This window comes from Neobacillus sp. BP17 (genome assembly GCF_059579525.1).
Genome location: NZ_CM184198.1, coordinates 2,886,696 through 2,944,366, shown reverse-complemented (window position 1 = coordinate 2,944,366; position 57,671 = coordinate 2,886,696). Strand labels below are relative to the sequence as shown.

The 57,671-nt window shown below is 37.4% G+C and carries 53 protein-coding genes and 1 other annotated feature (1 of these 54 only partly in view); of the genes, 16 read left to right on the top strand and 37 right to left on the bottom strand.

Annotated elements, in window-relative coordinates; translation table 11 throughout:
* Nucleotides 1-295: 295 nt before the first annotated feature.
* From tuaH to AC4QJR_RS14145, 16 genes are all read right to left on the bottom strand, one after another.
* Nucleotides 296-1,462 carry a teichuronic acid biosynthesis protein TuaH gene (gene tuaH / locus AC4QJR_RS14220; protein ID WP_496523226.1) on the bottom strand — a complete coding sequence of 389 codons (1,167 nt, stop codon included), beginning with the start codon at nucleotides 1,460-1,462 and terminating at the stop codon, nucleotides 296-298.
* Nucleotides 1,463-1,468: 6 nt separating this feature from the next.
* Nucleotides 1,469-2,227, bottom strand: coding sequence for a teichuronic acid biosynthesis protein TuaG (tuaG, locus tag AC4QJR_RS14215; RefSeq protein ID WP_375377003.1), 759 nt, complete (start codon nucleotides 2,225-2,227; stop codon nucleotides 1,469-1,471).
* 11 nt (nucleotides 2,228-2,238) lie between these two features.
* A complete protein-coding gene (locus AC4QJR_RS14210) occupies nucleotides 2,239-2,928 on the bottom strand; it encodes a hypothetical protein (protein ID WP_496523225.1) in 690 nt (229 codons plus the stop codon).
* A gap of 14 nt (nucleotides 2,929-2,942) precedes the next feature.
* Complete coding sequence (gene tuaE, locus AC4QJR_RS14205) at nucleotides 2,943-4,385, bottom strand: teichuronic acid biosynthesis protein TuaE (RefSeq protein WP_496523224.1); 1,443 nt, start codon at nucleotides 4,383-4,385, stop codon at nucleotides 2,943-2,945.
* A gap of 24 nt (nucleotides 4,386-4,409) precedes the next feature.
* On the bottom strand, nucleotides 4,410-5,351 hold the full coding sequence (locus AC4QJR_RS14200) for an NAD-dependent epimerase/dehydratase family protein (protein WP_375377004.1): 942 nt from the start codon (nucleotides 5,349-5,351) through the stop codon (nucleotides 4,410-4,412).
* A 15-nt stretch (nucleotides 5,352-5,366) separates the two neighbouring features.
* Nucleotides 5,367-6,701 (bottom strand): UDP-glucose 6-dehydrogenase TuaD, encoded by a 1,335-nt coding sequence (gene tuaD / locus AC4QJR_RS14195; protein WP_098576425.1) that lies wholly within the window; start codon nucleotides 6,699-6,701, stop codon nucleotides 5,367-5,369.
* A 24-nt stretch (nucleotides 6,702-6,725) separates the two neighbouring features.
* Nucleotides 6,726-7,922, bottom strand: a complete 1,197-nt coding sequence (gene tuaC / locus AC4QJR_RS14190; protein WP_098576424.1) for a teichuronic acid biosynthesis protein TuaC — start codon at nucleotides 7,920-7,922, stop codon at nucleotides 6,726-6,728.
* Nucleotides 7,923-7,935: 13 nt separating this feature from the next.
* Nucleotides 7,936-9,381, bottom strand: coding sequence for a teichuronic acid biosynthesis protein TuaB (gene tuaB / locus AC4QJR_RS14185; RefSeq protein WP_496523223.1), 1,446 nt, complete (start codon nucleotides 9,379-9,381; stop codon nucleotides 7,936-7,938).
* Between the two features lie 16 nt (nucleotides 9,382-9,397).
* Nucleotides 9,398-9,979, bottom strand: coding sequence for a sugar transferase (locus AC4QJR_RS14180; RefSeq protein WP_496526681.1), 582 nt, complete (start codon nucleotides 9,977-9,979; stop codon nucleotides 9,398-9,400).
* Between the two features lie 371 nt (nucleotides 9,980-10,350).
* The gene (locus AC4QJR_RS14175; RefSeq protein WP_251459840.1) at nucleotides 10,351-11,661 is read right to left on the bottom strand and encodes a hemolysin family protein; all 1,311 of its coding nucleotides are present in this window, start codon (nucleotides 11,659-11,661) and stop codon (nucleotides 10,351-10,353) included.
* Between the two features lie 69 nt (nucleotides 11,662-11,730).
* The gene (locus AC4QJR_RS14170; protein WP_098576420.1) at nucleotides 11,731-12,144 is read right to left on the bottom strand and encodes a MerR family transcriptional regulator; all 414 of its coding nucleotides are present in this window, start codon (nucleotides 12,142-12,144) and stop codon (nucleotides 11,731-11,733) included.
* Nucleotides 12,145-12,293: 149 nt separating this feature from the next.
* Entirely contained in the window at nucleotides 12,294-13,034 is a 741-nt protein-coding gene (gene map, locus AC4QJR_RS14165; RefSeq protein WP_496523222.1) for a type I methionyl aminopeptidase, read from the bottom strand.
* 139 nt (nucleotides 13,035-13,173) lie between these two features.
* Nucleotides 13,174-13,974: a hypothetical protein gene (locus tag AC4QJR_RS14160; RefSeq protein ID WP_496523221.1), complete on the bottom strand. Its 801-nt coding sequence runs from the start codon at nucleotides 13,972-13,974 to the stop codon at nucleotides 13,174-13,176.
* Between the two features lie 266 nt (nucleotides 13,975-14,240).
* Nucleotides 14,241-15,341, bottom strand: coding sequence for a pyruvate kinase (locus AC4QJR_RS14155; protein WP_496523220.1), 1,101 nt, complete (start codon nucleotides 15,339-15,341; stop codon nucleotides 14,241-14,243).
* A gap of 595 nt (nucleotides 15,342-15,936) precedes the next feature.
* Nucleotides 15,937-17,295, bottom strand: a complete 1,359-nt coding sequence (locus tag AC4QJR_RS14150) for an arsenic transporter (RefSeq protein ID WP_098576416.1) — start codon at nucleotides 17,293-17,295, stop codon at nucleotides 15,937-15,939.
* A gap of 312 nt (nucleotides 17,296-17,607) precedes the next feature.
* Nucleotides 17,608-18,852 (bottom strand): hypothetical protein, encoded by a 1,245-nt coding sequence (locus AC4QJR_RS14145; RefSeq protein WP_496523219.1) that lies wholly within the window; start codon nucleotides 18,850-18,852, stop codon nucleotides 17,608-17,610.
* Between the two features lie 335 nt (nucleotides 18,853-19,187).
* Between AC4QJR_RS14145 and AC4QJR_RS14140 the strand changes: the two genes are divergently transcribed.
* From AC4QJR_RS14140 to AC4QJR_RS14125, 4 genes are all read left to right on the top strand, one after another.
* Complete coding sequence (locus tag AC4QJR_RS14140) at nucleotides 19,188-20,273, top strand: CotH kinase family protein (RefSeq protein ID WP_098576415.1); 1,086 nt, start codon at nucleotides 19,188-19,190, stop codon at nucleotides 20,271-20,273.
* A 139-nt stretch (nucleotides 20,274-20,412) separates the two neighbouring features.
* Nucleotides 20,413-20,910, top strand: coding sequence for a YwrJ family protein (locus AC4QJR_RS14135; protein ID WP_098576414.1), 498 nt, complete (start codon nucleotides 20,413-20,415; stop codon nucleotides 20,908-20,910).
* A gap of 59 nt (nucleotides 20,911-20,969) precedes the next feature.
* A complete protein-coding gene (locus AC4QJR_RS14130; RefSeq protein ID WP_496523218.1) occupies nucleotides 20,970-22,334 on the top strand; it encodes a hypothetical protein in 1,365 nt (454 codons plus the stop codon).
* A 191-nt stretch (nucleotides 22,335-22,525) separates the two neighbouring features.
* A complete protein-coding gene (locus AC4QJR_RS14125) occupies nucleotides 22,526-23,203 on the top strand; it encodes a YwrJ family protein (RefSeq protein ID WP_098576412.1) in 678 nt (225 codons plus the stop codon).
* A gap of 126 nt (nucleotides 23,204-23,329) precedes the next feature.
* Here the strand turns inward: AC4QJR_RS14125 and AC4QJR_RS14120 are convergent, their stop codons facing one another.
* Both AC4QJR_RS14120 and AC4QJR_RS14115 read right to left on the bottom strand, forming a co-directional pair.
* The gene (locus AC4QJR_RS14120) at nucleotides 23,330-23,971 is read right to left on the bottom strand and encodes a phosphatase PAP2 family protein (protein ID WP_098574607.1); all 642 of its coding nucleotides are present in this window, start codon (nucleotides 23,969-23,971) and stop codon (nucleotides 23,330-23,332) included.
* A 315-nt stretch (nucleotides 23,972-24,286) separates the two neighbouring features.
* Complete coding sequence (locus AC4QJR_RS14115; RefSeq protein ID WP_496523217.1) at nucleotides 24,287-24,658, bottom strand: DUF2500 domain-containing protein; 372 nt, start codon at nucleotides 24,656-24,658, stop codon at nucleotides 24,287-24,289.
* 198 nt (nucleotides 24,659-24,856) lie between these two features.
* On the opposite strand from AC4QJR_RS14115, the gene AC4QJR_RS14110 reads away from it, so the two are divergent.
* Together AC4QJR_RS14110 and AC4QJR_RS14105 are read left to right on the top strand one after the other, a co-directional pair.
* On the top strand, nucleotides 24,857-25,249 hold the full coding sequence (locus AC4QJR_RS14110) for a thiol-disulfide oxidoreductase DCC family protein (protein WP_496523216.1): 393 nt from the start codon (nucleotides 24,857-24,859) through the stop codon (nucleotides 25,247-25,249).
* Nucleotides 25,250-25,340: 91 nt separating this feature from the next.
* Nucleotides 25,341-26,531 (top strand): M14 family metallopeptidase, encoded by a 1,191-nt coding sequence (locus AC4QJR_RS14105; RefSeq protein ID WP_496523215.1) that lies wholly within the window; start codon nucleotides 25,341-25,343, stop codon nucleotides 26,529-26,531.
* A 159-nt stretch (nucleotides 26,532-26,690) separates the two neighbouring features.
* Here AC4QJR_RS14105 and AC4QJR_RS14100 read toward each other — a convergent pair whose 3' ends face one another.
* Complete coding sequence (locus AC4QJR_RS14100; protein WP_496523214.1) at nucleotides 26,691-27,257, bottom strand: GNAT family N-acetyltransferase; 567 nt, start codon at nucleotides 27,255-27,257, stop codon at nucleotides 26,691-26,693.
* Nucleotides 27,258-28,008: 751 nt separating this feature from the next.
* Between AC4QJR_RS14100 and treP the strand changes: the two genes are divergently transcribed.
* The 5 genes from treP to AC4QJR_RS14075 all read left to right on the top strand — a co-directional run bounded on the left by treP (nucleotide 28,009) and on the right by AC4QJR_RS14075 (nucleotide 34,003).
* Nucleotides 28,009-29,433, top strand: a complete 1,425-nt coding sequence (gene treP / locus AC4QJR_RS14095) for a PTS system trehalose-specific EIIBC component (protein ID WP_496523213.1) — start codon at nucleotides 28,009-28,011, stop codon at nucleotides 29,431-29,433.
* 78 nt (nucleotides 29,434-29,511) lie between these two features.
* A complete protein-coding gene (gene treC, locus AC4QJR_RS14090; RefSeq protein ID WP_496523212.1) occupies nucleotides 29,512-31,179 on the top strand; it encodes an alpha,alpha-phosphotrehalase in 1,668 nt (555 codons plus the stop codon).
* 14 nt (nucleotides 31,180-31,193) lie between these two features.
* Nucleotides 31,194-31,907 carry a trehalose operon repressor gene (gene treR / locus AC4QJR_RS14085; protein WP_496523211.1) on the top strand — a complete coding sequence of 238 codons (714 nt, stop codon included), beginning with the start codon at nucleotides 31,194-31,196 and terminating at the stop codon, nucleotides 31,905-31,907.
* Between the two features lie 124 nt (nucleotides 31,908-32,031).
* On the top strand, nucleotides 32,032-32,709 hold the full coding sequence (locus AC4QJR_RS14080) for an SOS response-associated peptidase (RefSeq protein ID WP_496523210.1): 678 nt from the start codon (nucleotides 32,032-32,034) through the stop codon (nucleotides 32,707-32,709).
* A gap of 265 nt (nucleotides 32,710-32,974) precedes the next feature.
* Nucleotides 32,975-34,003 carry an ion channel gene (locus tag AC4QJR_RS14075; RefSeq protein WP_496523209.1) on the top strand — a complete coding sequence of 343 codons (1,029 nt, stop codon included), beginning with the start codon at nucleotides 32,975-32,977 and terminating at the stop codon, nucleotides 34,001-34,003.
* 41 nt (nucleotides 34,004-34,044) lie between these two features.
* Here AC4QJR_RS14075 and AC4QJR_RS14070 read toward each other — a convergent pair whose 3' ends face one another.
* Nucleotides 34,045-34,482, bottom strand: a complete 438-nt coding sequence (locus AC4QJR_RS14070; protein WP_496523208.1) for a GNAT family N-acetyltransferase — start codon at nucleotides 34,480-34,482, stop codon at nucleotides 34,045-34,047.
* 134 nt (nucleotides 34,483-34,616) lie between these two features.
* On the opposite strand from AC4QJR_RS14070, the gene yyaC reads away from it, so the two are divergent.
* Entirely contained in the window at nucleotides 34,617-35,210 is a 594-nt protein-coding gene (gene yyaC, locus AC4QJR_RS14065; RefSeq protein ID WP_251459887.1) for a spore protease YyaC, read from the top strand.
* A gap of 153 nt (nucleotides 35,211-35,363) precedes the next feature.
* Here yyaC and AC4QJR_RS14060 read toward each other — a convergent pair whose 3' ends face one another.
* The gene (locus tag AC4QJR_RS14060) at nucleotides 35,364-35,771 is read right to left on the bottom strand and encodes an SET domain-containing protein (RefSeq protein WP_496523207.1); all 408 of its coding nucleotides are present in this window, start codon (nucleotides 35,769-35,771) and stop codon (nucleotides 35,364-35,366) included.
* Between the two features lie 168 nt (nucleotides 35,772-35,939).
* Between AC4QJR_RS14060 and AC4QJR_RS14055 the strand changes: the two genes are divergently transcribed.
* On the top strand, nucleotides 35,940-36,332 hold the full coding sequence (locus AC4QJR_RS14055) for a hypothetical protein (protein ID WP_496523206.1): 393 nt from the start codon (nucleotides 35,940-35,942) through the stop codon (nucleotides 36,330-36,332).
* Between the two features lie 109 nt (nucleotides 36,333-36,441).
* Here the strand turns inward: AC4QJR_RS14055 and AC4QJR_RS14050 are convergent, their stop codons facing one another.
* Nucleotides 36,442-36,765, bottom strand: a complete 324-nt coding sequence (locus AC4QJR_RS14050) for a hypothetical protein (RefSeq protein ID WP_496523205.1) — start codon at nucleotides 36,763-36,765, stop codon at nucleotides 36,442-36,444.
* Nucleotides 36,766-36,942: 177 nt separating this feature from the next.
* On the opposite strand from AC4QJR_RS14050, the gene AC4QJR_RS14045 reads away from it, so the two are divergent.
* Nucleotides 36,943-37,371, top strand: a complete 429-nt coding sequence (locus AC4QJR_RS14045) for a VOC family protein (RefSeq protein WP_496523204.1) — start codon at nucleotides 36,943-36,945, stop codon at nucleotides 37,369-37,371.
* A 298-nt stretch (nucleotides 37,372-37,669) separates the two neighbouring features.
* Here the strand turns inward: AC4QJR_RS14045 and AC4QJR_RS14040 are convergent, their stop codons facing one another.
* Complete coding sequence (locus AC4QJR_RS14040) at nucleotides 37,670-38,185, bottom strand: YbaK/EbsC family protein (RefSeq protein WP_496523203.1); 516 nt, start codon at nucleotides 38,183-38,185, stop codon at nucleotides 37,670-37,672.
* A gap of 323 nt (nucleotides 38,186-38,508) precedes the next feature.
* Between AC4QJR_RS14040 and AC4QJR_RS14035 the strand changes: the two genes are divergently transcribed.
* The gene (locus AC4QJR_RS14035) at nucleotides 38,509-39,888 is read left to right on the top strand and encodes a Mur ligase family protein (RefSeq protein WP_496523202.1); all 1,380 of its coding nucleotides are present in this window, start codon (nucleotides 38,509-38,511) and stop codon (nucleotides 39,886-39,888) included.
* 139 nt (nucleotides 39,889-40,027) lie between these two features.
* On the opposite strand, the gene AC4QJR_RS14030 is transcribed toward AC4QJR_RS14035, so the two are convergent.
* The 8 genes from AC4QJR_RS14030 to pruA all read right to left on the bottom strand — a co-directional run bounded on the left by AC4QJR_RS14030 (nucleotide 40,028) and on the right by pruA (nucleotide 49,926).
* Complete coding sequence (locus AC4QJR_RS14030; protein ID WP_251459894.1) at nucleotides 40,028-41,056, bottom strand: YheC/YheD family endospore coat-associated protein; 1,029 nt, start codon at nucleotides 41,054-41,056, stop codon at nucleotides 40,028-40,030.
* Nucleotides 41,057-41,161: 105 nt separating this feature from the next.
* Complete coding sequence (locus tag AC4QJR_RS14025; protein WP_496523201.1) at nucleotides 41,162-42,379, bottom strand: ATP-grasp domain-containing protein; 1,218 nt, start codon at nucleotides 42,377-42,379, stop codon at nucleotides 41,162-41,164.
* A gap of 255 nt (nucleotides 42,380-42,634) precedes the next feature.
* A complete protein-coding gene (locus AC4QJR_RS14020; RefSeq protein ID WP_098574625.1) occupies nucleotides 42,635-43,354 on the bottom strand; it encodes a YebC/PmpR family DNA-binding transcriptional regulator in 720 nt (239 codons plus the stop codon).
* A 260-nt stretch (nucleotides 43,355-43,614) separates the two neighbouring features.
* Complete coding sequence (gene ilvA, locus AC4QJR_RS14015) at nucleotides 43,615-44,880, bottom strand: threonine ammonia-lyase IlvA (RefSeq protein ID WP_098574626.1); 1,266 nt, start codon at nucleotides 44,878-44,880, stop codon at nucleotides 43,615-43,617.
* A 90-nt stretch (nucleotides 44,881-44,970) separates the two neighbouring features.
* Nucleotides 44,971-45,215 (bottom strand) — a binding site (T-box leader).
* Between the two features lie 201 nt (nucleotides 45,216-45,416).
* On the bottom strand, nucleotides 45,417-45,671 hold the full coding sequence (locus tag AC4QJR_RS14010; protein WP_098574627.1) for a biotin/lipoyl attachment domain-containing protein: 255 nt from the start codon (nucleotides 45,669-45,671) through the stop codon (nucleotides 45,417-45,419).
* An 89-nt stretch (nucleotides 45,672-45,760) separates the two neighbouring features.
* Nucleotides 45,761-47,026 carry a Glu/Leu/Phe/Val family dehydrogenase gene (locus tag AC4QJR_RS14005; RefSeq protein ID WP_098574756.1) on the bottom strand — a complete coding sequence of 422 codons (1,266 nt, stop codon included), beginning with the start codon at nucleotides 47,024-47,026 and terminating at the stop codon, nucleotides 45,761-45,763.
* Nucleotides 47,027-47,103: 77 nt separating this feature from the next.
* Nucleotides 47,104-48,309 carry an ornithine--oxo-acid transaminase gene (locus tag AC4QJR_RS14000; RefSeq protein ID WP_496523200.1) on the bottom strand — a complete coding sequence of 402 codons (1,206 nt, stop codon included), beginning with the start codon at nucleotides 48,307-48,309 and terminating at the stop codon, nucleotides 47,104-47,106.
* 72 nt (nucleotides 48,310-48,381) lie between these two features.
* The gene (pruA, locus tag AC4QJR_RS13995; RefSeq protein WP_496523199.1) at nucleotides 48,382-49,926 is read right to left on the bottom strand and encodes an L-glutamate gamma-semialdehyde dehydrogenase; all 1,545 of its coding nucleotides are present in this window, start codon (nucleotides 49,924-49,926) and stop codon (nucleotides 48,382-48,384) included.
* A 308-nt stretch (nucleotides 49,927-50,234) separates the two neighbouring features.
* Here pruA and AC4QJR_RS13990 point away from each other — a divergent pair, with 308 nt between their 5' ends.
* Nucleotides 50,235-50,747, top strand: a complete 513-nt coding sequence (locus AC4QJR_RS13990) for a gamma carbonic anhydrase family protein (protein WP_496523198.1) — start codon at nucleotides 50,235-50,237, stop codon at nucleotides 50,745-50,747.
* A 71-nt stretch (nucleotides 50,748-50,818) separates the two neighbouring features.
* On the opposite strand, the gene AC4QJR_RS13985 is transcribed toward AC4QJR_RS13990, so the two are convergent.
* The 6 genes from AC4QJR_RS13985 to nasC all read right to left on the bottom strand — a co-directional run.
* Nucleotides 50,819-52,147, bottom strand: coding sequence for an MDR family MFS transporter (locus AC4QJR_RS13985; RefSeq protein ID WP_496523197.1), 1,329 nt, complete (start codon nucleotides 52,145-52,147; stop codon nucleotides 50,819-50,821).
* A gap of 78 nt (nucleotides 52,148-52,225) precedes the next feature.
* Nucleotides 52,226-53,467: an ATP-binding protein gene (locus AC4QJR_RS13980; RefSeq protein ID WP_496523196.1), complete on the bottom strand. Its 1,242-nt coding sequence runs from the start codon at nucleotides 53,465-53,467 to the stop codon at nucleotides 52,226-52,228.
* Between the two features lie 228 nt (nucleotides 53,468-53,695).
* On the bottom strand, nucleotides 53,696-54,472 hold the full coding sequence (cobA, locus tag AC4QJR_RS13975; protein ID WP_496523195.1) for a uroporphyrinogen-III C-methyltransferase: 777 nt from the start codon (nucleotides 54,470-54,472) through the stop codon (nucleotides 53,696-53,698).
* 25 nt (nucleotides 54,473-54,497) lie between these two features.
* A complete protein-coding gene (gene nirD / locus AC4QJR_RS13970) occupies nucleotides 54,498-54,821 on the bottom strand; it encodes a nitrite reductase small subunit NirD (protein ID WP_496523194.1) in 324 nt (107 codons plus the stop codon).
* A 29-nt stretch (nucleotides 54,822-54,850) separates the two neighbouring features.
* Nucleotides 54,851-57,265 carry a nitrite reductase large subunit NirB gene (gene nirB, locus AC4QJR_RS13965; RefSeq protein ID WP_496523193.1) on the bottom strand — a complete coding sequence of 805 codons (2,415 nt, stop codon included), beginning with the start codon at nucleotides 57,263-57,265 and terminating at the stop codon, nucleotides 54,851-54,853.
* A gap of 94 nt (nucleotides 57,266-57,359) precedes the next feature.
* Nucleotides 57,360-57,671: the 3' portion of an assimilatory nitrate reductase catalytic subunit NasC gene (nasC, locus tag AC4QJR_RS13960; protein ID WP_496523192.1), read on the bottom strand. It continues 1,836 nt past the right edge of the window; the window shows 312 of its 2,148 coding nt (coding positions 1,837-2,148); its start codon lies off the right edge, out of view — the gene reads right to left on this strand; the stop codon is at nucleotides 57,360-57,362.

The following is a 57,671-nucleotide window of genomic DNA, read 5'->3' as shown; positions in this document are numbered from 1 at the left end:
GTTCATTTTTATAAGTAATTTCCAAATGGGGAGGTAGTTGTATGAATAATTTTCTTAATATTCTGTTTCTGATTTTTATTTCGGCAGCTTTTATACGGATTTTTTATTACTCATTTTTTAAATCAAAATCAAATAGACATTGACTGGGTTAAGTATTTACTATTCTTTTTTGATCCGCAAGTATTTCCTTCATCAAAAATTCCACACCTGTGATCATTTACACACTCAAAAAACAACTATCAAAAAAAAGAAACCCTTTATGGGTCTCCAAAAATTGACGCTATCTCGGTTTGTTTTAAACCAATCTAAACATGTCCTCAAATACTTCGTTCCAATTTTTTGATTTAGCAAGTGTCTTACGCTTATGAATCATATTTTCATCATTTATAGTCCCTTCTAATTGTTCACATACTTGGATGAATTGGTTCGTACTATCGGTATCTAAATAAGCATAGACAGATTCCTCGGCATATTTTTTCGTTGAGGGCAAATGCAAACCAAGTACCGACTTCCCCGCTGCTAAAAACTCAAATAACTTTAATGGAAAGACAGCTTGATTATATTGAGAGGATTTGTATGGCATAATACCAATATCAATTAAGTTCATATATTTTGGTACTTCTGAAGGTTCGACACTTCCAGTCCATAAAACATTTCTCTCGGTTAATAAATCTTTAAATTTTGGATGATCATTCGTGCCATCTGGACCTACAAACAGAAAAAGCCATTCTCGTTTTTTTTGTGCTGCCTCCTTTATCAAATCAAAATCCAGTTTCGGTTTAATGCCACCGATAAATCCTAAAACCGTACCATTAAATTGAGCAGGTAGAATATTCTCCATTTGTGTTGGATTGTTCGCAAATAAATCATATTCTACCCCATTTTCAAAGGTGAACACCTTTTCTTCGGAACCTAAATTTTCTACTATTCTCGAACTTAGATACTCAGAGGTGCAAGTAATTACATCTGCCCTTTGAATAATCCGATTTTCAGCTTTTGATATGATATTTTTTCTAGAATTAGCTAGGATGGAGTTTTTCCCACTGATAGGCGAAGTCCATAAATCACTGCAATCATAAACGACTTTATTCCAGGAAAAGAGGTCAGAAAGGATTGGGTAACCTGGAAAGGTATACCATAAATTCACTTTATACTTTTCCTGTTCTTCTCTTAAATATTGTAATAATGGGTGAAGTTTTGATCTATGAAATTCATCAATATATCGTCCAAACCGAAACACTTTATGTGGCAATAAATCTTGTATGGTCCATTGTTTTATTCCATTTGACAATCTAGAGCAGGACTTTTCTTTTTGTATTGGTGACGGGCATAACCAAATAACCTCTTTTGTATCTGAATGTTTTTGAAGATATTCTGCAAGCCGATGTCTTCGGTATCGTAACTGGTCCTGCCCCCACTCCCCTGTTGCCACAATGATATGTATATTCTTCATTTGTCCCATCCCTTTTTAAATTCTTTTTAGTAGAGCATGAAAGGCATAATGTGAAAAACACCAAAAAGCTTTGATGACGTTAAGTTTTTCTACCTTGCGATATACAAACCAATTCATTTTTGCTGCTTTCCACTTATTCCTTGATATTGAAGGATTCCCAGTCCGATACTCGGCCAAATTTTCATTTAATCCGTATGCATTGAACCCCTTTTTTAATATGGCTAGCCAGGTGGCTAAATCCTGTCGTGTGCGTATGTTTGGCATCTGAAAATGGCCAACCGTCTTTCGATCAATCATGACAGTCAAACATCCAATAATCGTATTCTTTAACATATCATTGTACGTAATTTGCTCGGGGGCAGGTATCTGTTTGTTCAATAGAACTCCATCATTAGTTATTAATTCGTAACCAGTAAATGTAAAAGCATAATAGTTGGTTTGCATGAAAGAATACTGTTTTTGTAATTTTTCTGGTTTCCAGCAATCATCACTATCAAGAAATGCTACATATCTGCCCTTTGCATTTTGCAAAGCTATGTTTCGGGCAACGGCTGCCCCGCCATTTTGATTTAAATAAATAACCTTTATTCTTTCATCTTCTTTTTCAATTTGCTCTAATATTTCTGGTGTATTATCTGTAGAACAATCATCAACAATAATCATTTCCCAGTTTTGATAGGTTTGCTTTCTTACAGAAGTGATTGTCTGCTCGATAAATAAACTTGCATTATATGAAGGTGTTATAATTGAGATCAGTGGCTGCTGTGGACTCATGAAATAACCTCCTATTCAAATGACTGTTCCTTGAAAATGATGGGAAAAACGATCCATAGAAAGCTTAATGTTACGCCCAATAATATCCCTAATACTGCTCTTTCCTTTGAGTTGAAAGCTCTATTTTCAGTATCAAGTGCATAAAAATCCGCAGGTTTTAATATTTCAGCATGTCTTATGTCGTCTTTAGCAGTCTTAAGTTCATATAAGAAACGCTGCTGGTCTACTTTTGCCTCAGGTCCTACTTTTTCATTTGTTATTGCATCGATAGATTCTTGAATGATTTTCTGTTTTTCTTGGAAACTATCATGATCGATGGCGATAAAAGCACTAGTAATCTCGTTAAGTACCTTTGCTGTGCTTTCCTCTGAATGATCTGAATATGAAAGATTAATGATGTTATCAGGTCCCATAGTTACATGTAAATTCGTATTTATTTCCTTAAACTTTTCCTTCCATAGATCTTTCAAATGTTCTTCATAAAAAGGAGCGTTTGTTAATAAACTGATCACAAGTTTAGGATTATTTAACTCAGGATTCTTATAGTTTCCCAAGGATATCGAAGTTTCTAATGTATAACTTGATTTCTCTTGTCCCACGGGAAGAAGCCATCCAATTATGCCCAGAAAAATGGTAGTTGCTAATAATATTAAGAAGTATTTGTTCATTCTTTCTTTTAATCGTTGAATCATATGTCCCATTTTAACCTTGCTCCTTAGTAGGATTTTTCATGTTGATGTTGATTTTTCGTGTCTTTAAGCACAGAAACCGTAGAAATAACTAATCCTAGAAATACCCAATGAAAAAATAGATTACTAATAGAGCTCGGACTGATACTCGAAACAGCAAATCCAATTAGCCCCATCATACACCCTTCAAGTAATCCTTTTTGGTTTCTATTTCTTCCAACTCTATAAAATTTATAAAGACGTATGAAAAGATAGGCATACATAGTTATGTAACCAAGTAAAATACCAATTCCGAAATTACCCATAATTTCCGCAAGCCAATTATGAACTTCTACAACATTATTAGTTGGATAGATGGATTCGTTTTTCAAATAGAATGAGATATTGCCTGCTCCCACCCCGAATCCGAAGCTATCTAATATGTAGTGAAGGGTATTCTTCAGTAAATTTAATCTTGCTACATTAGATGGAAGCATTCCATTACTAAGATTGATGGTTGAAGCGTTAAACAAATCTACTAACTTGCCGAAAAATACAATCGTACTCAATAGAAATACGGTTGATCCGATAGTAACGGCCATTTTCTTTAAAAATCTTGGAAGAAGGATAAACATATAAACAAGTAATCCAATCATTACACCAAGCAAACTTGCCCGTGAATCTGTCAAATAAATGAGATACACACAAATAATAGCTAGAAGTATGCTGGTTGTTTTCAAAAATACATGTTTACTATTTTTTGTTAAAGCTAGATAAAAAAAGAACGATATCGTAAGAAATGTGGCAAAATCATTTTGATTAAAGAAAACAGATGTTGGATATGACAGCTTATATTCAGGACCACCGTACAATGTTGATGTAGGCAGCTGGATGTGAGCAAAATGATTGATTAATCCAATCACCATTAAAAAGACTGTCATAAACATCCAGATTCCATAAAACAAGAACAAACTAGTCATTTTTCTAAATGTAAAGACGGCCAAAAAGACAAACGTTATTCCCATACCCAAAAGAATTAACGACTTAATACCCTCTATAATTGATTTTGCCCAAAGTAGTGATACCGAACCATAAGCCATCCAAAACAGTAGAAAAAGCAATATCCCTTTTACATTTACTTGATTCCAAAATTGAGGAAGATTCCTTTCTTTTATTGCATGAAACAAAAAGACTATAACTGCTGCGATTAGAACCAAGCGATACAAAAATATGCTAAAAAATCCAACATGAATGTTTAGAACTGATTGATTCAGAAATGTTGTCATGACTAATAAATACATAACGGCGGGAAATTGCGGTTTACTAATAACATTGCTTTTTATAAGTAAAGTAATAACGATGACCGCCCATACCCCAATAAAAATCATCATTATAACCGGCATTTCAACAAGTGAATAGGTAATGGCCAATCCTGCTAAGAGAAAAGCTGACACACCTGTTGCTTGTTTAACTAGTAGATTACTTTGCATCAAACTTCCTTCTCCTTTTTCAAACTAACCATTTAATGATTGCAATTGGTTTTCCTTTGAGAACTGGAGAGTCGCCTGTAACCCTTCGAACAGGTTGACAGCTGGCACCCAATTTAGTATTGTTTTCGTTTCTTCGTTTTCAAGAATACTATGCCTAATATCGCCTGCACGCTCTTGTTTATAGATCGGGCGCAGATTCGAACCAGCGGCTTCAGTCATCGTTTTAAACAGTTCATTGATAGAAATACATGAGCCGGAAGACACATGGACACAAATATTTTCTTTTACATTTAGTGCTTTTACATTTGCTGTTGCCACATCTTTAACAAAAATAAAGTCTCTCGTTTGCAATCCATCTCCATATATGAAAGGTGTTCTATTTTCGGTGAGTTTATCTGAAAAAATAGCTACGACTCCTCCTTCACCCTTTGCGTCTTGTCTTGGTCCATATACATTGCTGTAGCGTAAAATACAATATGGCAGCTGATACAGTTCACAAGACATTTTTAAATAATTTTCAACCGATAGCTTTGTAAGTCCATATGGTGATTCCGGATAAGTTGGGTGTGAAATGGTAACAGGCAGTGAAACCGGGTTTCCATACACCGCAGCAGTCGAAGCAAATACAAATCTTTTCACCTTTGATTCAATCGCTGCTTTTATAATGTGCAGCGAACCCTTAATATTTACTTTTTCATCAAATAGAAAGTCTTTAACAGACTCCGCCACACTTACTTGTGCCGCTTGGTGAATAATATAATCTGGACTAAGAGAAACAATTAAATCAATTACGCTAGGATTGGTAATGTCGTGATTATAGACCTCAATAGGTAAGTGATCGATGTTTTTTTGTTTGCCTGTTGAAAAATTATCAATGACTGTGACATGGTAATTATTTTGAAGCAATTCCTCTACTATATGGGAGCCAATAAATCCTGCTCCGCCTGTGACTATTACTTTTCTCATCAGAATAACCTCCTCCTATATTGCCTTTGTTGTGAAAGATCCCGCTTGAATGGCTGGTCTCCCAACCGAAAAATACGAAAATCCAAGGCGTTTCATCATTTCTAAATCAAAGAGATTCCGGCCATCCACCATCAGAGGCTGTTTCATTAATTGCTTTACTAAGGGTAAATCTAATGTTTTTACGTCCTGCCAATCTGTTAAAATCATGCAAGCATCTGCATCCCGAATAGTTTCATAGATATCCTCTGAATAGGTGCACTGATAACCGATCTGTTTTTTTGCTTCTACGATTGCGATGGGATCATATGCCTTAACGATTGCCCCCTGCTCTGTTAAGTAAGGAATAATATCCAATGCCGGAGAAGACCGAATATCATCGGTATCTGGTTTAAATGCTAATCCTAAAACAGTAATCGTTTTCCCTTTAAAAGAACCTAATGCACGTAACAATTTTTTTACCAGCTGCACCCTTTGTCCTTCGTTTGTATCAATCACTGCCTTGATTAATTTAAAATTGTATCCACAATCCTCAGCAATATGCAGAAGTGCAGCCGTATCTTTTGGAAAGCAGGATCCGCCAAATCCAACGCCTGCTTGTAAAAATTTATTGCCAATCCTGCTATCAAGACCAATACCTTCGGACACTTTTGTAACGTCTGCACCAACACGTTCACATATGTTCGCAATATCATTAATAAATGAGATCTTGGTTGCCAAAAATGCATTGGCAGCATATTTAATGATTTCCGCCGTTTCTATAGAAGCTTTCACAATATCGGCCGTAAAGGGCTGATGTAATTCCTCAATCATTTGAAAAGCTTTTTCGCTTGCAGCACCAATGACGGCACGCTCCATATTCATCGTATCCTTAATAGCCGAACCTTCTCTTAAAAACTCAGGATTAGAGACAACGTCAAAAGGATGGTTTCCATTGTTGTATTCTTGAATAACCGATTCTATTAATTTTCCAGTTCCGACAGGTACCGTACTTTTAGTGACAATTACTTTATAATTATTTAAATTTTCACCAATTGATTTAGCGACTTGTTTTACATAGGTTAAGTCAGCCTTACCTGATGATGTCATTGGTGTGCCAACTGCAATTAGAATTACCTCAGCATCCTGGATTTCTTGACTGATATTTGCACTAAATTTAAGTGTTCCTTTGCGAACATTTTTATGGACCAGTTCCTTTAATCCTGGCTCATATATCGGCATAATCCCTTGTGTCAGTTCATTAATTTTTAATTGATCAATATCGCAACAAGTAACTTCGTTTCCTGAATCAGCAAAACATGTACCTGAAACGAGTCCAACATATCCAGTTCCAATAACAGCTATTTTTTTCATCCTTATCAATCCTTTCGGTTCGTATTACTTGATCGTTGAATAAATGGATTCTATTGTCCGTTTATAAACAGCTTTTAATAAAACGGCATTTCGGTCAGCATGATAGTTTTTTTGAATATGTTCATAGAGTTCATCCTGAACATGTGTGGTAAAGGGATTTCTGTTTAAAATCTCGTTTAATCGAGTCACTAGGCTGGATACCGATTTACTATCAATTAAAAGATGGCGATGCTCACCAAATAATTCTGGGACACTCCCCACTTCAGTACAAATTACAGGCACCTTCAAGGCTAGTGCTTCAATAACAACGGTTGGCATCCCTTCTGTATAAGATGGGAGAGCAAACACATCACTAGCAAGCAAGTAATCACTTATTCTTTCATTTTCAACCTGCCCCATTAGGAACAACCGTCGATTGAAGTCTGAATGCTGGGCTAATTTTTCTTTAGCTGGTCCATCGCCAACAAACAAAATGGCTACTTCGTTAGAAAGCCATTGAAGTGAATGAGCAAGTTCAAAAACTCCTTTTGCTTCTGTTAATCTTCCTATAAAAACAATAATCTTCTTTTCTTCAGGGAGTTGGAGGCGTCTCCTGATTTGCGTTTTGGTTTCATCACTAGGTTTAAAGCGTGATAGGTCAACCCCGATGGGAAGCACCATACTATCTCTGCCTGTTAACTCCTTTGCTTTATTCCTAAGGCTTTCACCCACTGCCAAGACCAGGTTTGCCGCATGTACGGTTTGTTCGAATATTTTTTTCGATCTTGCACTATAAAAAGGATAAATATTTACATCACTGCCATGTAACGTTAAAATCCATGGCAGCTTTTTATGTTCTGCAACTATTCTCGCTGCCCCTCCAGACGGCATGGCAAAATGTGCGTGAATTAAATCGGGCTCTATTAAGCCATCAGACATTGTTTTTAAGATGGAAGCTGCCATCCGTTTATCCGGTTGAGACCATCTGAGTTGGCCCGGAAGTGCTAAATAAGGCGGACGGTAGACCGTCACTCCTTTTCGAACATACTTAAATGGGATCTCCTTATTTGCTCGATACTGCCTTTTTACATACTTGATTAAGGTTGAATGACGCGGCACAGGACAAATCACCGTAACCTCTACGCCTAAACGGATTAATGATTGAACTTGAGTTTCATGAAAAACACCTTGCCCTGGATATTCGTCACTTGGATAGACACTTGTAATCCATAAAATTTTCATTATGTTTGCCCTCTTATTTGTTTTTTACGATCTTCAAGAAAAAATCGGGATAAACCCTATACAAAAGCAAAATATAGGCGATCGCACTTATTCCTACGGAAAAAATTAGCGACCATATGCTGGTTTGAGTAAAATAAAAGCTCGAAATCTTTTTCAAACAAAAGGCGAGTGTTGTTATGAGCAAAGATAATAAGAATGGAACAGAAATAGTTTGCAGATATTGCCGAAACCGAAGCTGAATTAACCAGTTTAATAACCATCTTCCAACTAAGAAATTTACCAGGCTTACTCCTGCATAGGTCCAGGCTACAACTTCCAAATTATTCTTCATTACCGCTATCCATAATGAGGCCCCATAGAGAATGAGAACACCGGCATCCCAATAAAATGCTATATTAGCTTTTCCTTTTGCTAAAATAACGGATCCATTGGGATTCATTAAAACCCTAAGAATGCCTACGACTGCCATGATTTGTACAACTGGAACGGCGTCCAGCCACTTCTGTCCAAAAACAGTTAAAATAAACACATTAGACACGGCGGTGAGACCCATTAAGATGGGAAACGAAACTAGACTCAACAATTTTGTCATGTGTAAGAACCCATCAGTTAATAAAACTTGATTTTGGTGGCTTTTCGAAAAAACCGGAAAAGCGACCCTCGTAATAATCGGATTAATCTTTAAGACTGGTATGGTCACGATTTGATAGGCCAGATTGTAAATACCTAGTGCCTCAGCGCCCATAAAGCGGCCAATTAATATCACATCAAGGTTGGAACCAATTCGGTTGACTAACCGGGAGGCTAATTGGTAGGCCCCAAACGCCATGTATTCCTTGCATTCCGACAAATCAAATACGAATGATGGGCGCCATTTCTTTTGATAACAGATAAAATAAAGAATGCCTTTTAATGAATTAAGAACGACTTGTGAAATGACAAAGGCGTAAATTGGACTAATGATAAGTATGAGGATCACTAATATTAAAAAAGAGATGAATGTTGTCCCTGCTTCAATGGCCCCAAGTAAATTAAATCGCAAATCTTTTTGCAGCAAATATTGGCATTGCTGCCCGACCGGAGCGATTAAAAACATCACAGCCAATATTCGAATAAGTTCGATTAATTCACCTCGATGAAAATATGTCGCAATCAGCGGGCTAAAGAGAAATAAGAGCACAAACAGCCCTACACCTACTACCACATTTATCCAAAACAGTGATGACAATACACGGGCAGAAACCTCTTCTTTTTGAATCACGGCTGTACCAAAACCAAGATCCAGCAAGATCTGGGCAAAAACTACAATCGTGGTAATCATTCCTACTAGCCCGAATTCGGATATACTCATTAGTTTGCCAAGGAATGCAAACTGGACGATTTGGATGGTAGTTATGATAAAGGTAGAAATTCCAGTCCACTTTATTCCTTTATGTAGTTGACTTCTGATGACTGACATAAACTTCCCGCCTTTATTAACGTGCTCCCTCACCTGTGAAAATCACTTTGAACGTCTTCACCATAATTTTTACTTCAAGTGAGAAGGTTAAATTTTGTATGTACACCAAGTCGTATTGAAGTTTTTCTCGTGGAGACATATCATATCCCCCACTAACCTGCGCTAGACCTGTAAGACCTGGTTTAACAAGCAACCGTTTTTCGAATCCCTTAATCTCTTTATTGAATATTGCAGTAAAGAATGGTCTTTCTGGTCGGGGCCCTACAATGGACATGTCTCCTTTTAAAACAGAGACTAATTGTGGTAGCTCATCGATACGAGTCTTTCGGATGAATGCTCCCACTTTTGTAATACGTGGGTCATTTACCTCAGCCCACTTTGCCCCTTCCCTCTCAGCATCCATATTCATGGAGCGTAACTTCATCAGCTTGAATCGCTTCCCATTCTTTCCAAGTCGCTCTTGTACGTAAAATGGAGAACCAGGTGTTTCAATCACAATAAGAATCGTAAATAAAAGAACGATGGGCAGTGCAATTATTAACCCCACAGTTGCAAGGACGATGTCATACGCTCTTTTTAGATAAAGATAATGTTCCACATTCTTTGGTAATGTGAGTTTTGATGATGATACCTTTAGATAATCTTGGTAGAAATTGTAGCTTTTTTCAGTACTCACAAATTGATCACCCCAAAAGATTTATTGATAATGAGACTGGCTAGCCCATACGTAAAGTATAGGTACATAATTTGAAGCTGCTGTTGAGGAAGGGTGAAGAGTTTGTAAAAGATTTTGAATATTTATGAAGTTTATAAATACTTTGTAAAGTTCTTTACAAAATATAGGTAGAATTATCGATTAAATGAAAAAAGCTGCACCAAAAAGGATGGGGATCAATCTCCTTTTTTGGGACAGCTTTTAATGATTATAAAAAAATACCCCCTTGATTAGACAAGAGGGCATTAATTAAGCTAAGCGATGGATTCTTGTTTAGCTATTTTTAAAATTTCTAGTGATTTAATATGGTAACCATCGATTTCAAGCACTTTGAATTCATAATCATCATATCTAACTTTATCACCTTCGACGAGATCCATCTTTTCAGATAAGATCCATCCGCCGATGGTGTCCATATCTGAATTTTCAAGATCAAGTCCGAATAAGTCATTGATTTCATCAATCAGAACTTTACCATCAACGATCGTTTTGTTTTCACTGATTTTATTGATTTCGGGTACTTCGTCCGCATCAAATTCGTCACGAATTTCGCCGACAATTTCCTCAAGAATATCTTCAACAGTCACTAAACCAGCAGTACCGCCATATTCATCCATTAAGATTGCCATATGAACACGTTCTTTTTGCATTTTTAAAAGCAAATCATGAATTGGAATCGATTCAATCACTTGAATAACAGGACGAACGTACTCTTGAATCGAGGTTTCAACATTCTTCCCTTTGATATATTCAGTAAACACTTCTTTCATGTTTACCATACCAATGATGTTATCTTTTTCACCATCAATTACTGGGTAACGAGTATAATTTTCTTCCGTTACAATTTGAAGACATTCATTTAATGATTGTGAGATATCAAATGCAACGATCTCCGTACGAGGTACCATAATTTCATTTGCATTCCTGTTATCAAATTCAAAGATATTGTTTACATATTTATATTCCGATTGATTAATCTCCCCGCTCTTATAGCTTTCAGAGATGATTATTTGGAGTTCTTCTTCTGAGTGTGCAGCTTCATGTTCTGAAGCTGGTTTTAGGCCGAAAATTCCAACGATTAAACGAGCAGATCCATTTAAGGCTTTAATAAACGGATACATGATCTTATAAAACAGCATCATCGGTCTTGCAAAGATCAAAGTGACCGTTTCTGCCTTTTGAATGGCAAAAGTTTTAGGTGCTAGTTCACCCACCACAACATGAATAAATGTTACGGATGCAAACGCAAGGATAAAGGAAGTGATACTCGAAATGGATTCAGGCATGTTCAAGTAACTCAATAACGGGTGAAGGATATGCTCAACCGTTGGTTCTCCTAACCACCCAAGCCCTAAAGCTGTCACGGTGATACCTAGTTGACATGCCGATAAATACTCGTCTAGATTTGAAACGATCTTTTTTGCCGCGACCGCATTCTTGTTCCCTTCGCTAACGAGTTGATCAATACGTGTACCGCGGATTTTAACAATAGCAAATTCATACGCTACAAAAAATGCTGTAAAAGCAATTAAAATTGCTATTATTAGTAGATTACTAATTATCAATGGTCTCCTTACTTAAATATTTAAGTAAGGAATACACCTCCTGTTTTTTACGTGTTAAATTCTTTTATTCTAGCCAAATAGTAATAATAATGATTGTGCGAGTGTACGGCCTTCAGACGAAAGTCTATTAACAAGCACATCTTTTTGTTGATGGTTTAATCTTTGTAGAATTGGTTCCATCACGTTTATTTCTTCTTTCAAATGCTGCATAATACTTGCAATCTGTTCAAAATGTTTTTCTACTTTTTGTTTATCGATGGTGTTGTCTGATTTAATTAATTCAATCGAAGACTTTATTTCTTCCAGTGGCATATTTAGATTTTTATAGTGTTCAATCATATTTAAAATCTTAATACACTCTTCTCCGTACAATCGATAATTTGAATCCGTCCGAATAGGGTTTAGTAAGCCTATTTGGGTGTAATAATCAATGGTCCGCTTAGAGATATTCTTCAATTTAGCTATTTCACCAATTCGATACAACTTCCCAAATTACTCACCCCTTCCAAAATAAATGTTAGTACAATTATACCACATTTCAAACCATACAGTCAACGTAACGGTTTGAAATGTGGTTTGAAGTTGACAAAATAAAATATAGAACTGGAAAATGTTCTATATCTTACTTTTCATTATCGTGTTAAAATCACCGGTCCGTTTTTAGTGATAATCAACGTATGTTCGTATTGTGCTACAAAGCTTTTTTCTGTAACAAATGTCCAGCCATCATCCAGTTGAAACACTTCTTCATCATGTGTTGAGATGAATGGTTCGAAGGCAATGACCATTCCTTCCCTTAACAAACCATTGTCAGAAGTTTCATTGTAATTATAAATATATTCAGGTTTTTCGTGGATAGTGCGTCCAATTCCGTGTCCAGTCAGATTTTTAATTACGGTTAATCCATGATTTTTAGCTGTTTGGAATACCACTTTACCCATTCCATTAATTTTGGAGCCTGGTTTGGCTTTTTTTAGGCCAGCTTCAAAGGCTTCTTTTGCCACAGCACAGATCTTGCTTAAAATTTCTTCCCCTTCTCCAACTACAATCGAGATGCCGGTATCAGCAAAATAACCGTTCTTGGAACCTGAAACATCAATATTTACCAAGTCTCCTTCTTTAATTACACGATTGCTCGGAATTCCATGAGCCACTTCTTCGTTTACACTAATACATGTAAAGCCAGGAAAATCGTACTCACCTTTTGGAGCTGAAATGGCTCCTTCCTTCTCAAATAAACCAGCAGCTATATCATCAAGTTCTTTAGTGGTTACTCCAGGTACCGCTTGTTTTACTAATTCATCGCGAATCATAGCAACAATTCTGCCAATTTCTTTCAAGCCATTAAAATCTTCTTCGGTCTTTGCAATCATTCTTTTTCCCACCTATAATTTTATCTTAAGTAATGTACACCTATTAGATTGTACATTTATCTACAGGTAAAATCCAAGGATTATAATTATTAAGGGTAAAAAAATACAGAGTTAATCCAACTACTCTGTATTTTTTCAATCATAAGGTTTTTATTTTTTTGATAAAATTAATTTCGAGTTGAAATTTTTCGAAGATTTCTTTATAGGTGGAATTAATTAAAAGCGGAAAGAGGTTTTCGATCGCTTCTTCGTACTTTTGTCCTAAAGCTTCCCGAAGAAAGACATATTCATGAAAAAGCAGCGCTTTTTCAAAATCAATTCCTAATTGGTGCAGGCCTTTATACAATTCCTTCTTTGGTATTTTTAAAATTTTGTTAAATATTTTAATGTTTTTATCAATGAATTTTTCTTCTAAATACCGTGTGACATAATCTGTGTACACCATCTGCCCAATCGCATTCGTTTCATTCTTCGTATAATTAAAGCCTATCACTCGATCTTCCTTGTTTTCTCGGATGATAAAAGTTTTACTGCCTCGTAAGTGGGTAATAAAATTTTTCACGCTCTTATCAAAAATTTTATCAAATTGAATGATTTTTTGCAGTTTAACGGCAAAATCAGTATGTTCTTCACCAACTACAAAAAGCCGGTCAACAATCGGTAATAGTTTTAATACCCCCTCTGACAGTTGACTGGAAGCATCATAAATAATGATATCATATTCATTTTTCATGATTTTAACTTTACGTTTTTGTTCCATTAGTGATAGTTTTGAAAATTCATGGACGAGTTCGTTTGTTGTTTCTTCTTTTTCTAAAGTCCCGTACGAAATAAATGCAGCAGATACATTAGTATTTAATTTAAGCCAATGATAGATGGATAAGGCCAATTCAGTGACACCTGATTTTGCTTTTGGAGAGTAGAAGCCAACTAAATACATATCCTCACATGCCTTTTATATAAATAGTATTCAATAAGGAGGGAAGTGTTAAAGACAAGCGACTACTTTATTTAAGTTTTTAGGAAATACACAAAGCTCCCACTTCTCACCGGCTAAAATTATGATTAAAATGTTGATGCTTTTCTTATATATATGTCAGGCTCCATTTAGTATGTTATTTGTACATACGTCTATTTTTTCGCAATCAAAAAGGTTAGGAGGTTCACAGATAATAAGTGGATAAAAAAACATGGCTCAAAACAAACTCACTTTTTTGACCAACTATTAAATACATTGTATTGAGCAGTTAAATTTGAAGAACCCCTTTGTCCTTTTGGCAGATTCCTTGATTCTATTTTTAATAATTTTGTAAGTAATACTAACGAATCAATAATATATGGACCTTTATTAAGCATGACACAATCTGCTCGTTTTCCATAAGAGGCATCTGTAATTTCTGAACGTGTGGGGAGTCCTTTTTTTGTTAATCTTTCTAAAACTCCTGTTGCCCAAATAACTGGAATATAAGAAACGGCACAGATTTTTAATATCTCATCTTGCACATATGATAAGTTTTCAGGACCTACCTCAACGGAGAGGTCACCTCTTGCAATCATAATACCAAATGACCTAAATTTTAATCCTTCAAAGATTATTCTTGCTAATTGATGGACTGCATCCTTCGTTTCGATTTTTGCAACCACCGCCATAGGAATAGCGCTATGTCTTTCTAATTCATCATAAAGTTTTTTAAGGTCAAGTGGAGAGTGGACAAATGATAATCCTAAAATGTCAGCGTGTTGGATAACAAAAGGTAAATCGCCAATATCCTTCTCAGTTAAGGCACTTACATTCAAACTTACTAGTGAATCAGGCAAATTCAGACCTTTACCCTCTTTTATTCTAAATTCACGGACTACAGTTGAACTAATCTTTATTTCAATGAATTCCTTTGTAACTTTAAGAACAACTCCTGAAATCTTTCCATCATCAATAAAAATTGGATCTCTGATTTGAACATTACGAAAAGCTTTCTCTAGTGTAACTGGGACACCTGCAGGATAGTTTGTTGTTGCTGGATGCGCAAGTTTTTCTGAGTCAAGGTATAAACGTAAATGGTCTCCTGTTTTTACGGTTATTTTGGCATGATTAAGTTTTCCGATGCGAACCTTTGGTCCCGCTAAATCCATAAATATTTTGCATGTTTTGTTAATATATTTCCCATTTGCTTTTAGCCTTTTTTCCGCTGTTTTTAAATTTTCTATTAGTTGTTTCCATAAATCTTGATGACCATGAGCACAGTTTATTCTTGCAATGTTCATCCCATTTACTAATAAATCTTCTAGTAGGGCTTGATTGTATATCATCTTCTCATCTAAGGTGACCATTATTGTTGATTGAAGTTGAGTATTCTTTTTACCTAGGAGTACCTCCGAGCGGTTCTCCATAATGATCCGTGATTCTAGGGGAGTGGGAACAAAAATCTTTTTGGAAGGAAACTTGGTAACATTTAAATTCTCTAATATTTTTTCTAAAGAGTATAAAACGTGCATATGTGATTGCTCAAGTGTCGGAAAGCCGTTTTCCACCAACTTTTGCCGTAATTCAAGAGTATCTTGTTCAAGAAAGGCTAGATAAGCCAATAAGTTATCCCGATTTTGAATTCCATCACTTACTGGGATGCTACTAACATTCTCCTCGCTTAATTGGATTATATGGTTATAAATCTTTAATAAATGTTTATCCAGGTCTAGATTAGTCGTTGGAGAATTAACCACATCTTTTCACATCCTTAAAGCTGAAAGGTTATATTTTTCTTATTATTAATAAATGAAAAAGGTTTTGTATTAATGAATATTAAGATTAAAATATTGGGATTTTTAGAAATGGATGAATGACTTGAGAACAGTTTTGGGGCAAAGGTAAAGTAAAGGACTCATCAAATGATGAATCCTGTTTTTATTATGCTGCAAATACCAGTAATAGCCATAAGTATAAGCTAATGAGGGTGAAGACCATAGTGGCTGGGATAACAACAATGGTAACTTTAATATATTCCATCCATGTTATTCTTATTTTATTTGTCTTTAGTATATGCATCCATAGGAGTGTTGCAAGAGTACCGATTGGAAGGATAAGCGAGCCAATATCACTGCCAATGATGTTAGATAAGTAAACGGTTTTTGTTAATAACGGAGTTAGTCCCATATCGGTCAAGGCAAAAGTGGATATCATTAAGGCTGGATGATTGTTAAAGATATTTGAGAGAAAGGCTGTGATTGCCCCCATGGTTAAGCTTGCATGAAACAAACTGTCATTAACGATTGGTTTTAAATAGCTTAATAGAAGTTGCGATAATCCAATATTGTGTAATCCGTAGATGATGACATACATACTAAAGGCGAAGATTAATATATGCCACGGTATTTTTCCTGCTACGTCTTTTGGGTTTATCTTTAAATAAATCCATCTCCAAATCAATAAGATCATTGAACCACATACAGCAACCAATGAGACTGAGATGCCAATAAAGGAAGCGACGAAGAGACTAATCCTTACAAGGAAAACGAAGATCAACATAGTGATCATGAGTTTCTTTTGTTGGTCAAATAAGCTTTCTGACCCTTGTTGGAGTGGATGGTATGGGCGGTTCTTTTGCAGTGGGATTGAGTAGGAGTGGAAGCGGATTTCTGTTGGAATATCTTTTTTGAATACTAGGTATAAAAGATAGGATAAAAATAGTAATCCTAGTACTCCGGGAACAAACATCATTTCCGTTTGAAGATACAAATCCATACCAATGATTTTCAATGCAATTAGATTAACGATATTACTAACACCGATTGGGGCGCTTGAGGCAGTTGCGATTAACGCGCCACTTAGTAGGAATGGAATCTTCTGCCGGTTCTTTAACTTCAAATTATTTAATATTAAAATCAATATCGGTGTTGTTATTAATATACTTCCATCGTTGTTAAAAAATAGAGTCATCAAAAAGCAGAGTAATAAGGTATTCCAAAACAATCGGATTCCGGACCCCTTTGAGAGCTTTAACATTAAAGCTGCTGTCCAACTAAAAAAGCCAAAACTTTCGAGTACGATCGCCATAACGATTGTTGCGATAATAGTAATTGCTGCCCCAGTGACCTTTGAACTTATGTCAAGTAAATCTCCGATCGAAACGCTTCCACTTAAAAAGACGAGGATGGCGCCTAATGCAGCAGGTATTGCTTCGTTTATATTTTTGGGACGGATAAAGATCAAGACCATTGTTAGAATAAAAGCGGAGATGGTGATAATTACCGTCGATTGATAATACATAAAAGTTATTTTACTCCCTTCACTTAAGTTTCCTTCGTAAGTTTCCGTTTATTCAATCTTGTCCTTTACTTCATAGTACGTCCTTATGCACCAGCTTGTTCTAAACGAATATCTCGTAAAGGGAGTAAATCAGCATCTAACTAGAAATATTTTCATAAATTTTTCTAGATTTTTACCTATTTTTATAGCAATAGTCGAGTGTCACTAATACTCTTTGTTGGGTTTATGTACGAATTAATGAATAAAAGGCGCAGCGCTTGTTTCGCGATTATACTAGCCTTACGGCGTGGAGCTGGATTCAAAGAACTAGCTCTATTTATCAACAATTTTTTTAAAATATCCTATACTATAAAAAAACCGATACTGTTTAAGTATCGGTCGCTTACTTGTATTCTCAACCTTTAGGGCCTTTTTTCCCGCTACTGCCACTGCTTCCAGAACTGCTGCTGCCTGAACTGCTGCTTCCAGTGCTGCCGCAGACGCCAGAACTGCTGCTACCTGAACTGCTGCTGCTGCCAGTGCATTCGTTACTGCCAGTACTGCCAGTGCTGCCGGTGCTGCCGGTACTGCCAGTGCTGCCGGTGCTGCCGGTACTGCCAGTGCTGCCGGTACTGCCAGTGCTGCCGGTGCTGCCGGTGCTGCCGGTACTGCTGGAGCTGCTGGAGCTTCCTGTACTGCTGGAGCTGCCGATGCTGCCAGTGCTGCCAGTGCTGCCGGTGCTGCTGGAGCTTCCTGTACTGCTGGAGCTGCTGGAGCTTCCTGTACTGCTGGAGCTGCTAGAGCTTCCTGTACTGCTGGAGCTGCTGGAGCTGCTGGAGCTTCCTGTACTGCTGGAGCTTCCAGAGCTTCCTGTACTGCCGCTGCTTTGTTGTCCTTTTGGACCTTTAGGACCTTTTCCGCTACTAGAACTTCCACTGCTGGAGCTGCTGCCTGAACTGCCACTGCCGGTGCTGCCACTTCCAGTGCTGCCACTACTTGTGCTGCTACTTCCAGTACTACTACTGCTTGTGCTGCTACTTCCAGTGCTGCCGCTGCCGGTGATACCACTTCCAGTACTACCGCTACTTGTGCTGCTACTTCCAGTACTACTACTGCTTGTGCTGCTACTTCCAGTGCTGCCGCTGCCGGTGCTGCCACTTCCAGTACTACCGCTACTTGTGCTGCTACTTCCAGTACTACTACTGCTTGTGCTGCTACTTCCAGTGCTGCCGCTGCCGGTGCTGCCACTTCCAGTACTACCGCTACTTGTGCTGCTACTTCCAGTACTACTACTGCCTGTGCTGCTACTTCCAGTGCTGCCTGAACTGCCGCTGTTGCCTTGTTGTCCTTTAGGTCCTTTAGGCCCTTTAGGTCCTTTTCCGCTGCTAGAACTTCCACTGCTGCTTGAGCTTCCACTGCCGCTTGAGCTACTACTGCTGCTTGAGCTGCTACTGCTGCTTGAGCTGCTACTGCTGCTTGAGCTGCTACTGCTGCCTGTGCTGCTACTGCTGCCTGTGCTGCTACTGCTGCCTGTGCTGCTACTGCTGCTGCTGTTGTCAGAGCTACCGCTTGTGTCACTACTGGTGCTATTACTGCTGTTCGTTCCAGTAGATCCTGTACTATCTGAGGATGATTTATTGCTGCTTGCTTTTTTACCTACAGGATTGTTATCCAAAAAGCCAACTAAGCCATTTTCTTTAGCTTGCGAAAGTAAATGCTCAATATCAAGCTTTAGTACCATTTCTCCACCACTTTCCTAAACATTTTTTCTATTCTATTTCAGATTATGATGAATTCATCTATTTGACATAGACAATCATATATTTTTTTTAGTCTGATTTTTTTTTAGTTATATACACATTCGTTTGTGAGGATGCATATATCTAGAAAAAATATGACTTAGGAGAATTCAAGTGTTAAAATATGAAATTTTAATTAATCCGAAGTGGTTAAGAAAATTGGATAATGACATTTGGAATGATGAATTAGTACCAGCGATATTAAAAATAGGTGAAGATCGTATTAATATTAAAGTTGCTTATAGAGGAAACGTAATAAGGGATAAGAAAAAAAAATCCTATCGAATTGTGTTTCAAAAGCCGTTCAAGATTAATGGGGCTCATGAAATTCACCTCAATGCAGAATTTTCAGATGTATCATTAAGCAGGAATAAACTATCGCTTGATTTCTTTGATCGAATTGGCGTCATCTCTCCACACTCGCAGCATGTTCTGTTGTATATCAATGGTTATAATAAGGGTATATATTTAGAGATTGAATCCTTTGATCAATATCTCCTTAAAAAAAGAAAATTGCCGGATGGACCTATTATTTATGCAACCAATAATCGAGCAAATTTCTCTTTATTAACCAAGAAAAAAGAAATAAAAAAAAGGTTGGATCAAGGATACACAATAAAATATGGCGAAAAAGAGGATATCGATGATTTGCGTAACTTTATTGCTATGATTAATGCGCTAAATAATGAAGATTTTGCAAAGGAGATCCCAAAAGTATTGGATGTAGAGAAATACTTAAGATGGGTAGCTGGAGCGGTATGTGTTCAGAATTATGATGGATTTATCCATAATTATGCATTATATAAAAATGGTGAAACAGGACTTTATGAAATTTCACCTTGGGATTATGATGGTACCTGGGGCAGAAATCTTCATGGCAGAAAACTTGATTATGACTATGTACCATTAACTGGATATAACACACTTTCTGCAAGACTTTTCCACTTTCCGCAATTTAGAAACCTTTATAACGAAATTTTAACAAGTATTTTGGAAAACGATTTTACTCTAGATGTTCAAAAACCTATAATTGATGGCTTATTCGAAACCTTAAAACCACATATTAGTCTAGATCCGTATATAAAGACTACAGCTGATACCCTTGAGCAAGAAAAAAAGGTTTATTTTAATTTTATAAAAAAAAGAAACACTTATCTAAAGAAAGAATTAACATCATTTTTTAAGGTGAAGAGTATATGAAGTTCAATCATATACTTTTTTTTTGCCTATTTTTCCCCAAAACAGGAAAAAAAGGCTACTTTATTAGTACAACATCATACCGTGATACATATAGATGCAGTGTAAATGTTTATTTAATTTGAAGGAGGAAAAGATTTTTATGAATAGAGACATGATGAAGTCTTTGGTGGGTAAAATTGTTAAGATCGATCGAGGTGGCCCAGATTCAAGAATAGGTAAATTAATGGATGTCTATGATGACCATCTGGTCCTTCTTACAGAAGATGATGGTGTCGTATACTACTGCACACATCATATTAAAAGTGTAACGGAGAATGCAAAGGATCAGTTAGAGTTCGATATTGAGGTTCCTGAAGAATTCGAATTTAAAAAAGCTGATAGCTTTCAGGGGATGTTATCTTCCTTAATGTACCAATGGGTCAAAATTAATCGTGGAGGCCCAGAGAAATTAGAGGGTGTATTAGGAGAAGTAGCTAATGATTATGTTTCTTTAATTAATAAAGAAGAAATCGTTCGCCTCTCGATGTTCCACATTAGAAATATTAGCTACGGATTAAAAGTCGAAAAGCCTGAAGAAGATGTTGAAGGTCAACAGGAGCATCGGAATGGCTCAGGCAAACAAAAGAAAGACAAATAAAAACCATATCGCTTCTCATTAGGAGAAGCGATATAGTTATCTCCAAGGAGGACACTTAAATGGGTTTAGATAAAATCTCATCTTCGTTGGATTTATTATTGGGCTATAATGTAAATCTATATATAGGTGAAGAGATAGTTAATGGTAAACTGATTGGTGTAGAGAGAGATCACATCATCGTGGAAGACAATAATAATTATGTCTTTTATTATAGTTTTGAACAGATTCAAGCAATCACAAAAAATACGAAACTTTTTCAGAGTGAAGAAACAACAGCCAATTTTATAAGAACACAAAGTTTAACCGAGGTGTTAAACTCCTTTAAAAACAATTGGATAACCATCCTTTGTGTAAATAAACAAAAATTTAATGGCATAATGAGCCAGGTGGATGAAGATTTTGCAACACTCATTAATGGAGAAGAAAAAATCTTAATTAAATTAAGCCAAATTTCTAACATTTTAAAAGGATACGTTAATCAAGAAGGAACAAACAGTGCATCAACTAATGCTAGTTCGCAAAGTAATTCAAAAAATGAAAACAGTTCTAACCATAAATCTGATTCTTCCTCCAAAAAAAATGAAGATGCTAAGAATAAATCTGATTCTTCTTCCGATAAAAGTGATAACAAATCAAAGAATAAATCTGATTCATCATCATCATCATCATCATCATCATCATCATCATCCAAAAGAAGTGAAAAAAAATCTAAGAGTAAATCTGACTCATCATCATCATCATCATCTTCCAAAAGAAGTAAAAACAAATCTAAGAATAAATCTGATTCCTCTTCCAAGAAAACTAGTAACAAAACAAAAAATAAATCAGACGTGACCTCAAAGGAAGACAGCAGCAATTCAGTTAAATCTCCATCACTAATGGAAAAAAGTGAAGTGGAGCATAAGATTGAAGCAATCGAACCTAATAACACTACGGTCTGGTCACAGCCAATTAAAATTGAATCTACTATGGTTCAATCCAAGGAGGAAATTCCTACAAATATCTTTAGGGCAAAAAAATCTCAAACAAATGAAAAGGACTCTTCAAAATCATCATTTGAAATGGGAACTAAGGATAATAAGTCTGAAGATACAAAGCGGAGCAATTTGAAAGAAAACCATCAATCAGATGGAATGAAAACAGCTAAAGAAACAGCAACTATTGTAAATACAGAAAATAATCCTGCACCACCATTTAAAGTACAACTGACTGAAGCAAGAGCAACAAAAACTCAAGAGACGGTAAATTCTGCTAAGAAAACAGAACATGAAACTACATTAAACAGCAGTCAAAATGTATGGAAACAAAAAGAACCTGAGCAAAAGGTCCTTCGATTTGCTGGTGAACCAGCAAATAATGACAGTCCAAGAACTTTCCCATTTGCGGGATGGCCAAATAGAAACAACCGGGTTACTAGATTTTAAATTTATGAAATATAAATTGAAAATTGAATAGTAGTATTTGTTTACTCCCCATAATTCCCCTGTTACGATCCCCAAACCCCATACAAATATGAGGTGGGCATTTCAAAACGAAGTATCCAAGGTATCGGTTAATCGTGTTTTCAGCCCACCTCTTTTTGTAAATGGGAAAACAAAAGAAAGGATGTGAGAATATGAAGTTGAAAGATAATATCGGTAAATATATCCAATTAGAGATTTCTGGGAAGAAAATGATTAAAGGATTACTTATTGATGTAGGCAGCGATTTATGGGTTATTTTTAATGGATATGACTACCTATACATCCCAGCTATACATTGCCAAAACTGGCGTTATTTAACACAAGATGAAATTAATAACTTCGATGGAATTTCTCTTAATGACGAACCAGCACCTATTTATAATAATAACGAAGAAATCTCATTGCGAAAAACATTAACAGCCGCTAAAGGGATTTTTACAGAAATATATGTAACGAGTAACCAAGCTTTACATGGTTATATTATTAGTATTATGAATAATTATTTTGTCTTCTACTCGCCAATTTACAAAACCATGTTTATCTCATTAAACCATTTAAAATGGTTAATTCCTTACACAAATAATCAACGTCCATACGGTTTAAGTAACGCAAATCTGCCAGTGAATCCAAGTAATATTACCTTTGCAAGATCATTTGAGGTTCAAATTGAAAAGTTGACTGGGGAATTGATTGTCTTTAATATCGCGGAAAATGAAAATGTTATCGGAAAGGTAAAAGCGATTAAGGATAATTTTGTGGAATTAATTGGCGCAAAAGAAGATCCGGTCTTTATTAATCTTCAACATATTAAAACAATCCATATGACTTAATGTCTAAAATTAAGTGTTCGAGTGGGTAATTAGTGAACAAGCACCGGCTTTTTTTTCAAAAAAAAACAGAGTGTCTAGAGACACTCTTTTTATTAGAAAGAATTAATACCTTATTAAGTTAACAAACTATTTTTCTTTAACAAAAGCTGTTTCTGTTTTTTGGTTAAATGATAATAATTCGAAAGCAATCCCATAAAGGAATGTAACAAGGAACATGGAACCAATCATATCGAAAATGACATGCTGCTTTACAAATAACGTTGAAACGATAATTAAAGTACCAATGATATGAATACATAAATGGTGAATGACGTGTTTATCTTTTATATGAAGTGAAGCAAGCATGATTGTAAAAGTAGTAAGCACATGGATACTTGGGAAACAATTAAAAGGACGATCATGGTCATAAATCCATTGAACCATATTATTAAAGTAATTATCCCCAACAATGGTTGGTCTTGGAACTGTTGTTTGGAAAAAGAAATATATAACAAAACAAATTAACTCTCCCACAACAATTAATATTAACGTCTTTAGGTATACTTTTGTGTCCTTAAAACAAAAGTATACAAGATAACCAAAGATATATGCATACCAGATGACATAAGGAATGATAAACACTGACAAAAACGGAATCGCATGGTCTATTGAAGTACTAATATCGATCGATCTATGTGAACGGGAATTTAATAATTCATATATTTTGGCCAAAGCGGGAATGACCAGCAGGAAAAGTAAGTAGGGAGCTCTTTTTATTATATTCTTCAAGCAAGGTCCCTCCTTTAATAAATTGATAAATTTCTAGATAACTAACATGAATTTGTCGAACACATTCCATAATACCATAAAAATCGTGGAAATAAACATACTTTCCTAATTTCTAAAGAAAATTCACCTGGAAATCAAATTCCTTTAATGTCTTTAAAGGGTGTTGTTACATGGTGGCGTTATATGGTGTCAGGCACCAATTGTGGACACTTTGGGAATTTGTCCGTCTCCAATGGACACTGACTTTAAAAAATGGAGAAACCATTGGTTTTTGGTTTCTCATGTTTGTTCCTTTTTTTGGTTTCCTTTAGCTTCCTATGCCCCTGCTTGGTTTCGTGTAAATCCTTGGTATCTTGTGCCTTGGAAATGTAGCTCGCAGACATCTCCTTCTGCCAGCAGACCATATTCCCGCCCGCCCACACTGAATTCCATCCGGTCACCACTTTCAACTTGAAATGTGGCATAGTACCATGAACTGGAAGAATGATCACTCCCTCCTCCACTCACTTGCAATCTTTTCGAGACAACAACCGCAGCCACAGTTAAACGTGGTTGTTTATTATTATGACTCCACATTTTAATCCCTTTAATAAACATAAACAAAATGAAGCCTGTTACAAGAACAATAAAAATAGGGATAATGATAAACATAATATCAAAAATCTCAAAGCCATCATTAAATCCCATACCTCCGCCCCCTTCTAACTCTGTACAAATGAAGATAAACTAAATAATTTTGGTCTCTTTTCCAATATATAGGATGGATTTCCCATTTTGCAAGAATATTTTTAATATTAAAAGAACCAAAATACCTATATGAGCGACCAGTTTAAGAAATATGCTAAACTAAGGAAAACATACAAGAAGAAAATTGGAGGTGAAACTTTGGAACGGATCATTTTATTTGATGGAGTTTGTAATCTTTGCAATAACAGTGTGCAATTTATAATAAAAAGAGATTCCATTGGCTTATTTAAGTTTGCTTCTCTCCAAAGCGAGACGGGCCAGTCACTTTTAAAAAAGCATGGCTTAAACAATGATTTAAAGAGTTTTGTCCTCCTAGAAAATGACAAATTTTATATCAAATCAAGTGCAGCACTCCGCGTTTGTAGTAAGCTAGGCAAAGCATGGCCCTTATTATCGATCCTCCGGTTCCTCCCCCCTTTTTCAAGGGACTTTCTTTATGACATTGTGGCAAACAATCGATATAAATGGTTCGGAAAAAAAGAGAGCTGTATGCTTCCATTGCCTGAATGGAGGGAAAGATTTTTAGATTAATGGATCGCCTGGGCACTTTAATTCTAACTAATATTTTATTCCCTAAAGCATAGATATAATTAAACAATTTTTTTAAAGCAGGTGGGCATAAATGGAGATTATTGTTAGAAAAGGAGATTCACTATGGAATTACAGCCAGATGTTTCAGGTAAATTTACAACTCATTAATGATTCCAATCCAAAGATTGATCACAATAATCTTACAGTTGGCCAGAAGGTACAGATCCCTGGTTTTGTTGCTAAGGAATATCAGATTCATCCAGGAGACTCCTTATGGAGCATTGCTCAAAAGATGAACCTCCCTCTAGAAGCAATGGAGTTAATTAACCCTGAAGTAAAGGCATCAACCCTAAGTCCGGGCCAAACCATAAAAGTTCCAACCAGGATAAACTGGAGATTAGTTCAAAATGGACAAAAATATGATTACAGTCAACTGCAAAAAGATATCAATAAATTACATGAGATATATCCATTTTTAAAAATTTCAAACATTGGAAAGACCGTACTCGGAAAAGAAATTCCTGAGATCCTGATTGGAACAGGTGAAAAAAGGGTTCATTATAATGGTTCTTTTCATGCTAATGAATGGATTACTTCATTGGCGATTATGACTTTTTTAAATGATTACCTATTATCCTTAACAAATCATCAACCTATTCGAGGACTAAATGCTTCTCCCCTCTACCAACAAAGTACTTTATCAATTGTCCCTATGGTAAATCCGGATGGAGTCGAGCTCGTTTTAAATGGACCACCTGATAAGGAAGAATGGCAAAAAAGAGTGGTTGAATTTAATAAAGGAAGCACAGACTTTACAGAATGGAAAGCAAATATTAGAGGTGTTGACCTTAATGATCAATTCCCGGCTAGATGGGAATTAGAGAAAGCCCGTAACCCAAATGAACCTGGACCACGGGACTATGTGGGCGAAAGACCATTATTAGAGCCCGAAGCCATTGCGATGGCAAATCTCACAAAAGAACGGGATTTTACACGAGTGCTGGCCTTCCATACACAGGGAGAGGTTATCTACTGGGGATTTGAGAATCTTGAGCCTGCTGAGTCTGAGGTGATCGTCAAGGAATTTAGCCGGGTCAGTGGATATGAACCGGTGAAAACAATTGCCAGTTACGCGGGATACAAGGATTGGTTTATTCAAGACTGGCAGCGAACAGGATTTACAATTGAGCTCGGTCGTGGTATCAATCCACTTCCATTGTCCATGTTTGATGACATTTATAAAAAGTCACTGGGAATTTTCTTAGCAGGACTTTATATGTAAGTGAGGAGGCTGAAGAAATCCAGCCTCCTCTCTCTTTATTTAAGTAGATTTTGTATGATTTTTATCCCAAATTACACCATAAATAACTACCCTATCAATGAAAACCTCAGTATTATTTACTACACAGCCCACAAATGACCTGCTTAACAAATAATTATTTTACAGGTCCTGATTATGCCCCTTGATAGAGACCTTATGGAACCTTTCAATATACTTAAACAGTTCCTCACCTTGTTTAGGTATATTGGTGTCAGGCACCAATATTAAATACATAGCACGATAGGATTCGGGGACCCATATGTAATGGTGTATGTATTCTGTCATTATGAAGCCGCATTTTTTCCAGAATTGGTTTCTGGCTTGTGTTTCGGGTGTCTCCTCCGATTCGACTTCAATCACTATACTTCTCGCATTTCCTTTGGTCACTGCCCATTTTTGGATATACCGCATCATTTCCATGCCTATCCCACGATGCTGCAACTTAGAATCAACAGCAAGATAATCAATGATTAAAGCATCGGTGCCTTCCAGTTTACCTGTTACTGCCATGGCCACTACCTGATTCTCCACGATCCCGATATGTAAGTAACAAAGTTGTTTGCGAAACATATTGCGAAAGATTTTCTCCGGCTTTGCTCCCTTTCCATCGAATGCCCGGTGGTATATAGGGCTGATTTGATTCTTCCATAATTGTGCATCCCATTTACTAATTGTATTAAATTCCAATGGCTGTTTGCCTCCTGCGCCTCTCATATATTACCAAAGTACCCAGGAATCTTGATTTTTATAAAAAAACGCTAATCGTAACTTTGTTACTGTGTTCGATTCGTGGCCAATAGGACAGCATTCGGGATTTCAAATGCAAGTGTGTCCGAACACCGGTCGTCTTCGGACAGCTCTCGGGATTTCAAAGGTAAGTGTGTCCGAACATCGATTGTCTTCGGACAGCATTCGGGATTTCAATGACAAGTGTGTCCAAATTATAATTCCTTCTGTAGATCTTTATGATTAAATCGGTTCCATAAACAACAATATTACGAAAACAGCCATTAAAAAGAACCTTTGAATGAATTCAAAGGTTTAAATGAGAACTTGGTGGTCTATGCCAAGTCCCTAATTAGGAGGTCTAAACTCAGAAGAATTTAAACATCTTTATATTAACATTTTCTAAAAATTCTATCAATCATTATTGCTTTAAAGTGAGAAAGTGAGACGAAAGGCACAGAAAAAAACAAGAAATTACCTTTTTCTAAATTGAATTTTCCTAATTGGTTTTACCGTTGTATGTAATATTTAAAAAATATAAATTCACCATTGACACACTTGTATATACAAGTTAAAATGAAAACGTAATCACAACTTGTATATACAAGCAGCTGAAGCTAAATGAAAACGTAGCCACAGTCTGTATACTAAGTGAATAAAAAATAGAAGATAAAAAATGGGGTTTTACCCATTTAAACAGGGGGAAAGACAAATGTCGAACTACACAGATCCATCAAAAGATCTATTAAAACACATTGGAGGCAAAGAGAACATTGCTGCGGTCACTCATTGTGTGACAAGAATGCGCTTTGTTTTAAACGATCCAAGCAAAGCCGATGTTAAGGAAATCGAATCAATTAAACTTGTAAAAGGTACATTTACTCAAGCTGGACAATTCCAAGTCATCATCGGGAACGAAGTATCTAGCTTTTATAATGAATTTGTCAAAATTGCTGGTGTGGATGGCACTTCTAAAGAAGAAGCAAAAGTAGCCGCACAACAAAATATGAATTGGCTGCAACGCATGATGGCCCACCTTGCAGAGATCTTCACACCTTTAATCCCTGCCCTAGTTGTTGGTGGTTTAATCCTAGGCTTTAGAAACATCATCGGAGATATCAAATTACTTGAGGGTGGAACAAAATCAATTACCGAGGTTTCTCAGTTCTGGGCGGGCGTTCATGCTTTCCTCTGGTTGATTGGTGAAGCGGTATTCCACTTCCTTCCAGTCGGCATTACCTGGTCGGTTACGAAAAAAATGGGTGGTTCGCAAATCCTTGGGATCGTCCTTGGTATTACACTCGTATCTCCGCAATTGCTTAATGCTTATGGTGTAGCGGATGCAAAAGAAATTCCTTTCTGGGATTTCGGTTTTGCCAAGATTGAAATGATTGGCTACCAAGCCCAAGTAATCCCTGCGATTTTAGCCGGATTAGTACTAGCATTCTTAGAAACAAGATTACGTAAAATTGTTCCGAATTCCATTTCCATGATTGTCGTTCCATTCTTATCTTTAATTCCAACAGTATTAATTGCTCATACCGTATTAGGCCCTATTGGCTGGAGTATCGGTTCAGGAATTTCTCATGTGGTGTATTCTAGCTTAACCTCAGCATTTGGCTGGATTTTTGCGGCAATCTTCGGATTTGCTTATGCCCCACTGGTTATCACTGGTTTACACCATATGACAAATGCGATTGACTTACAATTAATGAGTGAGCTTGGCGGTACAAACCTATGGCCAATGATTGCTCTATCTAATATTGCCCAAGGTTCTGCTGTTCTTGCGATGATCTTTATTAATCGTAAGGATGAAGAAGAAAAACAAGTTTCGATCCCAGCAGCAATCTCTTGTTACTTAGGAGTAACAGAGCCGGCAATGTTCGGAATTAACTTAAAGTATGGCTTCCCATTCCTAGCTGCAATGATTGGTTCTATGATTGCAGGCGTTGTCTCCGTTGGCAGCCACGTTATGGCGAACTCTATCGGTGTCGGTGGTATTCCTGGATTCTTATCAATTCAGGGGCAGCATATGGCAATGTTCGCGATTGCCATGGTAGTAGCCATTGTGGTTCCATTCATGCTTACGGTTGTCTTTGCTAAAACACGCATGAATAAATTTTCTATTAAAAAATAACAGCAAAATCACATAGTTTGGAGGGGGACATCCTCCCTCCTTTTCCTCTTTAGAATACGTATAGGCAGGTGCTGAAAAATGACAACAGACTGGTGGAAAAAAGCAGTCATTTATCAAATTTATCCGAAAAGCTTTAATGATACGACCGGAAATGGTACCGGCGATATTAAAGGCATCATTGAAAAATTAGACTATCTAAAACAACTAGGTGTGGAAGTCCTTTGGCTTACTCCGATCTATAAATCTCCACAACGGGATAATGGCTATGATATCAGCGATTACTACTCCATTCAGGAAGAATATGGTACGATGGAGGATTTTGACTGCTTATTAGCAGAAGCGCACAAACGCGGCTTAAAAATCATTATGGACATCGTCATCAATCACACGTCAACAGAGCATGAATGGTTTAAACAAGCACGAAGCTCGAAGGATAACCCTTATCGTGACTTTTATATCTGGAAGGATGGCAAGAACGGCCAAGCACCAACGAACTGGGAATCAAAATTTGGTGGTTCGGCATGGGAATATGACGAGAACACCGACCAATATTACCTTCATTTATTCGATGTTACTCAAGCAGACCTTAACTGGGAAAATGAAAAAGTTCGTGCTGCCCTATACGAAATGATGCACTTTTGGTTAAAAAAAGGGGTCGATGGTTTCCGTCTTGATGTCATCAACTTAATCTCTAAAGACCAAAATTTCCCGCAGGATGACAGTGATGGCCGCAAATTCTATACAGACGGTCCAAGAATCCATGAATTTTTACATGAAATGAATGAACAGGTTTTTTCGAAATACGATATTATGACGGTTGGGGAAATGTCGTCGACATCCATCGATAACTGCATTAAGTATACAAACCCAACACAAGAAGAGTTAAACATGACCTTTAGCTTCCATCATTTGAAAGTCGACTATCCAAATGGTGATAAATGGACGAAAGCAGACTTTGACTTTCATTCCTTAAAACAAATCTTATCTGACTGGCAAGTAGGAATGAGTCAAGGCGGCGGCTGGAACGCCCTCTTCTGGTGTAATCATGACCAGCCACGGGCTGTTTCTCGTTTTGGTGATGATCAAAAATATCATAAAGAGTCCGCGAAAATGCTGGCAACTGCCCTTCATTTGCTGCAAGGTACTCCGTATATTTATCAAGGGGAAGAATTTGGAATGACCAATCCAAACTTTAACTCAATTGAAGAATATCGGGATGTTGAATCGTTAAATATTTTTAATATCAAGAAAAATGAAGGCATAGATGAGCAGGAGATTATTGAAATCTTGAAACAAAAATCCCGTGACAATTCAAGAACTCCCGTCCAATGGAATGCAACCAAACATGCTGGCTTCACAAGTGGTACTCCATGGATTGAAACGGCTCGTAATTATCAAGAAATTAATGCGGAAAAGGCACTCAAAGATTCTAACTCTATCTTTTCCCACTATCAAAAATTGATTAAATTGAGAAAAGAGTATGATGTGATTACGGAAGGAGAATATCATCCGATTTCCAATCAGGATGATGCTGTATTTGCTTATCTAAGGACAAGTGGTACGGAACAAGTACTCGTCATTAATAATTTTTATGGCAAAGAGCATACCTTCGTCCTCCCTGCTCATTTACATCTTGAAGTAGATAATAGTGAGATGTTACTCTCTAATTATGAGGATTCGACTGCACTTGGCCAGGAAATCTTATTAAGGCCATATGAGTCAATCGTGTACTACCTGAAAAGATGAACGGAGATGTCATTATGACGAACAAGTATCTAACAATCTATAACATCATTGTCGAGCAAATTAAAAGCGGCGAGATCCCGCCCCAAACGCTTCTTCCCTCTGAAAACGAATTAAAAGATCAATTCGAGACATCCAGAGAGACCATCCGGAAGGCGTTAAATTTGCTCTCACAAAATGGCTATATCCAGAAAGTTAGAGGTAAAGGTTCGATTGTAATCGACATGAGCAAATTTGATTTTCCAGTGTCGGGACTGGTAAGTTTTAAAGAACTTGCCAATAAAATGGGCAGTAAACCGAAAACGATTGTGAACAAACTTGAGTTAATCAAGCCGGATGGTTTTGTTAGACAACAGCTTCAACTCGGCAGTAAAGACCTTGTGTGGAAAGTCCTTCGGACAAGGGAAATGGGCGGTGAGAAAATTATCTTGGATAAAGATTTCTTAGCAAAAAAATACGTTCCTTCCCTAACAGAAGAAATTTGTGCTGATTCGATTTACCATTACATTGAAAATGAATTGAACTTGACGATTAGCTTTGCCAAAAAGGAAATTGTCGTGGAGGAGCCTTCACTAGAAGACAGAGCCCTACTGGACCTAGAAGGTTTTCACAATGTTGTCGTCATTAAAAACTTCGTATATTTAGATGATGCCACCCTCTTTCAATACACCGAATCAAGGCATCGTCCCGATAAGTTTCGATTTGTCGATTTTGCTCGCAGATCCCATTGATTTATAGTAAAGAAGACCGCTTTTCCATAATAGCGGTCTTCTTTTCATTTCTACTCGTTTGGAAGGATTTTTATCCATAAAGTTTGCTACAATATAACTATCCAAATCGTGAGGTGGAAATGATATGTGCGGCCGATTCACATTAACAGCAACGTTCGAAGAAATCATCGATCGTTTCGATATTCAAGCCTTTATGGAACAAGAAAATTATGAGCCAAGTTTTAATATTGCTCCCTCCCAGGCGGTCCTTGCTGTCATAAATGATGGGAAGTCTAATCGGATGGGATTTTTAAAATGGGGGTTAGTTCCGCCTTGGGCAAAAGATCCGGCCGTTGGCCATAAAATGATTAATGCCCGCGCAGAAACATTGGCCGAAAAACCAAGCTTTCGTAAAGCTTTCCAAAAAAAGCGCTGTCTAGTCCTTGCTGACAGCTTTTATGAATGGAAACGGCATGAGGATAAAAGCAAGACCCCCATGCGGATTAAATTAAAGTCCGATGATTTGTTTGCGATGGCGGGAATTTGGGAAGCTTGGAAATCTCCCGAAGGAAAAACACTCTATACTTGTTCTGTCATTACAACCGGACCAAATGACCTTATGAAAGATATTCATGATCGGATGCCCGTTATACTGAAGCCAGAAGATGAAAAAATCTGGTTGGACCCATCCCTGACAAATCCCAATGATTTGAATAAACTACTCGTCCCATTCGATGAAAGCCTGATGGAATCTTACGAAGTATCTTCCTTAGTTAACTCACCAAAAAATAACTCAATTGGGCTTATACAAAAAATTTGTTAGTCCATTTTAAAAAAATGGGCCCTTTTTTTTAAAATTATTTTTTTAATATGGACAGGTTTACTACATGCCTGTACAAGCTGCTACATATGATGTACTAACCCATAAAAGTTTTCCTTCTTTAAGAAAGTGGTTCGTCCACTTTCCTTTTTTTTTGGAATTAAATAATCAAAACTTCTGGTAACACTTCATTAATCTACAAAAATAGGGAAATATAAGTCATATTTACTTGATATAGATAGGGTTGGATGTATATATGGGGATGAAAATGAGAAAAATGCTTTATCATTTAATAAAGGTTCGGGATAAAATTTTTATCCCATTTGTCCTTTTATACATATTAATGGCGGCCTTAGGAATTTTACTTATCGAACCGAAAACATTTAAAACCTATATTACCTCTATTTATTGGGTTTTGACTACTCTGGCAACCGTAGGATTTGGAGACTATGCCCCCGTTACCCATGCCGGTAAAGTATATACAATTTTCTTGTATATCACAGGAATCGGACTTGTTAGCGTTTTTATTGGAAAAGTCATCAATTCAATCTATCTAATTGATAAAATGAAAGTTGGGGGCAAAATGAAATATACTGGTAAAAATCATATTATCTTGATTGGTTGGAGTGCGAAGTCTAAATTAGCTATTGAAGAAATATTAAAATCTGATAAAAAAATTGAAATTGTTATTATTGATAATTTAGAAAAAGCTCCATTGATGGAGAAGCGGCTTTTTTATGTGCGCGGTGATGCCACCGATGAAGAAACTCTCCTTAATGCAAATTTACCAAAGGCTACAGGAGTCATTATTTTTGCCGACCAAATCACTCAGGAAAATTACGCAACCACAGATCCTGTTCTTATTGACGGAAAAACATTATTAATAGCAACCGCCATCACTACCATAGAAAAAGAATTACATAAATCAATTCACGTCACTGCCGAGGTGATTCATCAAAAACACATCCGGTTATTTGAGCATGTTAATGTCGATGAGTTTATTCCTACTCAAGAAATGATCTCACACGCCGCAGTAAGATCCTTATTTTCCCACGGTGTCATACATATGTATTCTGAATTAATGAGCATTCAATATGGAGAAGCCATGTATGAAATTCCTACTCGACCGGAATGGAAGACCTACCGGGATGCATTTGAAGACCTTCTGAATAAAGGGGCAACCCTAGTGGCAGATCGAGGTGACCTTCAAATAAATCAAAAGCTAGATAGTAATATCCCTGAAAATGCACAGCTTTTTGTGATTTGTGATAAAGAGACAATTTCCCTTCTCCAATAGAATGACCGCACATGAAAAGGATGCCACCACGGCATCCTTTTTTAAATGGAATAATAATAAAAATAATTTGATTCTTTTTCAAAACCAATTTTTTCATAGAGCCTTTGTGCATTGTGATTTTCCTTACCTGTTTCCAGCATAATTCCTTTTGCTCCAGTTTCTTTGGCAAACTGAATCGCCCTATTTATTAATTGTTCTCCAGCGCCCTTTCCACGGTATTGTTCCTTCACATACAAATCATTTAGTACCCATGAGCGCTTCATACTTACCGAAGAAAAGGTGGGATACAACTGAACAAAACCAACAGGATGATTTCCTTCAACCGCCAAAAAAACAATAGATTCTTCGTTCATTAATCTATCTTTTAAAAACTCTTGTGCACCCTCAAAATCAGACTTTTGCTCATAAAAGACCCGATATTGATCAAATAATTCAGTTAACGGTTCCAATTCATTCTTCGTTGCTTTTTGAATAATCATCCGTAAATTCCTCCAAGTTTTTAATTTAATATAGAAGGATAATTTCAATAAATGCAGAATATTTAAACATGATCAAACGACTACGAAATTTGCTAGTTTACTACATCGAATTTTGGGGCTTGGGGGAAATAAAGATGAACGCTATGAATGTTAGGCTCGATCTGTTTGAAAAAATTATTCCATTTAATCATAAGTTAGCGCCATTATTTATTCGAGACAGCTTACATTCGATTATTCCAGAAGGAACAGATCATATTTTCGTGATTGGAATAGGTTCAAATGTAATAAATGGTGACAGTCTGGGTCCATTTGTGGGTACCTTGCTTCATGATCTATATCCACAACACTTAACAGTAGTCGGGAATCTGCAGTCACCCCTAGATGGACAAACACTTGTCCCTAAGGTTTCACAGATTACTCTGCCCCAGAATAGTTTTGTCATTGCCATCGATAGTGTTCTCGGTTCAGAAAGAATCTTAAATTCCATCGTGGTTCGTGATGGGTCCCTCCTGCCTGGGTCCGGATTAGGAAAAAGTCTTCCCCCGATTGGAGACTGCAGCATTATGGGAGTTGTGTTGGAAAATGACCCAACATTAGAATGCTCTCTACTATCAACGAACCTTCATCTTATTTATACAATGGCCACAAATATTGCGAAAGGGATTTCCCTAGCTATAAGACAATACTATAAATATCCATCGTTCCATCCAATTTTGCAACAATGCTAAGAAGCGAATGTTCGTTTTTTTGGACCATTTCATAATAACAGATATTTCAAATAATTAAAATATTAATGTCTCAGGAGTGGCCCGGACTTTCACGTGTATTTGCACTAATTGATTTTATAACAAAGAAAAAGGACAGATGAAGCAGCGCCGCTGCTATAATCTGTCCTTTTCTCCATTTTCCGATTCATCTTTATTGAACCAAAGCGGGTCATTATTGTCTTCTTCACCATTATAGTTGATCAGGATTTCTTCCCCTGCTTTTATATCTTTGTATGCGTAAAAGTCAAACGTGTGATTTGGAAAATTAATTTCATATGTAGCATTCGGCTCATATGAATGGTTAAATAGCATTCCATACCCTAAGAGAAGTGCGGTGTGGTTGATTCCATATTCAAACGCATAATCAGCAAGCAGCGTTTTCTCAATATGTACATGCTCCTCATTTGGATAAGGAATAACGGGTGCTTCATGAATCAGCTCCCCTTTTGCGATATCACGAGTTGCAAATACTCCTCTATTTAATTCCCCATCACTAAGTTTGGATGTCTTTACCTCAATCATGTTAATCACCTATTCAATCTTTCCAATGAAGTTTTTACTCTTTATATAGCTTGCCATTAACTAAACAAGAAAGCAAATGTTTTTTGCTTCACCCCTTTTTTCAGGTTCTTTTTTGAAGAGGTAAATCATAAAATAAGAATATACGTTCGCAACAAGAGGAGGGTACAAATGGGGAATTTGATTACGGGTGAAATGTTGGTGAAGTATTACGAGTTGAATAAGCAGAAAAAAGAAATAGAAATGGAAATGAATACATTAAAGGATGCTTTTCAAAATTATTTTAATAATTTAGTCGGTACGGATCATAAAGGTGAAATTACCATTAGTGGCTATAAACTCCAACGGCAAATTCGCAAGACTGAAAAATATGATGAAGTTGAAACCATTAAAAGATTAGAAGAGTTACAGATGAACGAACTTATCCAGGTAGTGAAAAAGCCCGATGAGGTAAAAATTAAGGCAGCTCTAAATTTAGGCTTGTTAAATTCCGAACATTTAGAAGGATGTATTATTTCGACTACCTCCCCTGCTATTAGCGTGAAACCAATCACGCCTAGATAACGGATCTAAGGCCCCCGTATTTTTTGATGCGGGGGATTTTCGTTTATAAAAATAGTGACGAAATTGAAGAATTAGTTCAGAAGCATTTTAATTATTAAATGTTTAATAGTTATAATCTTTTTAGTAAATAACAGGTGCCGTCTTCGGCGAAGAATAATGATTCGCCTTGATGAACGTTAAAATTAACATTCTTTTTGTCATAAATCAGTTTTGCCACTTTTTCAAATTTCCCTACTTCTTCTACTGTTGGATTAACAATAATATCTTGTTTTGCGTTTGTTGTCACAAATCCTTTGGGGTTATATTTCCGATGGGGTTTCAATTCTGTGCCCCACCTTCCATCGACGAGAACGGAAATGGCTGTAAACTTTGTTTTTCGCGTTTGAATGGACCATAATTTCCGACAATTACAACGATGTATTTTGAATTTCATCACAAGTTACCTTCTTTCTGTAAATTCAAAATCGGATGATTGTAAAGTGTATTCGCTCGGAAACTAAATTATTTATCTGGGTCAGGTTATGAGTTTGGACTAATTGGAATTTGAAATTTGTCCAGTAAATGGTACAATTACCAATGTTTATATTTTATAAAAAAGGGGTTATCACACATGTCAGTGGATGTTTATCTTAATTTTAATGGGAACTGTCGTGAGGCAGCAGAATTTTACGCGGAGGTATTTGGCTTAGAAAAGCCGCAAATTATGACATTTGGGGAAACGCCGCAGAACCCAGACTATCCTCTTCCAGAAGAAGCAAAAGGTTTGGTCATGCATACAAGGCTTAATATTGATGGAAGTAACGTTATGTTTTCTGATGTTTTCCCTGGGATGCCGTTTATAGCAGGTAATAACATAAGTCTAGCTATTGTTAATAAAGATTTGGAAAAGATTAAGTCTTATTTTAACCAACTGAAAGAAGGCGGTACGGTAGTCATGGAGCTTCAAGAAACCTTCTGGAGCAAATGCTATGGTTCCCTTAAAGATAAGTTTGGTATTGAATGGCAATTTAATTATGATAATGGGGAAAGTGTTATGTAATTGGTTTATGAATAAAGGAAGACCGGGCAATTTGCTCGGTCTTTTTTTGATTTTCTTATTGGTGAGCATATAGTCCTTTATTGATTCCCTTGGGTGGGATATTTTTGGATTAACTGGCATCAAAGGACTCCTATGGTTACCTTTGGTCTTGTTTTTATCGATCAACGGGCATCAAAGGAATCCTATGGTTACCATTGGTCTTGTTTTTTTCGATTAACAGGCATCAAAGGGCTTCTATAGTTACTGTTGAACGAATTCCTCCGCATAACTCAACTGGCTTCTAGGGTGATCCTTTAATTTAAACCTCGATTTGATGACTTTCTTGTGATGGCACTTCTTCTTCTTCCCAACCTTTACATACATCAATCCATTTCTTTGCAAAAGAATATGTAAATAACTCTTCTTTCGTTAATTCAATCGCAGAATTGGTGCTTCCGCAAGCTGGATATAGTGTTTCGAAGCGCTGCATGGAGATATCCAAGTACACGTCTAACTCTTTATTCAATCCAAACGGACACACACCACCAATGGCATGTCCGGTTTGTTCGAGGACTTCATCGGGAGAGAGCATGCGTGCTTTGTAACCGAACTGTTCCCGAAACTTCTTATTGTCGATTTTTGCATCCCCTGCGGCAACGATCAAAATAGCCTTATCTTCGCTCCCCCGAAAAGATAAAGTTTTAGCAATTCGGGCTGGAGCCACTCCAATTGTCTCAGCCGCTTGCTCTACAGTTGCGCTGGAGGTTTCAAATTCCATTACATCATTTTCACGATCCCATTGTTTAAAATGGACCTTTACACTTTCCAATGACATCTTATTCATCCTTTCTAGGTTGGTAATATTATGAATAATAACACACTTTAAGGGGATAAAGCGAAAAGTTGACTTGTGTTGTACCTATTAAACATCTATGTGGTCCCGTGGGCTTCTTTTTTCGGAAATCATGGGAACAATTAACCTCTAATCGTTCCCTTCGCATGACAATTTCCGCTAATTGCCTGAGTTGTTATCACACACCTGCATTAGGGGACATGTCATATGATATATAAGCCTTTGAATTTTTAATCACTTCTACCTTATCGGACAGTATTAAGGGTAGATGCTTTTTTCAAAAAAGGAACTTCAGGAGGGACATTTTGAAGACATTATTATTGGAAAACATTTTAACTGCCATGAACATTCAGCCTCATGATAATCAAAAAGGGATTTGGATTGAGACGGTAACTGATGACAGATCTGAAATTGAGAGTAATACTTTATATTTTCGTTTTAACAATCGAGAGGTGCCGGTTGAAAGGATAAAGAAGTACAAAAATGTATTTATCGTTACAGATACCCCATTTTCTCACATGGAAAGTTTACATCCTAATCAAATCATTATGGTAAAGAATCTCAAAGATAGTTTGTTTAAATTCACCTCGTATTACAGGCACCTGTTTAGCATTCCTGTCGTGGCCATTACAGGTACATGTGGAAAGTCTACGACGAAGGAAATGTTAAAACACATTTTAGAAGATACTCATAATGTGCAGTCAACCATTTCTAGCAAAAATGCCGATTATTACAACCTTTCATATTTATTGGGAATTGAGGAAGATACGGATGTGGCAGTGTTTGAAACAGCCGTATCTAAAAAAGGGGATATGAAGGCGTCCTGTAAGTATTTTTACCCGACAATGGGGATTTTGACGATGATAGATGTGGATCATACAGATCAAATTCGTTCATTTGATGATTATCTAGCAGAAAAAGCAAAGATTATGCAAGGGATGAACAATGAGGGAATTCTCATTCTAAACTCGGACGACCCCTATCTCTCCTCGATCGATACCACTAAATTTAAGGGAGAGATTATCACATTCGGAAAAAACAAGAATGCTATTTTTAGGATTAAGAGATATAAATATACGTCATCAGGTATGACTTTTTGGATGGAATATATGCAAAATGAATACAGAGGATATATACCGGGTCTTGGGGAGCATAGTGTATATAATTCAGTCGCTTCAGTAGCAGCCGCTGCCATGTTAGGTGTCGATATTCACTATGCATTAAAAAGATTAGCTTCTTATCCACACATGAGATCCCATTTTCAAGTAATGGATGGTCGAAATCAAACCATACTGGTGGATGATACGTGGAAGTCAAATCCAGCTTCTTTAAGAACAGGCTTGGAAACATTAAGCAAGATCGCATTGCCATTCCAAAGAAAAATTGTGGTTCTTGGAAAAATGGCAGCGTTAGGAAAATATGCAGATGAAGAATATGAAAAGGCAGGACATTTAATCGCTTCTTCGGGTGTAGATATTCTCATCACCAAAGGGTTTATTGCAAAAGATTTTCAAAAGCCTGCTATAGAGGCAGGAGTAAAGCCGCAGCATGTTTATCATTTTTCAGATCCTGATGAGATGAAAAGATTTTTTGATTCATTTTTACGTCCTAATGACATTGTATATTTCAAAACGGGCGGAAATGATTCAGACTTTGATGATGTCATCGACTATTTAAAGCGATAAATAATAGAAAATTCACATATTAAAAGGCAGCTATCCTTTCTGAATAACAACCCAATTGTTCACAATTGGAGTTGAGATTCATGATCGGTACGCTGCCTTTTGTTGTATCATGTATTCGTGTTATATGTTTGTTTGCCATTTAATCTTTATTTTTATCCGCTAAATATTTTGCATACAAAATTGTATTTTTCGCTACATCTAATTCAAGACTATATATATTTGGCGGACCTGGTCTCCAGTTCACTTCAAAAAGCCATAATTTTTGGCTCGCATCAATTCCGACGTCTATTCCTAATTCATCTAATTCATTGTCATATAAAGAGTCAAAATGATTTGAAAAACTGATTGCAAACTGTTCAAGATATCTTTTAATATCAAACCAGGAGTCACCAAACTCTGTTTTTAAAAAAATGTCCAAATATGTGCTATAGCCACCACTGGCCATATTAGAAGTTATCGTCCCTAAACGCCCAATCCTTGGATAAATAGAAGTTATTACCCATTTTCCTTCTCCATTTTTTTGGACATGCAACCGGAAATCAAAAACATGACCAGAATTTGTTTGACTGGTAATAAACTGTTGAATAATGTACTCTTGTTCTTGCACTTTATGAGATAACCAATCTAGCATTCCTTTTTCATTAATAACTGATTCGACCCCTGCATCATTTATTTTGTAATAGTTTGAACCATCTTTTTCTATAAAAACAACACCTCCACCTTGATGGCCAGATAATGGTTTGATAATTACTTTTTGATAACGATCGATCATGTCAAAAAAAATTTTCACGTTAGTTATTTCGTAGTATGGGATAAGGTAATGTTTAAATTTATTTGCTTTTTTAATTCTGTTATATACCGATAATTTGTCCCCAATCGAATGACTAGTAAACGGAATCCTATCATACAAATAATCAAAGATGTGTTGCGTTTTCTCACTCGAAAGATAGCTTGCATTATATATGACATCTGGGAAGGGAAATTCTCTTTCAATCCAACGGCCATTTTCATAGGATTTCCCCAAAATTGTTTGCTGTTTAATATTCACCTTCCCTGGGGTAAAGTAAAAAAAGGTTACACCTTCTGCTTTAGCTACAGCGGCATAAGCATAAGCTTTCTTTACCTTACTTGGATCTCGACGATGATGAAGCATGCCAATTAGCGTCATTATACTTCTTTTCACCTCTCCAAAATCATTTTTCTCATTAAAAGACTAGCAATTTATGTTTAATCATTAAACAAACACGATGATCATTATTGTCACTCAGGAATTTTAAATGGGGTCAATGTAGAAATGTATATTGTCTGCTGCTCGGATGGCATTTCTTTTCGCTTCTAATTTATTATAGGAGGATGCTAAAATGTATCCACAACGATCTCCCATTGATAAAGGCGGACGTACGATCTGTCCTTGTCGAGGTTTAATATATACCTCTTCTATACCCGGATATTGAGAGCTGATTTCTTTCCCGGTTACTTTCTGTAATATGCCTCTAGAATCTACGGTTAAATAATGTGCATAAACATACTTCCTGTGTTTTTTCGTAAGGCGAGGCTCCTTTCCTAACATTAGTTGGATGGTTTCTTCTACTAAATTAATTCCATAGCCTATTTCGATGATTCGATTCATCGCACCGCCTGAGATTCTCGGATTAATTTCAATTAATTTCCACACTCCATTTACAAGACGCATTTCAAGGTGGCAGGTACCATTTCTCATATCAAACGGCTTTAAGATGGAAGTTATTGTGTCCAGGACACTATCGTACATTCTTTGATTGACATGTGGAAGTAGGCTATATCCAGTTACGATAAATCGATGTAAAAAAGTAATTTGTTGTTCGATGATCGCGACAATATGAACTTTTCCATTGTGTACTAAAACTTCAATTAAAAATTGTGGTCCTTCTAAATACTCTTCCAGTAAAATCTGTTTATTTTTTTTCTTTAATGCTTGTATTGCGAGCTTTAACTGTTTCTCGTCTTTTACCAACATCACATCTTTTGAACCGGCAGAAGTGGGGGATTTTACAATAAGAGGTAAATAGTTTTTAGCAATATCAACAAAGTACTCTAAGGAATAATCATTTGAATTATAAAGTTCATAATAGGGAGAATTGGGGTGTCCTTTCAGAAGCTCACGAGTTAAAACTTTATTCTCCATTTTTAAAATGGCATCGGTAGAAACGACCGTTGAACAAAATTCTTCTGACAGGGTTGCTGCTACATGGACATATGAATGTACAAAACTCATAATGGCTTTTATTTGTTTACCTTGTTGATGTAGATTGTGAAGATTTTTTCTGATTTCATCAAGATTGGATAATTCCGCTAAAATCATTTGATGGACCTCGGGAAATTCTGTTCTTTGCTGCATGTACTTTTGTCTATTGGTGAATAACACCGTAAAATAGCCGAGTCGCTCCGCAGCTTTTATGGCTTCTCTACTAGATCCAGATTTATTCGTTTCAATAAATACAATAGTTCGCATAAGCTTTGTCATCCTATCTTTAAAGGTTTTTTAGTGAAGGATGTATCTTTACCAGTTTTATTCTCCATTATCTGATAAGTACATTTTATTATATTGTCATAGGACAAGACTGGTCTGGACAATCGTCATTATTCTTATGACATTTCAATAAAAAAACAAAAAAAGATGTCACATATTTTATAGGCCTAATATGTGACATCTTTATATTTTATTTGAACACTAGATCTTGATAATTGTACAGGTCTGCTTTAATGCTTATTCACCTAAGTCAACATTGTGATACACTTGTTGAACGTCTTCTAGGTCCTCTAATACATCAATCATTTTCTCGAATTTAGCTTGTGCGTCTTCAGGGAGTGTTACTTCATTTTGCGCAAGCATTGTTAGTTCTGCAACGGTAAAGTCAGTAATTCCTGCATTTTTAAAGGCTTCTTGAACCGCATGGAACTGTTCTGGATCAGCGTAGACAATCACAGAATCCTCTTCTTCAATAATGTCTCGTACATCGACATCCGCTTCCATTAGTAATTCAAGCACATCTTCCTCGTTTTTACCTTCCACACCGATAACCGCCGTTGCATCGAACATATAAGCTACAGAGCCGCTTACGCCCATGTTCCCGCCGTTTTTACCAAATGCCGCACGTACATCTGATGCGGTACGATTTACGTTATTTGTTAGAGCATCAACGATAACCATTGATCCATTTGGTCCGAATCCTTCATAACGAAGTTCAGAGTAGCTTTCCTCTGATCCGCCTTTTGCTTTTTCAATCGCACGGTCAATAATGTGTCTTGGTACATTATATGTTTTTGCACGCTCGAGCACGAATTTTAAAGCCTGATTGGATTCAGGATTAGGTTCGCCTCGTCTTGCTGCTACATAAATTTCTACTCCAAATTTAGCGTAAATACGACTAGTATTTGCATCTTTTGAAGCTTTCTTTTCTTTAATATTGTTCCACTTACGTCCCATTCTGAACACTCTCTTTCCACTTTTGAATCTACACAAAATTAGTATTATGGACTAAGCTGTATCAACAGCAAAGTACAAAATAATAATTAGGAGTTCATAATTTATTGATGTTTCTATCATTGACAAATAATATTATACCTTAATTGCATCATTTGTTAAGAGTCTATTAAGCAAAATAGTGTAAGAAGTTGATTTTAATCCCATTTTAACGCCAAAAAGAGGTCGAACCGTCACGTCCGACCTCTCCAAAAAGTATGGAACTATACCAACATTTGAAACAGAGTACTGTCCTTATTGACTTCACGATATAAAAATCCTTTTGCTTTAATGCGTTCAATCAATGGCGAATAATCTCCTTTATCCTTCAACTCAATTCCCACTAATGCTGGGCCCGTTTCACGATTATTCTTCTTCGTATATTCAAAATGGCTAATATCGTCGTTTGGACCAAGAACATCAAGCAGAAACTCACGTAAGGCACCTGGACGCTGCGGGAAATTGACGATGAAATAATGCTGCAATCCTTCGTAGATTTTTGAACGCTCTTTAATTTCCTGCATTCGGCCAATATCGTTGTTTCCGCCACTGACGATACAGACCACAGTCTTGCCTTTAATTTCCTCAGCATACATATCCAAGGCCGCCACTGAAAGTGCTCCAGTCGGTTCCACAACGATGGCATTTTCATTGTATAAGGATAAGAGTGTTGTACATACCTTGCCTTCAGGAACAACAAGAATATCGTCAACGATCTCCTTACAAATATTATAAGTTAACGTACCTACTGTCTTTACCGCTGCCCCGTCCACGAATGGATCGATTTCTTTTAATGAGGTTACTTCCCCTTTTAAAAAGGATTCCTTCATGCCAGGTGCTCCTTGTGGTTCAACCCCAATTAATAGAGTTTGTGGAGAATAGTGTCTAAGGTATGTACCGACTCCTGACATTAGCCCTCCACCGCCAATGGCACCAAAAAGGTAATCAATTTTCTCCGGGCAATCATTGAGCAATTCAACGGCCACTGTCCCTTGTCCGGCAATCACGTCGGGATCATCAAAAGGATGGATAAAGGTCCGATTTTCTAATTGACTGCATTCCATTGCTTTTTCATAGGCATCGTCAAAAGTATCTCCAATCAAAACAATCTCAACATCTTCCTTGCCCCAAAATTTCACTTGGTTTACCTTTTGTTTTGGTGTGGTACTTGGCATAAAGATTTTCCCATGGATATTTAAGAGATGACAGGAATAAGCAACCCCCTGTGCATGATTACCTGCACTTGCACAGATAATTCCGTTCTTTAACTCATCCTCATTCAATTTTTTAATCCGATTATATGCACCGCGGATTTTAAAGGAACGAACGCTTTGTAAATCCTCTCGTTTTAAGTAGACATGGCAGCCATATCGTTCTGATAACAAGTGATTGTATTGCAGGGGAGTTGGTGCAATTTCATCCTTAATGTTATGGCTGGCAATAATAATATCCTCCACATTAAACACTTTCTTATCAACTTGTTGACTCATATTCCTTTTCCCTCCTAATTTTTTGCATCCATCAAGTAAAATTAATAAGTTCAACTACTATTTTTAAACACAAAAAACTCGCCCCCATAATATAGGGACGAGTGAACTCGCGATACCACCCTACTTCTGCAGCAACCAACACTACAGCTCTCGATCAACGTACCACTCTGGTACGCGTTCCATTGTAACGGCGGACATTCCGGTCTAGCTTACTCCATCGTTTCAGCTACACATCTCCGAGATGATCTTCGAATACGTCCTGACATCGACTTTCAGCAACTGTCGACTCTCTGTGGAACAAGGACTTACCCTACTCTTCTCATCATTGATTCTTCTTCAATTTTTTATAAGGTTACCACTGAAAAAATAACCTGTCAATATATTTTGACTATTTTAATTATTTTGTTAATTATAAAGCGCTTACATCTGTTCAAGCCACTTTTAACACTGTTATTACCTTATTTTAAGTCGACAGCAAAAATATAAAAAACTCTTTTCGAATGACGAAAAGAGTTTTTTAATAGAAATGAAGTACTTTATTCAGATCCTGTAATTATCAAATCATCTTGGATGGTTGCTAGGACGGTTTGAGTGTTTACTTCTTGACCCTCTTTGACAGGTAAAGAGGTGATATGCCCGCTTATCCCGATTGAAACCTCTTCCATTCTACCGTTCTGGGTTCTTATTAAAAACAATTTCTCCCACTCATATACATGATTATTTTCCTCGGTAAAAACAGTTTCTACAGTACCAGAACATGGACTGAAGATAGCTTCTTCCGTTACTGACAATTTCTTCACTCCTTTTTAGTTTCTTACAGTCATTGAACAGATCAAGATTTCTCGGTCCAAACGTTGGGCGATTCGTCTTATAATTTCTTTTATACCCATCCTCTGAAACGAGACGCTTCAGCAACTTTTCTGATACCAACCATATATGCTGCTAATCGCATATCTACTTGATGTGTTTTAGCTGTTTGATAGATATTTTCAAAAGAATCAACCATTACTTTTATAAGCTTTTCATCTACTTCTTCTTCGGTCCAATAATATCCTTGATTATTTTGCACCCATTCAAAATAAGAGACAGTTACTCCGCCTGCACTTGCAAGTATATCTGGTACAAGAATGACTCCACGTTCAGTAAGAATTCTTGTTGCTTCAAGTGTTGTTGGTCCATTTGCTGCTTCGACAACAATAGGTGCTTTAATATTGGCCGCATTTTTGGCAGTGATTTGGTTTGAAATGGCTGCCGGAACAAGAATATCACAATCTAATTCTAGTAGTTCTTGATTGGTGATTGTGTTTTTGAAGAGCTTTGAGAAGGTACCGAAACTATCTCTTCGGTCCAGTAAGTAATTAATATCTAGTCCGTTTGGATCATAAATACCACCATATACATCGGAAACGGCAACTACCTTCGCCCCAGAATCATGCATAAACTTTGCCAAGTAACTTCCAGCATTCCCAAATCCTTGAATGACAACGCGCGCTCCTTGAAGTTCCTTACCAATTTTCTTCAATGCTTCTTCAATACAAATCGTTACACCGCGTGCAGTGGCTGTTTCACGACCTTGTGATCCGCCGAGGACGATTGGTTTCCCAGTAATAAAACCTGGTGAATCGAATTCACGTAAACGGCTGTATTCATCCATCATCCATGCCATGATTTGTGAATTGGTATAAACATCGGGTGCAGGAATGTCTTTCGATGGGCCAACAATTTGGCTAATCGCCCGGACATATCCGCGGCTTAAGCTTTCAAGCTCTCTAAAAGACATGTTGCGAGGATCACAGATGATCCCGCCTTTCCCGCCGCCATACGGAAGATTAGTAATTCCGCACTTTAAGCTCATCCATATGGACAACGCTTTTACTTCTTCCTCATCCACTTCCGGATGAAAACGGACACCGCCTTTTGTTGGACCAACCGCATCATTATGCTGAGAACGATAGCCTGTAAATATTTTGACAGAACCATCATCCATTTTTACTGGTATGCGGACAGTTAATAAACGAATCGGTTCCTTTAATAATTCGTACATTTCATTGTTATAGCCTAATTTAGATAAAGCTTGTTGGATGATCGTTTGTGTTGAATTGAATAGATTTAAAGATTCTTGTTCTTCTTGTTGTTGTTTTTCCATTTCAGTTACCATTGGTTTCACTGACATGCCTGACACCCCGTCGTATAATAGTTTATAGTTTTATATATATTTTTAAATTAGCTTAAAACCGTTTTGATTTTTTCAAAGGCCCAATCGATTTCTTCTGTTGTAATGGTAAGTGGTGGTGCGAAACGAATCACTGTGTCATGGGTTTCTTTACATAATAAACCTGCTTCTTTTAATTGCTCACAATATGGTCTTGCGGCTTCTGTAAGTTCAACCCCGATAAATAACCCTTTGCCTCTTACCGATTTAATTTTTGGATTGGTAATGGACTGTAATTTTTCAAAGAAGTATTTGCCTAATTCTAGCGAGCGTTCTGCTAGTTTTTCATCCTCGATCACTTCCAAAGCAGCAAGTGACACGGCACATGCTAATGGATTTCCTCCAAACGTTGACCCGTGGGACCCTGGATTAAATACACCTAATACATCAGAATTTGCCACGACACAGGAAATTGGGAATACCCCGCCGCCTAATGCTTTACCTAAGATCAACATATCAGGATTTACGTCTTCCCAATCGCAGGCAAACATTTTACCTGTCCGCGCTAAGCCCACTTGAATTTCATCCGCAATGAACAATACCTTGTTTTCCTTACATAAATCTGATGCCGCTTTCAAAAAGCCTTCTGGCGGTAAGATAATCCCGGCTTCACCTTGAATTGGTTCAATTAAAAATGCAGCTGTGTTTGGTGTGATGGCAGCTTTCAATGCTTCGAGATCACCATAAGGAATTAAATTGATTCCAGGCAGCATTGGGCCAAAGCCGCGCTTATATTCCGGGTCTGATGATAAGGAAACAGCACCCATCGTCCGGCCATGGAAATTTCCTACACAGGCAATTATTTCTGCTTGGTTTTCAGCAATGCCTTTTACATCATAACCCCAGCGACGGGCTGCTTTAAGTGCCGTTTCAACCGCTTCTGCACCAGTATTCATTGGGAGGGCCATATTCTTATTGGTTAATTGACAAATTTTTTCGTACCATGGTCCGAGTTGATCATTATGAAATGCACGAGAAGTAAGTGTGACCTTATCTGCTTGGTCCTTCAATGCTTGAATGATTTTTGGATGACGATGTCCTTGGTTCACTGCTGAATAGGCACTTAGCATATCCATGTAACGGTTTCCTTCTGGACTTTCCACCCAAACACCCTCCGCCTTCGCAATAACGATTGGCAGTGGATGATAGTTATTGGCACCGAATTTATGTGTTTGTTCAATAATTTGATTCGTTTTAGTAGTTTCTGAGACTGTCATGATAGTTCCTCCTCTATTTACCTCGGGTAGGTTGAGTTCCCGAACCCACCCGAGGGATCAATGATGTAGTTATTAAAGTGTTTCAGATGTTGTTTTCGCTTGCATATGAAGCAGTAAATATTCTGGACCGCCCGCTTTCGAATCTGTTCCAGACATATTGAAACCGCCAAACGGCTGGTATCCAACAATCGCACCTGTACAAGTGCGGTTAAAATACAGATTCCCCACATGGAATTCTTCGCGTGCGCGTTCAATATGTTCGCGATTATTCGAAATTAATGCACCCGTTAAACCATAGTCCGTATTATTAGCAATGGTCATCATATGGTCAAAGTCACGGGCTTTACACATACCAAGAACTGGTCCGAAAATTTCTTCTTGCATAAGGCGTGCGTTTTCATCTAAGTCAGCGAAGATTGTCGGCTGGATGAAGTACCCTTTAGAATCATCGCCTTCGCCGCCCGTCATAAGTCGGCCTTCTTGCTTGCCTACTTCCATATAATTCATGATTTTTTTGAACGATTTTGCATCAATAACAGGTCCCATATAAGTAGTGGCCTCTTCAGGATTTCCAAGCGTAAGTGTTCTTGTTAGTGCCACAACTTTCTCAAGCACGACGTCATACACATCCTGATGAATGACTGCTCGAGAACCTGCCGAACATTTTTGTCCTGAAAAACCGAAAGCGGAATATACAATGCTTGAAGCAGCTAAATCTAAATCAGCATCATTATCAACAACCACTGTGTCCTTACCACCCATTTCAGCTATCACACGTTTGATCCATTTTTGACCTGGATGAACCTTCGCGGCCCGTTCATTAATACGGCAGCCTACTTCACGTGAACCTGTAAAGGATACAAAGCGTGTTTTTGGATGATCAACAAGGTAATCACCAATTTGCGCACCGCTACCTGGCACAAAGTTTAACACTCCTTCTGGAAGACCTGCTTCCTCCATTAACTCAACGAATTTTGCGGCAACTACTGGTGTTGAGTTTGCAGGCTTAAGAAGAACTGTATTACCCGAAACAATTGCTGCAATGGTGGTTCCTGCCATAATCGCTAATGGGAAGTTGAAAGGTGAAATAATAATTCCTACACCTAGTGGGATGTAGTTGTACTGGTTAAATTCCCCATTTCGACTATTTACCGGTGAACCTTCTTTTAATTGAAGCATTTGACGGCCATAATACTCGATAAAGTCGATCGCCTCGGCTGTATCTGCATCCGCTTCCTTCCATGGTTTTCCGGCTTCTTTCACTAGATAAGCTGAAAACTCATGTTTCCTGCGGCGCAAAATGGCGGCTGCTTTGAATAAAATGTTGGCACGATGTTCTGGTCTCCACTTTTTCCACGTTTCAAATGTGGTTACTGCGGCATGCATCGCCTTTTCTGCTAATTCTTGATCTGCCATTGATACTCGACCAATGATTTCTTCTTTATTTGCTGGATTAATAGAAATAATTTTTTCCTCAGTTGTAATCTGTTCTCCACCGATGACTATTGGATAATCCTTGCCAAGCTGTGTTTGTACAAAGGCGAGTGCATCTTGGAAGGCCTGTTTATTTTTTTCATCTTCGAAGTTTGTAAATGGTTCATGTGAATATGTTTTCAATGGTTGTTCCCCCTTGTCGTTTGCTACATCAATTAAATATGCAAGTTATGTGCCAACTTGTATTTTTGCACAAATAAAGGGTTTTCATTGGATTTGGTGCAAATTAATTTTGCGCAAAATAAATAATTTATCAATATACGCAAAATTTTTTGGCGTTTTGAAGATTCTATCATGAAAAAAAGATGCAAATAATTCATTATTAACGAAAATAGATTCAAATTGATGATAAAAACCCTTCTTGGCCATTTTTTCGTGGTATATTTAGTTTAATAGAAAGATAATTCTGATTGTTAAAAGGAGAGATTGAGTTGATTATCCCTTACAAAGGTATTTCCCCTGTTGTCCATGACTCAGTATTTGTAGCACCCGGTGCCTATTTAATTGGTGATGTAAGAATTGGAAAGGATTCTTCCGTTTGGTTTAACGCGGTACTACGCGGGGATGACGGACCAATTATCATCGGTGAACGGTGCAGCATTCAAGATAATTCAACAATTCATTTGTTCGAAGGATTCCCGGTCGAAATTGCAGATGACGTGACAATTGGCCATAATGTTATTTTGCATGGCTGTAAGGTTGGTAAGCGATGCATTATTGGAATGGGTTCGACGCTTTTAGATAATGTTGAGATTGGTGAAGATTGTATTATTGGGGCCAATACACTGTTAGCTGGCGGTATTAAAATTCCTCCTCGTTCCCTAGTGTTGGGGTCTCCTGGTAAAGTGGTGAGAGAAATAACCCAAAAGGACCTGGACCTGCTGCAGATGTCTAGCGATCACTATGTCCAGAAGGGGAAAGAATTTAAGGAAATTCTTAAATAGATTAATAGTGAAAAAAAACTGCCCTCATGAGGGATTCATAAGGGCAGTTTATCGTTTATCAAACATATAGGCTAGTTATTCTCACTGGAAGTGGTTGTTTTTGCAGGGATTAAGAAACTTACTACAATATTAATTAAGCTTAATATCAGTGCATATAGAAATAAGTTTTTCATTCCAATATGGATGTTTACAGCTTGATTGATGATCAGTCCCATAACAGTAACTCCGATGGAAGTTCCGATATTTTTTAAAAACATTTGCAATGAGGTGGACATCCCTTTGATGTGGGCTTCAGCAAATTCTTGGGATGCGATTGTTCCTACTGCAAACAACAAACCAAAAGCAACACCCTGGATCGTTAAGATGATAAACAAGCTAACATAAGATATATCTGTGATGAACAAATATAATGCTAAGCCTGAAACTGTTGTGATGAAGCTTCCAATAATAAAAAGGAGCTTATACCCAAAGCGAAGGATCCACTTTCCCGCAGGGGTGCTTCCGAAAGTCCAGCCAACGGCAATACTTAGCAGGATGAGCCCGCTTTTATAAATACTCATGTGACTGCCTTCTTGCAGGTACAAAGGAATAAAGTTAGATGTTCCAAAAAAGGCCAAACAATAAACTAACATGAAAAGGTTCGTCATCAGAATTCCCTTGTTCCTAAATAATGAAACAGGAAGGAACGGATGGGATTCTTTTCGTTCTACTAAAACAAAGACAATTAAACCAATGACTCCTAGAATCAATAACCAGATAGAGTGTTCTATATTAGTAGATAACAATAATAGCGTAATAGAAATCCCGAATAAGAAGAAACCTTTATAGTCAATATGTGTTTTCTTAAATTCCATCTGTTCTTTATAGGGCAGCAAACAAAGCACGCTGGCAATACCGATGGGAATATTTATAAAGAATATCCATCTCCATGTTAATGCTTCCACAAAGAAAGATCCTAGTATGGGACCAACAATAGATGAGATGGCCCAAATACTGCTAAATACCGCTTGAATTTTCCCGCGACGTTCAATTGTAAACAAATCACCTACGATGATCATGGAAAGTGGAATCATCCCACCTGCACCTAAACCTTGAATTCCCCTAAATATAATCAGCGTGACCATGGAATTCGCCATCCCACAAAGAATGGAACCTAGTGTAAATAAGCCCACGGAAAACATTAACAGGTTTTTCCGGCCATACATATCCGATAATTTACCGTATAACGGCACAGTAACAGTGCTAGCTAACATATAAACAACAAATATCCATGCAAATAACTCCATGCCACCAAGTTGTTTAACAATGGTCGGACTGGCTGTTTGCATAATATTAGCATCAAGTGCTGAAATTAACGTCGTGATGACTAGACCCCAAAATACATACATATTCTTTTTCATAACTTCCTCCAAAACCGATTAATCGACTATCTATAGGATAGTTTATCATTTTTTCATCTACATAGAACAAGCCATTCACTAAGAATGGCTCACTTCCATCTTCAATAACGGCTGAGTAATCGTTGGTAAAATGATTTCAATTGTTGTTCCTTCATTCATTTTACTATAAATATTTAGCGTCCCATTATGACCTTCGATTATTTTGTAGCAGGTCATTAAGCCGAGACCCGTTCCTTTTTCCTTAGTTGTATAAAATGGTTCTCCAAGAGTAGAAATCCGTTCTTGTGGGATACCGATCCCTTGATCGATAATCTGAATCGATATTTTTCCCTCTTCTTTTTCTTTTACGGCCACATGGATAGATCCACCCTTAGGCATCGCTTCCATCGCGTTTTTAAGTAGATTTAAAAACACTTGCTTTAATTGATTTTCCTCACAGCTGATCAACGGTAAATCAGGAGCAAAATCTACATTGATTTGAATATTATTCAAAAGTGATTGGTTGTTTATTAAGGTGATGACATCCTTTAAGAGGATTCTAATATCTTGTGTCTTATAGACGGCTGCTGAAGGTTTGGCCAGGACCAGAAATTCCCCGACGATTTCATTGATTCGGTCGAGTTCAGATAACAATATCTCAAAATATTCCTCTTTCTGGGTGCTGGTTTTTAACAGTTGAATAAAACCTTTGATCGAGGTGAGAGGATTTCGTATTTCATGGGCTATTCCCGCTGCCATTTGACCTAACAGCGCTAATTTTTCAGACTTTTGAATGAGGCGTTCAGTTTCTTCACTTTTTTCAGTTATGTCCTTCCCAATGGACAAGATGGCTTCTTTCCCACCAAAAACGATCAATAAAGAAGATACTTCAAATAAAAAAGTGGATCCATCCAATCGCTTGGCTTTGTAATCAATGGTGTGAACAGGCTGCTTTTCTTTCTTTATTTGTTTAAATCGTTCAAGCATCCGGCTTCGATATTCAGGAGCAATAAAATCCATAATGGACTTCCCCGTCAAATCTTCAAGGTTCCCAGCACCAATCATGCTAAGCGCTGCTTTATTTACATATACTAATTTATGATTCCGCGTAACATAGACAGGTGCAGGCAATGAATCGATCAATTTCTTATAGCTTTCTTCACTCGCTCGAGCCTTTTTTTCATAGTAGCGTGCCTTATCATATTGCCATCCCACCACCCAGGCAATTAGGGTAAACAGAAAAAAGTCAATCGAGAAAAAAGGTAGATGATCGAAAATCTTTTGGTAGCTGGTAAAAAGAATCGAAATCAGCACCAGGATAATTTGACCGGATTTATTCATGGTTCAGCCCTCTTGTTTAGGTATATTTACTTATGCAATTCGACATAATTTGATTTATTCCTCTATTAAAATCAATAAATATTATTATGGAGAGAAATAGCAAAAAAATCTACCTAAATTCAATGGAAATAATTGATTACCAATAAAAATTTTGCACTTCTTTCTAGATTGCCAGATTAAAAGGGAAAAAAAAGAGTCTATAATATTCATTATAAACTCCCAAATCCCTTATAAAAGTATCTCGTCTTTAATCTTTTCAGGAAACCACGATAGTTTATCCGATAGTTTCACCACTTCTCCGATTACAATCATGGCTGGATTGGTAATTTGTTTCTCTGTTACTACTTCAACGATTGTCTCTAGTGTACCAACAACTGTTCGTTGGTTCCCTGTTGTCCCTTGTTCAATGACAGCAATCGGTGTAGACGAATCCTTCCCGCAGGCTAGCAATTGGGCCTTAATATATGGAAGATGTTTGACACCCATATAAATAGCCAAAGTATCAACGCCGTGGGCGAGATGTTCCCAGCGTATATTATTGGGTTGACCGTTCAAACAATGACCTGTAACCATGGCAAAGGATCGGCTCAGTTCACGGTGAGTGACTGGTATTCCCGCATAAGCTGGAGCAGCAATTCCAGATGTGATCCCTGGAACCACTTCAAATTCGATTCCATTTTGAACCAATACTTCAGCTTCTTCACCACCGCGGCCAAAAATATACGGGTCGCCTCCTTTTAAACGAACGACCGTTTTGCAAGCCTTGGCTTTTTCGAGTAATATCTCATGGATGGAGTCCTGGGAAACACAATGGTTCCCGGGCTCTTTTCCGCAATAAATCAACTCTGTATCAGCCTTACCGTAACTTAGTAAGACCGGGTTGACTAATCGATCATATAAAATAACATCTGCCTGCTCTAGGCATTTCATTGCTTTAATCGTGATTAAATCAGGATCGCCAGGCCCGGCTCCAACTATATAAACTTTTCCCTTTTTATCGGTCATTTGAACCTGACCTCCTTTATATGAACTAATCGATGAGGAGAAACACTTCTTCCCCAACTATTTTCGTTTGATAGGTTTTCACACAGCCAGTATCCGGCTCTTGGACTTTTCCATTATCCAAACATATTTTCCAATCATGCATCGGACAGAATACAAATTCTCCGCTTACCAAGCCTTCGCTCAGGACACCGCCTTTATGCGGACATCGATTTTCTACAGCACGAATGGTTCCGTTTAATAATTTGAATACTGCAACTTCCTTTTCCCCGACAATAACAGTTTTACCTAATCGTTCTGGCAGGTCCTTTACAGATCCGATTGACACCACTTCTACGTTTTTCTTAATCATTGGATGATTTCCTCCTTTAGCTGTATGTTTTAAGACATTACTACGTTCTCAAACAATTCTTTTCTTACTGTTTTATCTTCAGTAATAGTTTTCCAAGGATCCTTAATTACCGATAGAGCATCTTCCATCCGTTTATTTAATTCTTGACGCTTTGTTTTATCCTCTAGAACAGATCGTACATGTGTTAACCCAACACGTTCAATCCAAGCCGAAGTACGTTCCAAGTAATTAGCTGTTTCACGGTAATATTGAAGGTACGCACCAGTGATCTCCATGGCCTCTTCTGATGTTTTTACTTTATATAATAGGTCTCCCCCGCGTACGTGGGTCCCGCCATTTCCACCAACATATAGCTCCCAGCCGCCGTCAATTCCAATAAAACCAATATCTTTAAACCCAGACTCTGCACAGCTTCTCGGACAAGCGGAAACAGCCATTTTCACCTTATGCGGTGTTTGTAGTCCTTCAAATTTCTTTTCGAGGTCGATTCCCAGTCCCATGGAATCTTGGGTCCCAAAGCGGCAGAACTGTTCTCCAACACAGGTTTTCACCGTACGCAGCGATTTCCCATACGCAAACCCTGACGGCATATCCAAATCTGTCCACACTTTTGGTAAGTCTTCCTTTTTTACTCCAAGCAAGTCGATTCGTTGCCCGCCGGTTAGTTTTACTAACGGAATATCGTATTTTTCAACCACGTCAGCAATTCGGCGCAGGTCTTGGGCGTTTGTTACACCGCCATACATTCGTGGTACAACCGAATAGGTTCCATCCTTTTGAATATTTGCATGCATCCGTTCATTAACAAACCGGGATTCCTTTTCATCCTGATAATCGATGGGATGAACCATCCCTAAGTAGTAATTCAGAGCCGGTCGGCATTTTGAGCAGCCTTCATCAGATCTCCAACCAAGTACATTCATGACTTCCTTGATATGGGTCAACCCTTTTATTTTAATTTCTTCCACAACTTCATCTCTAGATAAATCAGTACAGCTGCATATCGCTTCTTGCTGGATAGAGCCGTCAAACTCCGAACCAAGTGTATGCTGTAATACTTCTGCGACAAGCGGTTTACATCCGCCGCAAGACCGGGAAGCACTTGTACAGGCTTTAATTTCATCAACAGAGGAACATCCTTGATTCTGAATCGCCTCGATAATCGCTCCTTTAGAAACACCGTTACAGCCACAAATAATTTCCTCGTTACTCATGGAAGCTACTAAACTACTTCCAAAATCATCATTTAGCGGTTGTAAAAGTGATACCTTAGTGGTTGAAGAAACATCCGCTTTCTTTTGAATCATCGAAAAGAGACGATTTCCTTCACTGCTATCACCAAACAGCACGGCACCAACAATTTTATTGTCTTGGAGCACAATCTTCTTATAAATCTTGTCATTACCATCAAAAACCTTGATGGCTTCCTTTCCTTCGCCTTCGATAAAGTCTCCAGCTGAAAACACTTCTACCCCAGAGACCTTCAACTGTGTGGATAAAACAGATCCATGATAACCTTTGGTTTCCAACCCGCAGATCTGTTTTGCTAATACTCTTCCTTGATCATATAAAGGGGCGACTAGACCGTATACTGTTCCGTTATGCTCTGCACATTCCCCTACAGAATAAACATCAGGAATACTCGTTTGCATATAGTCGTTCACGACAATACCTCGATTGACAGCGAGCCCGCTTACCTTGGCTAATTCCGTATTTGGCTTGATGCCAACAGCCATGACAACTAAGTCAGCATCAACCGACGTTCCATCGCTGAATCTTAGTCCCTCTACGCGATCGCCGCCAAAGATTTCTTGGGTTTGTTTTTCTAATAAAAATTTCATTCCCTGTTTTTCTAATTCAGTTTGCAGCAACTTCCCTGCTTGCGGATCTAATTGGCGCTCCATCAAATATGGGGCGAGATGAATGACCGAAACATCCATACCTAGGTTTAAAAGACCTCTTGCCGCTTCAAGCCCGAGTAAACCTCCACCAATCACGGCTGCCTTTTTATACTTTTTCGAAGTTTCAAGCATGACATCTGTGTCCTTAATATCCCGAAAAGCCGTTACCCCTTCCTTTTCAGCTCCCGGAATCGGTAAGATAAACGGAAGAGATCCCGACGCAATAATCAATTGATCATACGGCTCCATTCTCCCTAAGTCAGTAATAACGACTTTACGCTTCGAATCGACCTTGATCACTGTTTCACTTGTGAATAATTGAATATTGTTTTCTCGGTACCAATCCCAATCATTAAGTGTTATATCTTCTACATTTGTATCTCCTTGTAATACTTTTGAAAGTAAGATTCTATTGTAATTCGGATGAGGCTCGCTTCCGAAAATAGTGATCTCAAATGATTCGCTTGATAGTTTAATAATCTCCTCAATCGTTTTGACACCAGCCATGCCATTTCCAACAAGAACCAACTTTTTCTTTTCCATGTTAGTTTTCCTCCCGTTTGTAAGTTTCCTAAACTATATCACAGACCATTTTAAAATTAACTTATCATGTAAGGTCTCCTAACATGAAAATTTTTTAAGTAAGGAAATCAACTACTGGGCTCACCTTAACAGCACTGACTTTAAATCCAGGCATTTTGCATTCAGGGTCCAATTCTTTCGAAACAAGGAGATTGATATTTTGCGAGTCTGCCCAGTGAAAAGGTACAAATATGGTATCGTGACGGATCGTTTCCGACCATTTGCTTCTAACCATAACACTTCCCCTTCGTGATTCAATTTTCACCAATGATTGGTCTTGGATCTGAAATTTTGCTGCGGTTGCCGGGTGGATTTCCATAAATGGTTCGATGTTTCTTGCCGCTAGTGCTGGACTTTTTCTTGTTTG

Bases quoted from the DNA above. Each gene is read 5' to 3' on its own strand.
- tuaC (WP_098576424.1), bottom strand. From the start codon at position 7,922: ATGAAAATTTTATGGATTACAAGTGTCTATCCAAGTGACGAATATCCA.
- ilvA (WP_098574626.1), bottom strand. From the start codon at position 44,880: ATGAGTCAACAAGTTGATAAGAAAGTGTTTAATGTGGAGGATATTATT.
- map (WP_496523222.1), bottom strand. From the start codon at position 13,034: ATGATTGCAAAGACCGAAGAAGATTTTAATGGCTTGAAAGAAATTGGC.
- AC4QJR_RS14105 (WP_496523215.1), top strand. From the start codon at position 25,341: ATGGAGATTATTGTTAGAAAAGGAGATTCACTATGGAATTACAGCCAG.
- AC4QJR_RS14025 (WP_496523201.1), bottom strand. From the start codon at position 42,379: ATGCGAACTATTGTATTTATTGAAACGAATAAATCTGGATCTAGTAGA.
- AC4QJR_RS14005 (WP_098574756.1), bottom strand. From the start codon at position 47,026: ATGGAAAAACAACAACAAGAAGAACAAGAATCTTTAAATCTATTCAAT.
- AC4QJR_RS14060 (WP_496523207.1), bottom strand. From the start codon at position 35,771: ATGATTGAGGTAAAGACATCCAAACTTAGTGATGGGGAATTAAATAGA.
- AC4QJR_RS14050 (WP_496523205.1), bottom strand. From the start codon at position 36,765: ATGAAATTCAAAATACATCGTTGTAATTGTCGGAAATTATGGTCCATT.
- AC4QJR_RS14160 (WP_496523221.1), bottom strand. From the start codon at position 13,974: ATGTATTTAGTTGGCTTCTACTCTCCAAAAGCAAAATCAGGTGTCACT.
- AC4QJR_RS14150 (WP_098576416.1), bottom strand. From the start codon at position 17,295: ATGTATTATCAATCGACGGTAATTATCACCATCTCCGCTTTTATTCTA.
- AC4QJR_RS14030 (WP_251459894.1), bottom strand. From the start codon at position 41,056: ATGACGCTAATTGGCATGCTTCATCATCGTCGAGATCCAAGTAAGGTA.
- AC4QJR_RS14125 (WP_098576412.1), top strand. From the start codon at position 22,526: ATGAAGTTGAAAGATAATATCGGTAAATATATCCAATTAGAGATTTCT.
- AC4QJR_RS14135 (WP_098576414.1), top strand. From the start codon at position 20,413: ATGAATAGAGACATGATGAAGTCTTTGGTGGGTAAAATTGTTAAGATC.
- tuaD (WP_098576425.1), bottom strand. From the start codon at position 6,701: ATGAAAAAAATAGCTGTTATTGGAACTGGATATGTTGGACTCGTTTCA.
- treR (WP_496523211.1), top strand. From the start codon at position 31,194: ATGACGAACAAGTATCTAACAATCTATAACATCATTGTCGAGCAAATT.
- AC4QJR_RS14020 (WP_098574625.1), bottom strand. From the start codon at position 43,354: ATGGGACGTAAGTGGAACAATATTAAAGAAAAGAAAGCTTCAAAAGAT.
- AC4QJR_RS14040 (WP_496523203.1), bottom strand. From the start codon at position 38,185: ATGTCATTGGAAAGTGTAAAGGTCCATTTTAAACAATGGGATCGTGAA.
- AC4QJR_RS14115 (WP_496523217.1), bottom strand. From the start codon at position 24,658: ATGGGATTTAATGATGGCTTTGAGATTTTTGATATTATGTTTATCATT.
- AC4QJR_RS14155 (WP_496523220.1), bottom strand. From the start codon at position 15,341: ATGATATACAATCAAGCCCTACTAGAAGATTTATTAGTAAATGGGATG.
- tuaH (WP_496523226.1), bottom strand. From the start codon at position 1,462: ATGGGACAAATGAAGAATATACATATCATTGTGGCAACAGGGGAGTGG.
- AC4QJR_RS14075 (WP_496523209.1), top strand. From the start codon at position 32,975: ATGAGAAAAATGCTTTATCATTTAATAAAGGTTCGGGATAAAATTTTT.
- treC (WP_496523212.1), top strand. From the start codon at position 29,512: ATGACAACAGACTGGTGGAAAAAAGCAGTCATTTATCAAATTTATCCG.
- AC4QJR_RS14045 (WP_496523204.1), top strand. From the start codon at position 36,943: ATGTCAGTGGATGTTTATCTTAATTTTAATGGGAACTGTCGTGAGGCA.
- treP (WP_496523213.1), top strand. From the start codon at position 28,009: ATGTCGAACTACACAGATCCATCAAAAGATCTATTAAAACACATTGGA.
- AC4QJR_RS13985 (WP_496523197.1), bottom strand. From the start codon at position 52,147: ATGAAAAAGAATATGTATGTATTTTGGGGTCTAGTCATCACGACGTTA.
- AC4QJR_RS14080 (WP_496523210.1), top strand. From the start codon at position 32,032: ATGTGCGGCCGATTCACATTAACAGCAACGTTCGAAGAAATCATCGAT.
- tuaB (WP_496523223.1), bottom strand. From the start codon at position 9,381: ATGTCAGTCATCAGAAGTCAACTACATAAAGGAATAAAGTGGACTGGA.
- tuaG (WP_375377003.1), bottom strand. From the start codon at position 2,227: ATGAGTCCACAGCAGCCACTGATCTCAATTATAACACCTTCATATAAT.
- nirD (WP_496523194.1), bottom strand. From the start codon at position 54,821: ATGATTAAGAAAAACGTAGAAGTGGTGTCAATCGGATCTGTAAAGGAC.
- AC4QJR_RS14000 (WP_496523200.1), bottom strand. From the start codon at position 48,309: ATGACAGTCTCAGAAACTACTAAAACGAATCAAATTATTGAACAAACA.
- AC4QJR_RS14210 (WP_496523225.1), bottom strand. From the start codon at position 2,928: ATGGGACATATGATTCAACGATTAAAAGAAAGAATGAACAAATACTTC.
- nirB (WP_496523193.1), bottom strand. From the start codon at position 57,265: ATGGAAAAGAAAAAGTTGGTTCTTGTTGGAAATGGCATGGCTGGTGTC.
- AC4QJR_RS14130 (WP_496523218.1), top strand. From the start codon at position 20,970: ATGGGTTTAGATAAAATCTCATCTTCGTTGGATTTATTATTGGGCTAT.
- cobA (WP_496523195.1), bottom strand. From the start codon at position 54,472: ATGACCGATAAAAAGGGAAAAGTTTATATAGTTGGAGCCGGGCCTGGC.
- AC4QJR_RS13980 (WP_496523196.1), bottom strand. From the start codon at position 53,467: ATGAATAAATCCGGTCAAATTATCCTGGTGCTGATTTCGATTCTTTTT.
- yyaC (WP_251459887.1), top strand. From the start codon at position 34,617: ATGAACGCTATGAATGTTAGGCTCGATCTGTTTGAAAAAATTATTCCA.
- AC4QJR_RS14200 (WP_375377004.1), bottom strand. From the start codon at position 5,351: ATGAGAAAAGTAATAGTCACAGGCGGAGCAGGATTTATTGGCTCCCAT.
- AC4QJR_RS14070 (WP_496523208.1), bottom strand. From the start codon at position 34,482: ATGATTATTCAAAAAGCAACGAAGAATGAATTGGAACCGTTAACTGAA.
- AC4QJR_RS14055 (WP_496523206.1), top strand. From the start codon at position 35,940: ATGGGGAATTTGATTACGGGTGAAATGTTGGTGAAGTATTACGAGTTG.
- tuaE (WP_496523224.1), bottom strand. From the start codon at position 4,385: ATGCAAAGTAATCTACTAGTTAAACAAGCAACAGGTGTGTCAGCTTTT.